The 57671-nt window shown below is 31.6% G+C and carries 60 protein-coding genes (1 of these 60 running past the window's edge); 26 read left to right on the forward strand and 34 right to left on the reverse strand.

What is annotated here, in order from left to right; all coding sequences use genetic code 11:
* The first annotated feature begins 67 nt into the window (after positions 1 to 67).
* From ACXAHM_RS09695 to ACXAHM_RS09705, 3 genes are all read left to right on the forward strand, one after another.
* Positions 68 to 436, forward strand: coding sequence for a helix-turn-helix domain-containing protein (locus tag ACXAHM_RS09695; RefSeq protein ID WP_474960235.1), 369 nt, complete (start codon positions 68 to 70; stop codon positions 434 to 436).
* Positions 437 to 538: 102 nt separating this feature from the next.
* Positions 539 to 1117: an SRPBCC family protein gene (locus ACXAHM_RS09700; RefSeq protein WP_474960236.1), complete on the forward strand. Its 579-nt coding sequence runs from the start codon at positions 539 to 541 to the stop codon at positions 1115 to 1117.
* A gap of 10 nt (positions 1118 to 1127) precedes the next feature.
* Entirely contained in the window at positions 1128 to 1976 is an 849-nt protein-coding gene (locus tag ACXAHM_RS09705; protein WP_474960237.1) for a helix-turn-helix domain-containing protein, read from the forward strand.
* A gap of 186 nt (positions 1977 to 2162) precedes the next feature.
* Here the strand turns inward: ACXAHM_RS09705 and ACXAHM_RS09710 are convergent, their stop codons facing one another.
* From ACXAHM_RS09710 to ACXAHM_RS09730, 5 genes are all read right to left on the reverse strand, one after another.
* Complete coding sequence (locus ACXAHM_RS09710) at positions 2163 to 3140, reverse strand: calcium/sodium antiporter (protein ID WP_474960238.1); 978 nt, start codon at positions 3138 to 3140, stop codon at positions 2163 to 2165.
* Between the two features lie 127 nt (positions 3141 to 3267).
* Complete coding sequence (gene upp / locus ACXAHM_RS09715) at positions 3268 to 3921, reverse strand: uracil phosphoribosyltransferase (protein WP_474960239.1); 654 nt, start codon at positions 3919 to 3921, stop codon at positions 3268 to 3270.
* Positions 3922 to 4383: 462 nt separating this feature from the next.
* Positions 4384 to 4641 (reverse strand): hypothetical protein, encoded by a 258-nt coding sequence (locus ACXAHM_RS09720; RefSeq protein ID WP_474960240.1) that lies wholly within the window; start codon positions 4639 to 4641, stop codon positions 4384 to 4386.
* A gap of 25 nt (positions 4642 to 4666) precedes the next feature.
* Positions 4667 to 5179, reverse strand: coding sequence for a peroxiredoxin family protein (locus tag ACXAHM_RS09725; RefSeq protein WP_474960241.1), 513 nt, complete (start codon positions 5177 to 5179; stop codon positions 4667 to 4669).
* A gap of 99 nt (positions 5180 to 5278) precedes the next feature.
* Positions 5279 to 7285: a mechanosensitive ion channel family protein gene (locus ACXAHM_RS09730; RefSeq protein ID WP_474960242.1), complete on the reverse strand. Its 2007-nt coding sequence runs from the start codon at positions 7283 to 7285 to the stop codon at positions 5279 to 5281.
* A gap of 127 nt (positions 7286 to 7412) precedes the next feature.
* Here ACXAHM_RS09730 and ACXAHM_RS09735 point away from each other — a divergent pair, with 127 nt between their 5' ends.
* The 5 genes from ACXAHM_RS09735 to ACXAHM_RS09755 all read left to right on the forward strand — a co-directional run bounded on the left by ACXAHM_RS09735 (position 7413) and on the right by ACXAHM_RS09755 (position 12616).
* Entirely contained in the window at positions 7413 to 8369 is a 957-nt protein-coding gene (locus tag ACXAHM_RS09735; RefSeq protein WP_474960243.1) for a glycosyltransferase family 2 protein, read from the forward strand.
* 81 nt (positions 8370 to 8450) lie between these two features.
* A complete protein-coding gene (locus tag ACXAHM_RS09740) occupies positions 8451 to 9197 on the forward strand; it encodes a tetratricopeptide repeat protein (protein ID WP_474960244.1) in 747 nt (248 codons plus the stop codon).
* A 9-nt stretch (positions 9198 to 9206) separates the two neighbouring features.
* Complete coding sequence (locus ACXAHM_RS09745; protein ID WP_474960245.1) at positions 9207 to 10565, forward strand: sigma-54-dependent transcriptional regulator; 1359 nt, start codon at positions 9207 to 9209, stop codon at positions 10563 to 10565.
* A gap of 39 nt (positions 10566 to 10604) precedes the next feature.
* Positions 10605 to 10952: an Hpt domain-containing protein gene (locus tag ACXAHM_RS09750; RefSeq protein WP_474960246.1), complete on the forward strand. Its 348-nt coding sequence runs from the start codon at positions 10605 to 10607 to the stop codon at positions 10950 to 10952.
* A gap of 281 nt (positions 10953 to 11233) precedes the next feature.
* Positions 11234 to 12616, forward strand: coding sequence for an MATE family efflux transporter (locus tag ACXAHM_RS09755; protein ID WP_474960247.1), 1383 nt, complete (start codon positions 11234 to 11236; stop codon positions 12614 to 12616).
* Positions 12617 to 12655: 39 nt separating this feature from the next.
* On the opposite strand, the gene ACXAHM_RS09760 is transcribed toward ACXAHM_RS09755, so the two are convergent.
* Together ACXAHM_RS09760 and ACXAHM_RS09765 are read right to left on the reverse strand one after the other, a co-directional pair.
* Entirely contained in the window at positions 12656 to 13573 is a 918-nt protein-coding gene (locus ACXAHM_RS09760) for a TM2 domain-containing protein (protein ID WP_474960248.1), read from the reverse strand.
* Between the two features lie 161 nt (positions 13574 to 13734).
* Positions 13735 to 15306: a hypothetical protein gene (locus ACXAHM_RS09765; RefSeq protein WP_474960249.1), complete on the reverse strand. Its 1572-nt coding sequence runs from the start codon at positions 15304 to 15306 to the stop codon at positions 13735 to 13737.
* A 201-nt stretch (positions 15307 to 15507) separates the two neighbouring features.
* On the opposite strand from ACXAHM_RS09765, the gene ACXAHM_RS09770 reads away from it, so the two are divergent.
* Positions 15508 to 16662 (forward strand): 2-isopropylmalate synthase, encoded by a 1155-nt coding sequence (locus tag ACXAHM_RS09770; protein WP_474960250.1) that lies wholly within the window; start codon positions 15508 to 15510, stop codon positions 16660 to 16662.
* A 722-nt stretch (positions 16663 to 17384) separates the two neighbouring features.
* Here the strand turns inward: ACXAHM_RS09770 and ACXAHM_RS09775 are convergent.
* Positions 17385 to 18131: a SpoIIAA family protein gene (locus tag ACXAHM_RS09775; protein WP_474960251.1), complete on the reverse strand. Its 747-nt coding sequence runs from the start codon at positions 18129 to 18131 to the stop codon at positions 17385 to 17387.
* A gap of 215 nt (positions 18132 to 18346) precedes the next feature.
* Here ACXAHM_RS09775 and ACXAHM_RS09780 point away from each other — a divergent pair, with 215 nt between their 5' ends.
* From ACXAHM_RS09780 to ACXAHM_RS09795, 4 genes are all read left to right on the forward strand, one after another.
* On the forward strand, positions 18347 to 19600 hold the full coding sequence (locus ACXAHM_RS09780; protein ID WP_474960252.1) for a flavin monoamine oxidase family protein: 1254 nt from the start codon (positions 18347 to 18349) through the stop codon (positions 19598 to 19600).
* Between the two features lie 56 nt (positions 19601 to 19656).
* Positions 19657 to 20220, forward strand: coding sequence for a DUF2911 domain-containing protein (locus ACXAHM_RS09785; RefSeq protein WP_474960253.1), 564 nt, complete (start codon positions 19657 to 19659; stop codon positions 20218 to 20220).
* Between the two features lie 186 nt (positions 20221 to 20406).
* Positions 20407 to 21048: a hypothetical protein gene (locus ACXAHM_RS09790; protein WP_474960254.1), complete on the forward strand. Its 642-nt coding sequence runs from the start codon at positions 20407 to 20409 to the stop codon at positions 21046 to 21048.
* Positions 21049 to 21060: 12 nt separating this feature from the next.
* On the forward strand, positions 21061 to 21312 hold the full coding sequence (locus tag ACXAHM_RS09795; protein WP_474960255.1) for a hypothetical protein: 252 nt from the start codon (positions 21061 to 21063) through the stop codon (positions 21310 to 21312).
* Here ACXAHM_RS09795 and ACXAHM_RS09800 read toward each other — a convergent pair whose 3' ends face one another.
* The 4 genes from ACXAHM_RS09800 to ACXAHM_RS09815 all read right to left on the reverse strand — a co-directional run bounded on the left by ACXAHM_RS09800 (position 21313) and on the right by ACXAHM_RS09815 (position 25357).
* Positions 21313 to 23454: a T9SS type A sorting domain-containing protein gene (locus ACXAHM_RS09800; RefSeq protein WP_474960256.1), complete on the reverse strand. Its 2142-nt coding sequence runs from the start codon at positions 23452 to 23454 to the stop codon at positions 21313 to 21315.
* 37 nt (positions 23455 to 23491) lie between these two features.
* Positions 23492 to 23773 carry a hypothetical protein gene (locus ACXAHM_RS09805; RefSeq protein WP_474960257.1) on the reverse strand — a complete coding sequence of 94 codons (282 nt, stop codon included), beginning with the start codon at positions 23771 to 23773 and terminating at the stop codon, positions 23492 to 23494.
* An 11-nt stretch (positions 23774 to 23784) separates the two neighbouring features.
* Positions 23785 to 24552 (reverse strand): ParA family protein, encoded by a 768-nt coding sequence (locus tag ACXAHM_RS09810; protein WP_474960258.1) that lies wholly within the window; start codon positions 24550 to 24552, stop codon positions 23785 to 23787.
* 181 nt (positions 24553 to 24733) lie between these two features.
* Entirely contained in the window at positions 24734 to 25357 is a 624-nt protein-coding gene (locus tag ACXAHM_RS09815; RefSeq protein WP_474960259.1) for a TetR/AcrR family transcriptional regulator, read from the reverse strand.
* 305 nt (positions 25358 to 25662) lie between these two features.
* Here ACXAHM_RS09815 and ACXAHM_RS09820 point away from each other — a divergent pair, with 305 nt between their 5' ends.
* The 4 genes from ACXAHM_RS09820 to ACXAHM_RS09835 all read left to right on the forward strand — a co-directional run bounded on the left by ACXAHM_RS09820 (position 25663) and on the right by ACXAHM_RS09835 (position 29009).
* Positions 25663 to 26256 (forward strand): DUF4251 domain-containing protein, encoded by a 594-nt coding sequence (locus ACXAHM_RS09820; RefSeq protein WP_474960260.1) that lies wholly within the window; start codon positions 25663 to 25665, stop codon positions 26254 to 26256.
* A gap of 11 nt (positions 26257 to 26267) precedes the next feature.
* Complete coding sequence (gene gldF / locus ACXAHM_RS09825; RefSeq protein ID WP_474960261.1) at positions 26268 to 26999, forward strand: gliding motility-associated ABC transporter permease subunit GldF; 732 nt, start codon at positions 26268 to 26270, stop codon at positions 26997 to 26999.
* A gap of 15 nt (positions 27000 to 27014) precedes the next feature.
* On the forward strand, positions 27015 to 27995 hold the full coding sequence (locus ACXAHM_RS09830; RefSeq protein WP_474960262.1) for a polyprenyl synthetase family protein: 981 nt from the start codon (positions 27015 to 27017) through the stop codon (positions 27993 to 27995).
* Between the two features lie 87 nt (positions 27996 to 28082).
* On the forward strand, positions 28083 to 29009 hold the full coding sequence (locus ACXAHM_RS09835; RefSeq protein WP_474960263.1) for an alpha/beta hydrolase: 927 nt from the start codon (positions 28083 to 28085) through the stop codon (positions 29007 to 29009).
* 104 nt (positions 29010 to 29113) lie between these two features.
* Here ACXAHM_RS09835 and ACXAHM_RS09840 read toward each other — a convergent pair whose 3' ends face one another.
* The 9 genes from ACXAHM_RS09840 to ACXAHM_RS09880 all read right to left on the reverse strand — a co-directional run bounded on the left by ACXAHM_RS09840 (position 29114) and on the right by ACXAHM_RS09880 (position 35521).
* Positions 29114 to 29713: a superoxide dismutase gene (locus ACXAHM_RS09840; RefSeq protein ID WP_474960264.1), complete on the reverse strand. Its 600-nt coding sequence runs from the start codon at positions 29711 to 29713 to the stop codon at positions 29114 to 29116.
* A 181-nt stretch (positions 29714 to 29894) separates the two neighbouring features.
* Positions 29895 to 30269: an avidin-fold protein gene (locus tag ACXAHM_RS09845; RefSeq protein WP_474960265.1), complete on the reverse strand. Its 375-nt coding sequence runs from the start codon at positions 30267 to 30269 to the stop codon at positions 29895 to 29897.
* Between the two features lie 81 nt (positions 30270 to 30350).
* On the reverse strand, positions 30351 to 30974 hold the full coding sequence (locus tag ACXAHM_RS09850; RefSeq protein WP_474960266.1) for a TerD family protein: 624 nt from the start codon (positions 30972 to 30974) through the stop codon (positions 30351 to 30353).
* Positions 30975 to 31044: 70 nt separating this feature from the next.
* Positions 31045 to 31605 carry a TerD family protein gene (locus ACXAHM_RS09855; protein WP_474960267.1) on the reverse strand — a complete coding sequence of 187 codons (561 nt, stop codon included), beginning with the start codon at positions 31603 to 31605 and terminating at the stop codon, positions 31045 to 31047.
* 115 nt (positions 31606 to 31720) lie between these two features.
* Complete coding sequence (locus tag ACXAHM_RS09860; protein ID WP_474960268.1) at positions 31721 to 32413, reverse strand: hypothetical protein; 693 nt, start codon at positions 32411 to 32413, stop codon at positions 31721 to 31723.
* 106 nt (positions 32414 to 32519) lie between these two features.
* Positions 32520 to 33332, reverse strand: a complete 813-nt coding sequence (locus ACXAHM_RS09865; RefSeq protein WP_474960269.1) for a patatin-like phospholipase family protein — start codon at positions 33330 to 33332, stop codon at positions 32520 to 32522.
* 352 nt (positions 33333 to 33684) lie between these two features.
* Entirely contained in the window at positions 33685 to 33969 is a 285-nt protein-coding gene (locus tag ACXAHM_RS09870; RefSeq protein ID WP_474960270.1) for a hypothetical protein, read from the reverse strand.
* Positions 33970 to 34139: 170 nt separating this feature from the next.
* Complete coding sequence (locus ACXAHM_RS09875; RefSeq protein WP_474960271.1) at positions 34140 to 34670, reverse strand: 1-acyl-sn-glycerol-3-phosphate acyltransferase; 531 nt, start codon at positions 34668 to 34670, stop codon at positions 34140 to 34142.
* 8 nt (positions 34671 to 34678) lie between these two features.
* Complete coding sequence (locus ACXAHM_RS09880; protein ID WP_474960272.1) at positions 34679 to 35521, reverse strand: exonuclease domain-containing protein; 843 nt, start codon at positions 35519 to 35521, stop codon at positions 34679 to 34681.
* 215 nt (positions 35522 to 35736) lie between these two features.
* Between ACXAHM_RS09880 and ACXAHM_RS09885 the strand changes: the two genes are divergently transcribed.
* Together ACXAHM_RS09885 and ACXAHM_RS09890 are read left to right on the forward strand one after the other, a co-directional pair.
* Entirely contained in the window at positions 35737 to 35991 is a 255-nt protein-coding gene (locus ACXAHM_RS09885) for an autorepressor SdpR family transcription factor (protein ID WP_474960273.1), read from the forward strand.
* Positions 35992 to 35995: 4 nt separating this feature from the next.
* Positions 35996 to 36649, forward strand: coding sequence for an SdpI family protein (locus ACXAHM_RS09890; protein ID WP_474960274.1), 654 nt, complete (start codon positions 35996 to 35998; stop codon positions 36647 to 36649).
* Between the two features lie 44 nt (positions 36650 to 36693).
* Here the strand turns inward: ACXAHM_RS09890 and ACXAHM_RS09895 are convergent, their stop codons facing one another.
* From ACXAHM_RS09895 to cysS, 3 genes are all read right to left on the reverse strand, one after another.
* Positions 36694 to 37008 (reverse strand): T9SS type A sorting domain-containing protein, encoded by a 315-nt coding sequence (locus tag ACXAHM_RS09895; RefSeq protein ID WP_474960275.1) that lies wholly within the window; start codon positions 37006 to 37008, stop codon positions 36694 to 36696.
* 104 nt (positions 37009 to 37112) lie between these two features.
* Entirely contained in the window at positions 37113 to 37841 is a 729-nt protein-coding gene (locus tag ACXAHM_RS09900) for a hypothetical protein (RefSeq protein WP_474960276.1), read from the reverse strand.
* Positions 37842 to 38062: 221 nt separating this feature from the next.
* A complete protein-coding gene (gene cysS / locus ACXAHM_RS09905; protein WP_474960277.1) occupies positions 38063 to 39568 on the reverse strand; it encodes a cysteine--tRNA ligase in 1506 nt (501 codons plus the stop codon).
* A 278-nt stretch (positions 39569 to 39846) separates the two neighbouring features.
* On the opposite strand from cysS, the gene ACXAHM_RS09910 reads away from it, so the two are divergent.
* Complete coding sequence (locus ACXAHM_RS09910) at positions 39847 to 40539, forward strand: Dph6-related ATP pyrophosphatase (RefSeq protein WP_474960278.1); 693 nt, start codon at positions 39847 to 39849, stop codon at positions 40537 to 40539.
* 103 nt (positions 40540 to 40642) lie between these two features.
* On the forward strand, positions 40643 to 41413 hold the full coding sequence (locus ACXAHM_RS09915; protein ID WP_474960279.1) for a LuxR C-terminal-related transcriptional regulator: 771 nt from the start codon (positions 40643 to 40645) through the stop codon (positions 41411 to 41413).
* 28 nt (positions 41414 to 41441) lie between these two features.
* On the opposite strand, the gene ACXAHM_RS09920 is transcribed toward ACXAHM_RS09915, so the two are convergent.
* Together ACXAHM_RS09920 and ACXAHM_RS09925 are read right to left on the reverse strand one after the other, a co-directional pair.
* The gene (locus ACXAHM_RS09920; protein ID WP_474960280.1) at positions 41442 to 42305 is read right to left on the reverse strand and encodes an NmrA family NAD(P)-binding protein; all 864 of its coding nucleotides are present in this window, start codon (positions 42303 to 42305) and stop codon (positions 41442 to 41444) included.
* Between the two features lie 247 nt (positions 42306 to 42552).
* A complete protein-coding gene (locus ACXAHM_RS09925) occupies positions 42553 to 45486 on the reverse strand; it encodes an FAD-binding and (Fe-S)-binding domain-containing protein (protein WP_474960281.1) in 2934 nt (977 codons plus the stop codon).
* Between the two features lie 323 nt (positions 45487 to 45809).
* Between ACXAHM_RS09925 and ACXAHM_RS09930 the strand changes: the two genes are divergently transcribed.
* On the forward strand, positions 45810 to 46325 hold the full coding sequence (locus ACXAHM_RS09930) for a hypothetical protein (protein WP_474960282.1): 516 nt from the start codon (positions 45810 to 45812) through the stop codon (positions 46323 to 46325).
* 19 nt (positions 46326 to 46344) lie between these two features.
* Here the strand turns inward: ACXAHM_RS09930 and ACXAHM_RS09935 are convergent, their stop codons facing one another.
* Positions 46345 to 47289: a hydrogen peroxide-inducible genes activator gene (locus ACXAHM_RS09935; protein ID WP_474960283.1), complete on the reverse strand. Its 945-nt coding sequence runs from the start codon at positions 47287 to 47289 to the stop codon at positions 46345 to 46347.
* A gap of 298 nt (positions 47290 to 47587) precedes the next feature.
* Between ACXAHM_RS09935 and ACXAHM_RS09940 the strand changes: the two genes are divergently transcribed.
* The 3 genes from ACXAHM_RS09940 (at position 47588) to ACXAHM_RS09950 (ending at position 49366) form a co-directional block, all read left to right on the forward strand.
* On the forward strand, positions 47588 to 47998 hold the full coding sequence (locus ACXAHM_RS09940) for a 6-pyruvoyl trahydropterin synthase family protein (RefSeq protein ID WP_474960284.1): 411 nt from the start codon (positions 47588 to 47590) through the stop codon (positions 47996 to 47998).
* On the forward strand, positions 47958 to 48671 hold the full coding sequence (folE, locus tag ACXAHM_RS09945) for a GTP cyclohydrolase I FolE (protein WP_474960285.1): 714 nt from the start codon (positions 47958 to 47960) through the stop codon (positions 48669 to 48671). Before ACXAHM_RS09940 ends, folE begins: the two co-directional genes overlap by 41 nt.
* A 155-nt stretch (positions 48672 to 48826) precedes the next feature.
* A complete protein-coding gene (locus tag ACXAHM_RS09950; RefSeq protein ID WP_474960286.1) occupies positions 48827 to 49366 on the forward strand; it encodes a hypothetical protein in 540 nt (179 codons plus the stop codon).
* A 40-nt stretch (positions 49367 to 49406) separates the two neighbouring features.
* Here the strand turns inward: ACXAHM_RS09950 and ACXAHM_RS09955 are convergent, their stop codons facing one another.
* The 3 genes from ACXAHM_RS09955 to ACXAHM_RS09965 all read right to left on the reverse strand — a co-directional run bounded on the left by ACXAHM_RS09955 (position 49407) and on the right by ACXAHM_RS09965 (position 52374).
* A complete protein-coding gene (locus tag ACXAHM_RS09955; protein ID WP_474960287.1) occupies positions 49407 to 50705 on the reverse strand; it encodes a T9SS type A sorting domain-containing protein in 1299 nt (432 codons plus the stop codon).
* Positions 50706 to 50890: 185 nt separating this feature from the next.
* Entirely contained in the window at positions 50891 to 51598 is a 708-nt protein-coding gene (gene radC / locus ACXAHM_RS09960; protein WP_474960288.1) for a RadC family protein, read from the reverse strand.
* A 161-nt stretch (positions 51599 to 51759) separates the two neighbouring features.
* Positions 51760 to 52374 (reverse strand): hypothetical protein, encoded by a 615-nt coding sequence (locus ACXAHM_RS09965; protein ID WP_474960289.1) that lies wholly within the window; start codon positions 52372 to 52374, stop codon positions 51760 to 51762.
* Positions 52375 to 53323: 949 nt separating this feature from the next.
* On the opposite strand from ACXAHM_RS09965, the gene ctlX reads away from it, so the two are divergent.
* Positions 53324 to 54265 (forward strand): citrulline utilization hydrolase CtlX, encoded by a 942-nt coding sequence (ctlX, locus tag ACXAHM_RS09970; protein WP_474960290.1) that lies wholly within the window; start codon positions 53324 to 53326, stop codon positions 54263 to 54265.
* Here the strand turns inward: ctlX and ACXAHM_RS09975 are convergent.
* The 4 genes from ACXAHM_RS09975 to ACXAHM_RS09990 form a co-directional block, all read right to left on the reverse strand.
* A complete protein-coding gene (locus ACXAHM_RS09975; protein ID WP_474960291.1) occupies positions 54258 to 55511 on the reverse strand; it encodes a hypothetical protein in 1254 nt (417 codons plus the stop codon). The genes ctlX and ACXAHM_RS09975 overlap by 8 nt on opposite strands.
* A 96-nt stretch (positions 55512 to 55607) precedes the next feature.
* On the reverse strand, positions 55608 to 56567 hold the full coding sequence (gene metF, locus ACXAHM_RS09980) for a methylenetetrahydrofolate reductase [NAD(P)H] (protein ID WP_474960292.1): 960 nt from the start codon (positions 56565 to 56567) through the stop codon (positions 55608 to 55610).
* Between the two features lie 254 nt (positions 56568 to 56821).
* A complete protein-coding gene (locus ACXAHM_RS09985) occupies positions 56822 to 57523 on the reverse strand; it encodes a phosphatase (protein WP_474960293.1) in 702 nt (233 codons plus the stop codon).
* A gap of 10 nt (positions 57524 to 57533) precedes the next feature.
* Positions 57534 to 57671, reverse strand: partial view of a transaldolase family protein gene (locus ACXAHM_RS09990; RefSeq protein WP_474960294.1) — the final stretch only. It continues 879 nt past the right edge of the window; only the last 138 of its 1017 coding nucleotides appear in the window; its start codon lies off the right edge, out of view; the stop codon is at positions 57534 to 57536.

Consider the following 57671-nt stretch of genomic DNA (forward strand, 5'->3'; position numbering starts at 1 on the left):
GGGTTTTATTTTAAAATTGGATAATTATATACACTGACAATAGCTAAAACGAGCATTTTTTTGGGAAATGAAAACGTTTAGGACACTATTGATTAAAAATATGTTTAGTGATCTGTTTAAAGCGAATGCTTACGATTTTAAAGAAATCATTCATGCTCATTTGTATGAAGATCTCAGCCTTCAAGATCTAGCATTTTTTACGGGATTGAGTTTATCAACTTTTAAAAGGAAATTTAAATCTGTTTTTGATACAAGCCCAACACAATACATTAAATCAAAAAGATTGGAAAAGGCTGTCAGTTTATTACAAACAACAGATCAAAGAATATCTGATATCGCTTATGATTGTGGTTTTAATGATATTGGATATTTTTCAAAACTCTTTAAATCCACTTATCAATTATCACCTACAGACTATAAAAAGACATTGGTCTAATTTTCCAAAACTTTGAACTTTTTGTCAAAATAATCCATAGATAGATCGGTAATCTTTGTAATGTAAACAAAAACAAAAAAATACTTTTAAACATTACCTACTATGAAAGCTACGATCTATTTAACTTTTTGGTTTGCTCTTTTATCTATTTCTGTATTTGGACAAAAGAAAACGCAATATGTAAAAGTGCAAAGAACAATAAAGGCTCCTGCGGCAGCTGTATGGAAAGTTGTGGGCGAAGAATTTGGAGATATTCAAAAATCTCATCCTTCTATTGTAAGTTCAAATTATACCAATAATTCTACCCATGGATGTGAAGGAGCAGAAAGAGTTTGTAATCTGACTTTAGATGGTTCTAAGTATGTAAAAGAAAAACAAGTCGATTATAATCCTGAAAAACTTTCTTTTAAAGTGCAAGTAATAAGTACAGGAGGACTACCTCTAGTACCAGAATATTCTTATGCTACCTATAGAGTTGAGCCTATTGATGAAGCTACTTCTCGATTAGTTTTTGAGTTTAATTATAGAACAAAACCTGCATTTATGGGTGGTTTAGCCAAAGGAAGATTTAGAAAACAATTAAGTGACTATATGTTGGCAGTTGATCATTATGTTACGACTGGTGAAGAGATCAACGCTGAAAATTTCAAGACAATAAAAAAGCAATACGAAACAAAATAAGCCATATAATATGAGTTTTATAAGTTATGATCATTTCAAACTAAATGGCAAGCCTGTATTTGAAAAAGCATGTTTTAAAGCCCCATTAAAGGCAGATGCAACAATGCGAGATGAAGCCTGTTTTATCCATGTATTACACGGAAAAGCAATGTTGTATGCCCCAAATGAACATTATTCTTTCTCATCATCGGATAGTTTTTTGATGAAATGTGGAAACTATGTAAATCATTGGGTAGAAGAACAAGATAGTAGACCATATGAGGCTATATTTATACATTTTTACCCTGATACTTTAAAATATGTATATGATGAAGGGCTACCAGATATGCTAAAATATCCAAGAAATGCTTCTCAAAATGTTGAGAAAGTACCTTTGGATGATATGATCTCAACTTATATTGACAGCTTATTATTTTATTTTAATAATCCTTCAATGGTCAATGAAGAAATCATTAAGCTAAAAATTAAAGAACTTGTATTGTTACTTTCAAATGTACAAGAAGGAAATAATGTAAAAGCCTTATTAAGTTCTCTTTTCCAACCAGAAGAATCTAACTTTAAAAAGGTCATTCATAATCATTTATATGAAGATTTATCGATCGAAGATATTGCTATTTTAACAGGAATGAGTCTTTCCACTTTTAAACGAAAATTTAAACAGACCTTTGAATTAAGCCCTAAACAATACATTAATAAAAAGCGCATCGAAAAGGCATCGTATCTTTTGATTCAAACAAAAATGAGAATCTCTGATATATGTTATGATTGTGGGTTTAATGATGTTGGATACTTCTCAAAAGTATTCACTGCACAATACGGATTTTCTCCTACCGCTTTTAGAAAAAAAGAAATTGCATAATGAAAAGAGTAATATTTGAAAATTAGTACACAATGATTAGTTAGTTTAATTGGGTTAAAATCCTAGTATATTTATAGAGTATACACATTTAATAATGAGAGTAAAGCTTCTATTTCGTAAATAGAAGTTTTTTTTATGCAAAAAAAAAATCCCTCAACGTAGCGTGTTAAGGGATTCAATATTTTATTAGAAAATAGTATAGATGTATATACAATAGGAACTTAACATGACTAACCCTTCCCAACGATTCAGGTCTCTACCCCAAATCATCAATGGAATCGTTAATAATGTGATTCCTAACATCCAAACCATATCATAATTATGCATGATTTCACTAACATTAATAGGAATGACCATACTGGTAATACCTAAAATGGATAAAACATTAAAAATATTTGACCCCATTAGATTTCCCAATGCTAGATCTGTTTCTTTCTTAAAAGCAGCGACTGCAGATGTAACCAATTCAGGTAAACTTGTTCCGATAGCTAGGACTAAAATTCCCACGATTCTTTCATCCAGACCTAATTGATCCAGACAAATTGATTTTGCACCATCAATAAACCATTCCGCCCCAAACTTCAAAGCAATTATACCAGTTACTAAGAAAGCAATATCCTTTGTCCAAAGAGAGATAGGCTTTTTGTTTTTCTCACTTTCATCCAATTGAAATTCTTCATTTGTTGTTTTTTGAAGTTCAATATCAGACTTAGTTCTTTTGAAAAGAATCGACAAATAAATAAGTAGTAGTAGGAAGAAGGTTGCACCTTCAAACTTTGAAATAACTCCATCAAAAGTAACCAAGAATAAAAGTAATGATGCCCCCATAGCAACAGGCCAATCAAATTTCAGGGTAGTATCACTTACTTTTATTGGATAAATAATTGCAGTAATTCCTAATACCATGCCTAGATTACAAATATTTGAACCTACGACATTCCCTATCGCTAAGTCAGCATTTCCAGATAAAGCAGAATGTAAACTAATAAAAAGTTCAGGTGCAGAAGTACCAAAAGCGACTATTGTCAATCCTACGATAATAGCAGGTATTTTTAATCTTAAAGCAATATTTGTAGCTCCGTTTACTAAAAATTCACCTCCACCTATAAGGACAATAAGCCCACCAATAAGTTCTAAGATGTTAATAATTAGTTTGTTTTCCATAGTATAAGATTAGTAGAGAAGGTAGATATATAAATCTGTCATATAATAATAACGCATTAGATTTATATATCTACTGAAAAAATGATCTTTTTTATAAAGATATAATTATTTGAAGGGAACAGAGAGGTTACAGCTTTTCACCAAAACATAAATCTCCTGCATCACCTAAACCTGGAATAATGTATGACTTCGCATTTAACTCTGGGTCAACAGCAGCCATCCAAAGTGTCGCAGGTACTTTGATATTATCTTGAATGTACTTTACACCTTCCTCACTTGCAATTGCTGCCATAATGTGAACATGCTTAGGTGTGCCATTTTTTAATAATCCTTCTAAAGCTAATAAAAGAGATTTTCCTGTTGCTAACATTGGATCAGCAAGTATCACTACTTTACCGTCTAAATTACCAGAGGCTACATACTCCATATTGATTTCTACATCATTTCCTGGAGAATTAGAACGATAAGAAGCTACAAAACCACTATCCGCATGATCAAATACGTTTAAAACACCTTGATACATAGGTAAACCGGCTCTTAAAATTGTAGTTACTACTAATTGATCAGCAATAGTTCTTGATGGAGAGACACCAAGTGGAGTTTGAACATCCACATCTTTATATTCTAAGGTTTTACTAATTTCGTAGCTCAGTAGTTCACCCAACCTTTCTAGATTTCTTCTAAACCTTGCTCTATCAGTTTGAATAGAAGGATCTCTTAATTCATTAATATAGTTTGAAGCAACATTAGCTTCTTTGTTCAACACAAAAAGGTTAGACATTTTTATCTGATTTTTAAATGAGAATTAAACAAATGTATAATTAATAAAAAGCAAAAATGATTTGCTCAATTAAATAACATATAGTTATATTAGTTTACCACTCCAAAAAAGTGATATCTCTAATATATCAGAAATCTATAAATCTTTATATTGAAATCGTAAATTTTTAGGTGAATACCTTTTAATAAAGCTGATTTTTAGTAAGAATTCTTATAAAATAAAAAAAGCAAACATCATCTGATATTTGCCTTTTCCAACCAATTCAATTATTTAAACTTTATCTTTACGCTTAACCTATTTAAAGGTATTACGATTAAATCAATTTTGACTATGAAAAAGCCAATTTAGGACCTTTTGTTTTAACTTGTTGATTTTCAATTTTTTAAATATATATGTTAAAAATTAAACCTGTCCACTTTTGAACGAATTCATAATATAGTGTACGGAATACGTTCAATTTTGTTACTCTAAAAGACCAGAATTTTTTTCTTTCGCTACATTTAAAGCATTATTCAAGTCATAATTACCATCTGTAACGATAGTTTCAACGTTTTCAAGACGATTTTTTAGTTGTAAATTTTCATTTCTCAACTGTTTAATTTCATCCATTATTAATTTAGTGTCCGAATTTTTTCTCCTTCTATGTTTTGAAAGAATGGCAACAATAGGTATTGCGGTACCAAAAATGATTGCAGTGATAGGAATGAGTATTGGATCCATTTTTTTATTTTAATATTAATTTGAACTAGTCTATTTCTAAAGTACTTGCTCCAGAAAGTAATTTTTGAATTCCTGAGTTTTTATCTGGACTTGGTAAATAACTATTGAGTAATGTACCATCTTTTGCGATGATATAGTAAGAAGTAATGTTAGACTCATCAAAATGATTGGAGAGAAAACAAGATTTACAATTTTTACTCATGGAGGGTAAATAAAAGAATTCGCCTTTTAATCCTCTGTCTTCAGCAAATGCTGTCCATCGCTCAGGTAGATCACCTACAATATACATAAAAACTACATCTTTTGAAGAGAAAAGACGTTGTAATTCCTTGATTTTATGGGCCGCATTATTAAAATCCAAATCCCATGAAGAAGTAATCATTACCAAAACAACTTTCCCTCTATAATCTACTTTTTTAGCATGTCCATAATCGTACTTTTTAAGATAGAAGTCAACGCTATCTTTAGATTGAGCATGACTTTCAACACTTAGAAAACTCAATATACAGAACAAAAAAAGTAGAATATTTTTAATCATTATACATGTAGCTTGATATGAATAACCAATATAACATCTAATCAGTAATGATAAAATTGTATCCTTTAAAAGTTAACCTAGTCTTCTGATGAGGTAGCTCTACATGAATCCAAATGGTTTGTTATTAGACTTTTTAGTGCTTGAACTTGTCTTTTGAGGAGTTTCATTCATGTAGTCCAAACCAGATGGAGGAATCGCTAATTCGATATCCAATTCATTCGCAATCTTTATTATACTTCTAATGATTTCATGTCTAAAATGCAATTCATCTGTCCAAGTTGGAGCTTCAAAAAAGATATAGAAAAGTATATCGTAGGAGTACAATCCGATGTTATTTAAGTTGATAACAAAGAAATCTTTTCTTGTATGAGGATGTCTTCTTACAATATCTTTAAGACGTTCTACAAACTCATCTAGTTGCTCTGGTTTTGTTTCATATTTGACCCTGATAGTGGTTTTGTAACGACGATAAACTCTCATTCCCATGTTGTCAATAGTAAAATCAGCCATTCTACTATTTGGAATTGAAACAAGAGAATTCTCAAAGGTTCTTATTCTAGTAGAACGTAAGCCAATTTGTTCTACAGAACCACTAACACCATCAGTTTTAACCCAATCACCAATTACAAAAGGCCTATCCATAAAGATCATAATAGAACCGAAAATATTTTTAATGGTATCTTGAGCGGCTAAGGCGACGGCTACACCACCAATAGAAATACCCGTAAGTAACCCAGAGATTTCATAACCCATAGCACTTACCATAAAGACAACTCCAATCAATATGAGTACTAATTTGGCACTCATTCCAAAAAATGGCGCAAAACCTCTTTGAATCTGATCTTCTTTTTCGTTGGCTTTTCTTAACCATATTGCGACCCAAACATCTATCATATTGTAGAATAATCTAACAAACTGATAAACATTGTAAACCTTTAAGAAAATGATGACATACTGTAGTTCTTGTATTGAAAGTTCAAGACTAGGCGCCATTAAACGATAATAATACAAGATAATGATCATCATCACAGACTTAAAAATATTGCGAATGTGATGACTTTCGTAATCTGTTTTAGGAAGCCAAGATATAAACCAAAGTAAAACATTGGAAAGTAACATAACCAATACCCAGGCACCGATTAACATGACAGTCATACTTGTAATCTGCCATAACTCTAATCCAATAACTTCTTTTCTTGCAAAATTACCTAGTGGTTTTCTTAAAATACTTCCTACAGTTTCCAAGCCTTCTGTTCCGATAGGAAATACAGTTCTATGTTTATTTTCAATTAGTAATATACTAGACTCTGAAAACATCCATTTTCCATTATAATTTTCCAGGTAAAAATCAGAAAGTTGTTTATCTAAAACATAGATTTCTTTATTGTGCCTTAATGTATCTTGGAAATTTTTATCTTCTGGAATATCATCTATTTCGATCCATAAGCCTAACCCATCATAAATTTGCTTTAGCTTAATGGCTAAAGTTATTTTCTCTTCTAAGGATAAATCAATACTACCAAGAACTTTAGCGGCTATTTCAGGATGGTAATTTTCATCTTGTTGAAAACCAAAGAAAGTAGTGACAGAAGCCCTAGGGTTATTTAAGTCTGCTTTTAAATCAGGATTTGTAGGAATTATTGGATTCTCTTGACTTTTTGGTGGTGTCTTTTTGACAACAGGTTTTTTAACAATAACTTCTTTTCCAGTGGAATCTTTCAGTGTTGTCTCTACGGAATCGATCACTTCTTCTTCCACAGGAATTGGAGGTCGAGTAGCCGCAGGATAATATCTTCTGAATACAATATTGATTTCCCTTACAGACTTTGGAGAATAGACCCAATTGGATCCTTCTTTGATCAAATAAATCTCAGGAATATCCTCAAAAATAGTATAAATAGGATCATCATCTTCGTTACGATAATTTCTTCTATTTGAAATATCATCTAGGTCTAATCCACCATGTTTGTCATAAATTTGCTTTAACTTTATAGCAAGCCCAATCTTTTGTGCAGTTGAAAAGTCATCACCACCAAGAGTTTTTGCCGCGACTTCAGGATTATACATTCCTGTAGAAGGACTTAAAAAACCAATATGGGAAACCATGGTACGATATGGTGAACGCGTACTAAATTTTAAATTAGTAAACTGCGCTTGTGAAGTATTAGCAATAAGGAGAAATAAAATCCCCAATAGTATAAAAAAACGGTTAGACTTTTTTAATAACATAAATATGCAAAATGCCCCTCTAGTTACTATTATCTGTTTGAGTTATAATCATGCTTCTTATGTAGAAAAAGCAATCGAATCAATCCTTCAACAAAGTTACAGTAATATCGAGACGATTATCGTTGATGATGCAAGTACTGATGATTCGGTTAATAAAATTAACGCATCTCTACAAAAATACAATTTTAAGGCAAAATTCATTGCATTATCAAAAAACATAGGGAATTGTAAAGCATTTAATTTAGCATTAAAAGAAGCAAAAGGAGAATATATTCTAGATTTAGCCGCAGATGATATCATTTTAAAAGATAGAATAAAAGACGATGTAGAGTGTTTAGAACAGAAAGATGCTTCTTATGGAGCAGTTTTTTCAGATGTAGCACAAATCAATCCTCAAGGAAAACTAATCAAACCCTCGTATTACCAAAGAGATCAGAAAGGAATACTTCAAGAGGAAGTTATTCAAGGTGATGTTTATCTAAGAATTCTGAAAAATCCTCCCTTATTTAGTGCTCCGGGATTGACCTACAAAGCATCGACAATCAAAGAATTAGGAGGGTATGATGAAAGACTTGCCTATGAAGATTTTGATGTTTGGGTAAGAATGTCGAGATCCTATAAGTTTGCTTTCGTTGATAAAGTCAATACACACAAACGTATTTTACCAAAATCTCATTCTCAAAGTTTTATGAAAACGACGAATAATCATCTTTTAAAATCAACTTTGATTATTGGTATGAAGGCACAAGTTCTAAATAAATCTAAAGAAGAAAATGAGGCATTAGCCTTATCTATGGGATATCATCAGCGTCTTGCATTTTTTACAGAAAACTTTTATGTTTCTAGAGCTTTCTATATGTTACTAAAGGAGTTAGTAAAACCTAAATTAAAAGATAGACTATTTTATTGGTTGGCTCATAATGAAATAAAAGTCAATAAATGGTATAAGAAATTTAGATAATAGGAGATTGAAAAAGTGAAAAAGTATTTGTTTTTAGTATGTAATAGAATTAAGAATGATATTTCTTATTATTTTTGCCGTATGAAAATCAAACAAATAAACTTCCTTTTCGCCATTTTATCGTTTTTAGTATTTGGTTGTACGGGTTCAAATTCTGAAGATTTGACAAATCAAGGAAAAATAAAACTTTCTCAAAATAAATATAAAGAAGCTATATCGTTATTTGATGCTGCTTTGAAAGCAGATGCTAATAATATGGATGCTTATAATGCAAGAGGATATGCTCATTTTGCATTGCAAGAAAACAGCTTAGCAAATGATGATTTTACATTGGCCATTGAGTTGTATGAAGAAACAGAAAAAGACGTTCCTAGGGCTTACATGTACTATTACAATAGAGGTAATGTTCGTAGAGCCTTGAGAGATCATGAAGGAGCATTAAATGACTATACACATGCGATTCAATTGGATTCAACAATTTATGATATCTACTTGAATAGAGCTTTTGTTAATGCTGAAGTAGTAGGAATTACAGCTGCATTAGAGGATTTTGATAAAGCTGAAAAATTATCTAACGGTAAGGATAAAAGAGTACTTTTTCATAAAGGAAAAACATTGATGCTTACTGAAAATTTTGATGCTGCTATTGAAAGCTTAGATAAAGCGATTGCTTTAGATAAAGAATATGGTGAAGCTTATTACTATAAAGCTTTAGCATTAAGTGGTATAAAAGGTAAAGCCGATGATCAAGTTTGTAAAAACTTATCCATGGCAGAGGTTTTAGGATATACACCTGCAACTGCCGCCTTGAAACAATACTGCGAATAAACTTAACTTATGAATAATACACCTGAACTAAAAATTTTTGCTCTCGAAGATAATCCTGTTTTCTCTAAAATGTTACATTACATCTTATCGATGCAAGATGGACATGAAGTGAAGATGTTTGTCAATGGTAGAGACCTTATCAATGCTTTGGATGAGACTCCTTCTGTCATTACAGTGGATTATTCTTTACCAGACATGACAGGAGAGGAGGTTATCCAAAGAATAAAATCTAAGTTACCAAATGTACCTGTTATTGTCATCTCAGGACAAAATGACGTTCAGACAGCTGTAAGTTTATTTAAATTAGGGGTATATGACTATATCACTAAAGAAGAAGATATTCGTGAGCGATTACTAAACGCTTTAAACCGTATAAAAGCCCAGCATTCACTAGAAGAAGAAGTTCAGACTTTACGCCAAGAGTTATCCAACAAATATGAATTTGATAATTCTATCATTGGAAATAGTACACTAATGAAAAAGGTGTTTCAGATGTTGCACAAAACAAAAAATAACAACATCACGGTATCTATTACTGGAGAAACTGGTACTGGTAAGGAAGTCATCGCAAAAGCAATTCATTATAATTCTAATCGAAAAAATAAACCTTTTGTTGCGGTTAATATCGCTGCGATTCCAACTTCATTATTAGAAAGTGAATTGTTTGGACATGAAAAAGGGGCTTTTACTGGTGCAATAGCCAAACGATTAGGAAAGTTTGAAGAAGCCAATGGTGGAACAATTTTCTTGGATGAAATTGGAGAAATGGATATCAATCTCCAAGCAAAATTACTAAGGGTAATTCAAGAACGTGAAGTAACAAGAATTGGAGGTAATAGTGTCATCAAACTTGATGTTCGTATTATCACTGCAACTCACAGAGACTTAACGTTAAGAATGCGTGAAAATCTTTTTAGAGAAGATTTATATTATCGTTTACTAGGGTTACCTATTCATTTACCACCTTTAAGAGAGCGTGAAAACGATGTCTTACTGATTGCAAAGTTTTTAGTAGATCAATTCACAAAATCCAATGAACTTCCAGCTTTATCTTTTTCGAAAGAAGCAAAAGAGAAATTAATAAAATATCATTTTCCTGGTAACATTAGAGAATTAAAAGCAATCATCGAGCTAGCTGCAGTAATGTGTGAAGATGATGTGATTAATGAAACTGATATTCAATTCACAAATTCTAAGGATGTTAACTCGTTATTAACGAAAGATTTAACATTAAAAGAGTATACTTTTGAAATAATTAGAAGTTTTATGGAGAGATATCATGATAATGTTGCGACAGTTGCAAAAAAATTGGATATTGGAAAGGTGACAATTTATCGCTACCTAAAAGAGATGGATGTTCACAACTAAATCCCAACTTATAATTATACAATTAGTGTGTTTTAAATCATGGAAAAAACTAGGGTTGATTTAACTTACCTTTCTAATTTTTCGGGAGGTGACCAAGCACTAATAGCTGAAATGATGGAACGCTTTGTAGTTGATGCTCCAGAACAACTTGATGTGATCAATAAGAGTATCAAAAAGCAAGATTGGAAGTCTACTTACAAGAACTTACACAACTTTAAATCTTCTGTCAATTTCATTGCCATTCAAGGAATAAAAGACTTGGTATTGGAAATGGAAAAAATGGCAAAAGAAGAAAAAGATCTTGACCAAATTACTGTTAAGGAGGATTTTCTTAACAATGAATGTCTGCTATTAGTTGAAGAAATCAAAAAAGAATTAGCAAAGTAGAATGAAATGACCTTTTAGTTGACCTCTTTTTGAGGTCGACTCAAAAGGTTTCTTTTTTTCTAATAAATCTTATTGATTTTCATTTTCTTAACGTCTTTTCATTACATTTGCGACGAAAATTAAATATTAAATTATTTAAACAACGACTTTATTATCTTGTTGATTAGTGGTTAGTTTTTCACCTTAAAGCCCAGCGTTCGCTGCCAAAATAACTGCTAGGAGAGATCATAAAGGGGAAGGTCTCGTCTGTTTCAATTCACTTTGTTAAAACACAAAAGAAAATGCAATTGAAAAGACAGTGGAAAACGTACAATCCATTAATTTCTACAATCTTAAAACTTGGGTGGCCTGTAATTCTCGCTCAAGTAGGGCAAATCTCTGTAGGTCTTGTTGACAATATGATTATTGGTCAATTAGGTCGTACACCTTTAGCCGCAGCATCCTTTACAAATACGATATTTAATATTGTATTACTTTTTGGAATGGGATTCACATTTATTCTTACACCAAAAATCGGTGAAGCAATTGGTTTAGGTGATCACAAAAAAGCGACTTCAGCTTTCAAAAATAGTTTAACAGCCAATGGTATTCTATCTTTAGTATTACTATTAATTTTATCAGGCTTATATCTTGGAATGCCTTATATGGGACAGCCAGAGGCTATTATTCCTTCAAGTCAGGCATACCTTGTTATACTGATTATCTCTTTGATTCCACAAATGATCTTCTTGACATTTAAACAACTTTTTGAGGGAATTGGAGATACTAAGATTGGTATGAAGATTACATTATTAGGTAATATAGTAAATGTAATTGGAGACTTTATATTTGTTTTTGGTCTGATTGGCGCTCCGAAATTAGGATTAATTGGAGCAGGTATAGGTACTCTTCTCGCGCGTTTATTTATGGCAGGGGGAGCAATTTATATTTTTAAGAACAATAAAAATTATAAACTTTTCTCAGAGCTTTATCAAGAGGTGAAGGTGACTTTCGTTGAAGTGAAATTATTCTTCACGAATGGTATTCCAATGGCTTTTCAGATGCTAATGGAAAGTGCTGCTTTCTCTATCTCTACTATTATGATGGGATGGATTTCTGAAGTAGGTTTAGCTGCACACCAAATCGGAATTAGTTTAAGTACTTTAGGATATATGGTTTACCAAGGTATTGGTTCTGCAACTGGGATTTTAGTGAGCCAAAATTATGGTAAAAGAGATTTTAAAGAAGTCAAAAGAGTCACTTTTGCATCTTTAGGAATTGTGATTTTGATGTCTTTTGGGACAGTACTGTTTTTCCTAACAGGAAGATCTTGGATGCCTTATTTATTCACACAAGATGAAGAAGTAATTCAGTTTGCACAACTGTTTATTATATGGTTAGCTTCCTATCAAACAGTGGATGCAATTGAGATTGTTTATGCAGGAGCCTTGAGAGGATTGCATGACTTTAAAGTACCAATGTGGTTAATTTTCTCTTCTTACTTTGTGATTTCAATTCCCTTCTCTTACATGTGTGCGTTCCATTGGGGACAAGCTGAACAAGGTATTTGGATGGGCTTTCCATTAGGACTTAGTATTATTTGTTTATTCTTTGTACAAAGATTTAAAAGTAGACTTCGAAAAGTAGAAGAACAACATATTCCTTTCGAAAGAAAAATATCATAAATAAAAATGCCCATTTCCAAGCGAGGAAATGGGCATTTTTTATACGTTATAAGGTAATATTTCAGTGACTTCATTTTCGTCAATCATCTTACCTTGAAAGGCTTTGATCTTATTTTGATAAGAAATGATCGTTAAAACAACATCTCTTTCTTCATTAATATAATTCCACCTTCTTAGCTTTTGTGCTGTTTCCGAAGGTTGAGGAATATTCATTCTAAATTCTGTCCCATGGTCTTGTAATTCTTTGTAAAAACGATGACCATTGAGATAAAGAATATTAGCAGGACTTTGATGAATTCTTATCTTTTTTTCTAGTTCGGGATCAATCTGGAAAATATTGACCGTTTTTTCCCAAACTACTTTTTTATAGAAATTCTCATTATAATAACGAAGTACTTTTTCTTCCAAATCATGACGACAAATGAAGATTCTTTCCGATTTCTCAGCATCTAATTGATACTCTTCTGTAACCTGCCAAGTTTTTCCTTCTAAATCAAAAAGAAAACCTTCTTTTAAATGTTCCAATGTAGGCATTGTTGGATCAAATTCTGGTAAATCTAATGCTTTGGGAACAATCAATGATTTTGCATAGCCGTAATTGCTTTTTTTAGCGAAACCGTATTTTTTTGAGATTTCTCTAAAAACTTCATGTGCTAATCTACGGTTGAATCTTCTTACTTCTCCAGGAATGGTGAAAAGCATAATAAACCACCAAACCATAAGTCCACCACCTGTGATCCAGAACAGAAATTGTTGCAACCATTTGCCGACATATCCTAATGAAAAAGGAATAGGAGACAAAAGGTGTGCAAGGTACATTAAGAGTGCTGATTTAGAATAATTGCTCATCCGTTGCTCAAATTCATATTGAGCAGCTTCAGGCATTTCTTTGAGTTCGACTGCTAATTGGAAGGGAAGGAATCGAACATACTCATTTGATAAAATTAATTTTGACATCTAGTATAATAATTATGATAGTAAGTTTTTCATTGATAAAAAGTTTAATTCACAACAATGAACCAACTTTCTAAAAAGAAAATATAAGTTAATAGTATTTTTATTAAGACGGAAGAGAGTGGCTTCAAGTTGCATGTTATTACTGAAAATTAAATAATAATTTAATCGGGATAATCATCACCGAGCATTATTCGAGCTTTACACTGAATGACATCTTGAACAGAACGCCTTTCAATCTTACCTTCTAACCATGAAATGATATCAAAATACATAAATGGATGCTTTTCGAATTGATCTGTTTCTAATGGTTTTAAAAGATCTCGAAGTTCGATAAAGGCATTGGTTAACTCATGATCGTTCATGTTTCTAGATAATTTTTTTAAGAATTTCATAATATAAATCTGAAATTTAAAAAGATTATCTTTTCTCAACATGAAGCGATACGTTGACTTTACATAATAATCCACAAGATCTGTATTTCCCATTTCATAATGACAAATTAGATTGACAATCCTAGCATAAACGTGAACATCCTCTCGAACATCCATTTCTAGAGCATCTGAGTTGATAATACGATTAAGCCATTTTGTGGATAATCTAAAGTTACTGTCTCCAAAATATAAACAAGCAATTTTGTAATATAAAATCAAACGGGAGTGCTTGTTTAGTTTTTCAATGAAGAATTCAATATTGTTCAATAAAAGCGTGACTCTTTGTACACCAACGGTAAAATCTCCCAACATAAAGAGACGGTTGAACTCATGGATATACGAGTACTTCAGCAACTTCATTTTAATGTTTTCACTCAGCTCAATCTTGTCATTCGATCTGATTTTTCGGAAGAGTGATTTCGTTTGAACAAAGTCTTTGTATAGATTCAATTTGTATTGACCAATCAATAGGTTATTGATCGTTCGAATATAAATATCTAATCGAGATGGAATAAGGTTTGGATCATCATGGAAAATTTGAAGACATTTTCGAGCATAATCATGTCCTTTCTGAACGTCGTGAGTAAAATAATAAAAACCAACATAAAGCTCATATAATGATAATTTCTCATTGATCGAAAATTTATCTTCATCAATACTTAAAATGTCATTACTCACTAAGTCATTCGCCTTTTTCAGATCTTTCTCACTTTTTACATAACCTACTTTCAAATAGAAAGCATTAAGTTTTGCTGCAATATTTGAGAATTTATTGATTTGATTAATCTTATCATTTGTATCCTGAACTTCTTGAATAAGTTTATTTACTCTTCTTTGATTATGTTTATCTAAAGTGTGGGACAATAAACTTTTTTCCCATCGTAAAATCTCAAGCAATAATTCCAAGTGATCACTTTTCTGTGCTTTCTTTTTACTTTTACGAAGTATATCTGCACATTGATCATATAAACCTCTGTTATAGAGGAGTTCGGCGTGATCAATCATTTCACGAATTTCGGCATCTTCCATTTTTGTCAAATGAAACTGACGTAAAGCCTGTAAAATTCTTTTGTAGAGATGGGCTTTTAAATTCGAAAACTGAATAGGTTTTAGCTCTGGAGTTGAAGCTAATAGCTGTTCTTCATCAAATACATCTTGTTTATCGATAAGATCAAAAAGCAGCATGAATTTTTTCGAAGAACTGTTTTTCGATTCATTAGAAATGAGTTTGAAATAACGCTTCTCACTTCTCGACATTGACTTAATTAACTGATATAAATGATTCGATCTTTCTTTAGGCATCGTATTTATTATTCTCTTTAATAACCTTATTCATTGCCAAATTTACATTCTATTCCCAATATAATTCAATTAAACATCGTAAAATGTATTTTTTTTTGTTTTTGATGCTTTTGTTCAGCCTTTACATTAGCAAAACAATACCAATAAAAATTGTTTTTTAAATAGATTATAACAGACACCTTCAAAAAGTGTTTTAAGCCTATGAACGATAAAGTATTTATTTTCGACACAACGTTGCGAGACGGAGAACAGGTACCAGGGTGCCGTTTGAATACAGAGGAGAAGTTAGTGATTGCGCGTGCTCTCGAAAATCTGGGCGTTGACATAATAGAAGCGGGTTTCCCAATTTCAAGCCCTGGTGACTTTGAGGCAGTAAATAGAATTGCTTCTGAAATTAGAAACACGACAGTCTGTGGTCTAACTAGAGCGGTAAAAAAAGACATTGAGGTTGCTGCTGAAGCTTTAAAGCCAGCTGCAAGACCAAGAATTCATACAGGTATCGGAACATCCGACCAACATATTTTTACAAAGTTAAGATTAGATAGAGATCAAGTAATTGAGAGAGGAGTAGAGGCAGTAAAATATGCCAAAACTTTTGTAGAAGATGTAGAATTTTACGCAGAAGATGCGGGAAGAACTGATAATGTATATTTAGCTCGAGTCATTGAGGCTGTTATTGCAGCCGGGGCCACAGTAGTGAATATCCCAGATACAACTGGATATTGCATCCCAGAAGAATACGGAGCTAAAATCAAGTTCTTAAAAGAGAACGTAAAAAATATTGATAAAGCAACCATTTCTACACATTGTCATAATGATTTAGGTATGGCAACAGCAAACTCGCTGGCAGGTGTAAGCAATGGTGCTAGACAAATTGAATGTACTATCAACGGTATCGGTGAACGTGCTGGTAATACATCAATGGAAGAAGTAGTAATGGCGATGCGTAAGCATAACATGTTAGATTATGATACAGCCATTCATACACAAAAAATATATGAGATTAGTCGTTTAGTTTCAAATACAATGAATATGCCTGTTCAACCAAACAAGGCTATCGTTGGGGACAACGCATTCTCTCATTCTTCAGGAATTCACCAAGATGGTGTGATCAAAAGTAGAGATAACTACGAAATCATCGATCCATCAGAAGTAGGTGTTTCTGAATCATCTATTGTATTGACTGCAAGAAGTGGTAGAGCGGCATTGTTCTATCGTTTACAGAAGTTGGGGCATACATTAGATCATGATGCTTTAGAAGTAGCTTACCAAGCTTTCTTGAAAAAAGCAGATACAGTGCAAACTGTAGAAGATGAGCATTTAGAAGAACTTCTTCATGTGCTTAAAGTTGCTTAGGCAACCTTAAAAAGAATTTATGTTTATATGTGTTTATATATGGTTAAAAACCATTTATGGTTAGTATGTGGTAAGTGCGGCTTCCGATTGGAGGCCGTTCTTTTTTTGTCTTAACTTTTTGATTTTTTAAAGAGGACTTTAATAGTCCAGAATGACAGCAGAAAAGCTGTCTTTTTTATTTTAGTTATTTTTTTTTCAACTTTTTTTACAATAAAATCATAAAAAATGTCAGTTTGTAATGAAGTGTAATTTAGTCTCTTTTCATTAAAATGTACATTTAATTAAAAAATCAATAAAATTTATCATTCTGATATTTAGATGTTTAATGAATTGATAAAAACTGCGCTTTGACAGGTAGCTATATGGTGTAAAAAATCATAAAAAGGTGTGCATATCCCATATTAAGCCTTTTCAAAACCCTTTACATTTGTACTATACAAAAACAAAAAAAGTATTTCATTTCATACAGATAGATTAAAATAGTATACAACAATCGGAATTAATTATAACAGTAATGTTCTCATACTTTTTGCCGTGTAAATAGTTTGAAACGTATTGAAACGTTGATAAAAGCCAATTCAATAATTAACGAATCATCAAAATTGTTCCAACATAAGTATTACCGTAATGACACCTTTCAATTTTTGAAGGGTGTCATTTTTTTGTATAAAAAAAAGCACTCTAGTTATAACTAAAGTGCTCTTCATCATTTGAAAAGAAAATTAAGCATTTAACCAATTGATAGCTCTTTCTTTCTGATCTGTATCAAAATGTTCTAAATCTACGCCAGGCGTTAAAATATCCCCAAGTTTTACTAAGACATCCATCCATTCACCTTCATTAATGATGGCGATTTTTTTCATGTCTTTATAATGTTTGAAGCCCATTTTAAAATCATCCCACATCGCTTTAATATTTGAATAACCTTCAAATCCAGCAAATTCTACATATAAATTTAATGGCTTACCATCTTCCTTGAATTTTGTGAATTCGCCTTCTATTACAGCAAAATCTTGTTCATGTAGTTTACCTGATAATGAGAATGCAAGGAATTTATCTTCTTTATCTGTTTTAATTTTTTGAATACCTGGAGCATAAAGATTACTTTCTGATAATAACCAAACTAACGCTTCATCTCTTTCTTCCATTTTAAATACTTTAATTGGAATATTTGGAATCATAAAATCCATCACGCCCGAGATTTTTTCTAACCAAGACATATTACCAACAATAGCATATTTCTCCAGTGCTGAGATGGTTTTAATTTTAGCTTTTACGGCATCAAAGAAGCTTTTAAAGTCTTCAATACCTCCAATATCTTTAATTTCTCCTAATAACTTAATCTTTCCGTTTTCATTGATTTTTTCATCAACGGCATTAAAAAATTCTTGTAATCCTTCATCATTGATTTTACCATCTATAGTAAATCCAATAACATTTTCTCCAAGTGTAGAATTGACTGTGATCATGATATTATTTTTTATTGTTTTGGGTTAAATAACGGAGTAGAATAACATTGGTTTCAGAATCCTAAATAATATACAATGATTTGAAATGCTACTCAATATTTTAACTGAAAATTAATATCAGATGACCTTTTTTTGATATTCAATACCAATTAAACTGCTTTTAAAAATGAATTGATTTCTGTAATTTCAACCTAAGAAGACAAACAAAAAAGTAAATGAAAATAGCAATAATTGGGGCAGGGGTTTCAGGGTTGTATACCGCTCATATTTTAGAAGAGCAAGGATATAATGTGAGTATTTTTGAAGCATCTGATAGGATTGGAGGACGAATTGCCACAAACAATATACATGATCATCTTTTTTTAGAAATGGGTGCAGCCGAAATTCATGGTAATAGAAGTGTCATCTTCGAAATGCTCAAACATTTAGGCCAAAAAATTGAACCAATTTCTGGAGATGAATTATTATATTTTGATAATAAATTATTTGAAATAGAAGATGAAAAAGAATTACCAAAGAAGATTTATGACTTACTAAATTATTTTGATGGTATAGAAAATGAAATGTTCGAGGGATCAGTTTTAGAATCCTTAAAAGAAAAAGGTATTTATCATCCAAATTTGAAATTTATCATTCGAGGAATTTTGAGTGAATATAGTGCTGATATGGAAAAAGTTCATGCAGCGTCATTAGGTGAAGAATCTTGGAGATGGAATTCAGGTAATAAAAATTACTTTTCGTGGGGGAAATATAATGACGCAATTGAGTATTTTCAACATAAAATTAAAGGAGAAATAAGATTAAATAGTCCTATTATTGATGTCAATTATCAACAACAAAAAGTCAACATTCTAACGCATAAAGGAGAAATTCTATCATTCGATAAAGTGATCATTACTGTTCCATTAGGAGTTTTAAAGCAGAATAAGATCAATTTCATGCCTTCTCTTCCAATAGAAAAACAGAAAGCAATTCGTGAAATAGGATTTGGTAAGGGAAGAAAGTTATTCATAGAATTTGAAAAACCTTTCTGGAATAAAGATGTCATTGAGATTCTAGGAGGAAAAAAATGTCCAAGCTATTTAGTGCGACCATCTCAACCTAATCATTTGGTAGCCTATTTGATGGGTGAAGCTTCTAAAGAACTGGACCAATTAGCAGATGATGAGCTAGCCGAAGTATTACTTGGAGATTTACAAGAAATATTTCCAGATGTTGCAGTCTATTCTTTATATCAAAATCATTATGGAAAGGATTGGACAAAAGATCCATATGTAGGTGGTACATATTCGTATTCTACTAAAGACAGTATAAAAAATAGAGAGAATCTTAAAAAACCGATTCAAGGTAAAGTTTATTTTATAGGGGAAGCTTGTAGAACCAACGGACATAGTGCTACTGTTCATGGAGCAATGGAAACAGCTGAAGAATTAGTTGAAAATTATTTTCCAGAGATCAAGAATGTATAATTTTTGTATATTCACTCTTAAATAAATAAGCTTTCATTTTTTAAAAATTTTACAAAATGCGTAAAGTACTTTTTATTATACTTGGAATTGTAGTTGGATTAGGAATTTTAGGTTTAGTAGGTCAGAAATTTATGATCTCTGAAACAAAAAAACATAGCCCTGAAATAGAACAACATTTTGTGGATAGTGGAATGAAAATCGATATTCATTACTCTTCACCATTCAAAAAAGATAGAGTTATTTTTGGAAACTTAGTTCCTTATGGTCAAGTATGGAGAACGGGTGCCAATGAACCAACAACTTTTACAACGAATGTTACTTTGACAATTGATGGTCAAGTTTTACCTGCAGGAAAATATACATTATGGACTATTCCAGAGTCAAAGAAATGGAAAATTATATTTAATGAAAAAGAATACGGATGGGGTGTGAGCTTCGGAGGGAAGGCAAGTAGAGACGAAAGTTTCGATGCTTTAATCGTTGAAACGCCTGTTATTCATGTAGATCAATCTATTGAAAGTTTGAAAATTTGGGTTGAAAAAGGTGAAAAGGAAAATGAATTCAACCTTAAGTTAGGTTGGGACGATACGCTAGTAGAAATCGACTTAGATAGAGCTTAGAGCTTTCATTTGTATTACGAAATCGTTAAAAAATGAGGTAATCTTCGATTAGGATTGGATAATTCTAAGAGGATTACCTCTTTTTTTATCATTTTTCAAAAGTATTGTTTAACTTAAGTAATAGTTCATAACTTTGCTATTGTTATCAACAAACAAAAGTAATTAAACCGACAAATTAGTAAAGACATGGCGACACCAAAGATCACTTTAGAAGAATATTTAGAAGGAAAAGATGTAACCTTTAAAAGAATGCCTAAATTCTTTAAAGAAGGTTCAAGAGTGATGGGTGCAATGTGGGAAGCAATTGAAGGTATAGAAGAGTTTCAAGAGAAAGGAGATCCATCTCAGATCTTTATCACCCTTTTTTTTGAAGAAGAATCCAATGCTATATTTATTCAAGAAACACGCTACGCAATGTCGTCTTTATTCCCAGTGGAAGTTAAAGGAAATCATGTAACAATTGATATTCTTGATTTAGTTACTGCACTGAGAAAATTTGCCAATAAATTACCTGCTGAAAAAGACCCAATTCCAGAAATTCTTGAGTTCGTTCTTTACTCAGCTTATTATGGTTATGATCAAAAAGAAGCTGATGCTGTTGCCAATCAAATTGTAAATGCAGCATACTTAAATGGAAAAGGTGAGGTGGACGAAGATGACTTTTATAACATTATTGAAAAGTTATATGAACCACCAAAAGAATTTTTCGTAGATAAATATATGGATGAAGATGTATTAGACATCATTGAGGTTCAAGACACTGTCTATGATAACCTACCGTCTGTGTTGTGGATCCTAAGAAAACATTTAATTCAAGATAAACATTAACACCCTGAAACTATGGTTGAACTATCTAAAGATGACAAATATCTAAGCCTGACAATGGCCGATCAATTGATCAATGATCAAGGAATGCAGTCAGAAGATGAGGTAGAACAACTACCGAAGGAACAGATCATAAGAATGCTTGATAAAATCCAAGAAGGAAGAATCAACAAAGTAGATCTAACGGATACCTACTTACAAACTTTTATTGCAATACTTAAGTTTGATGTAGCTTATCTTTTACGCTCTAACCGTTGTTGTTCTTAATTACTTTACAAGTAATTTCTTGTTTATCAACACTTTTTCATCATTCTTAAACTGAATGATATAGATCCCTTTAGCCCAATTTAAAGAAGTCAGATTAATTTTTGTTTTAGGTAAAATTGACCCGTGAGCTACTTGTATCCCTTGAACAGAAATAATGGTATATTCTAATTTACTTTCTAATCCATTTTGAAAAGTTACATTTTCATAAGTAGGATTAGGATAAATTTTCACGTCTAAATTTTCTTGTGGGGGAGTAATTGAAGTGGGAATATCATAATAACCAAGTTCAGCAATCTGAAGCCCTCCACTTTCTGAACCTATGATTAATTTATCTCCAATTGGTGTAGCGTAAGCTTTTGTACCAAAAGAGTAGTTTTGGAATCTACTATTGATATTATTAAAGGTAATCAAATCTTGTAAGGTTCTGTCAGATGGATTTTCAAAGTCACGCCAAACTATAGGAGTTCCACTGTCATCAAATACAAGTAGATCTCTTTTTGCATTAGTATCAAGGTTTGCAATTTGTATACTAGGATATTTTCGTAGTAAATCACTTTCAATAAAATCGAAATATGCAGTCTCTTCAAAGTTATCATTGACTTGAAGAAAAGCTTTAAGTGTACCAGAAAAAGTGCCCACCACAATATCTTGTAAATCATCTTCATTGAGGTCAAGTATGGATATACTTTCTTCAGGTCGGTGTTCAATTAATAAAGTAGGATTGTGAATAACATATTGTCCATCTTGCTTTTCAAAAAGGTAAACACCTGCCGTATTACTATTTATGACTCTAGCACTTACAAGTAAGTCAATTTGTCCATTATTGTTGTAATCCACCATAAAAGGAGTAATGTCAATCATTCCCCAAGAAGATAAATTGAGATAATCTCTATCTATAATTTCAAAAGAAGGATTTTCATTAGTTCCCATATTCCTTAAATAAGCAATACCTCCACCTTGCATATTTTGTTGATGATCAAAAGTACTTCGATAACCAACCAAAAGATCTAAATTTCCATCTAAGTCAACATCAAATGCAAAAGGTTTGCTTCTTTCACCAAAATCTAAGCCTTGAAATATGCCTTGAGTATCAAATTCCCATTCTTCATTTGAAGTATTAAAACGATACGACCAAGTACTTAAACTAAAATCTGTTGTATTGCCTTCATTACTTGTAAGATTGGGTGAAATGATCATTTCCTTTGTACCATTTTTATTTAAATCAATAAAAAAGGCTGCAGGAAACATGGAAATATTAATTGGAGCTGATGGAGGGAAATCAATAATACTTTCATTAAAAAGAGGAGTCTCAGAATTACCTTTATTCGGAATCGCAACAAGATTGGAGCAACTCATTTCACCAATCAATACATCACCTAAATTGTCATTATCTATATCATAGATTGTGACAGCAGAACCTAAATGTTGAATTTTACCATTTGAAGAACAATTTTCATCACCAAAGATATATGTTGCACAATCTCCACATTCATGAAAATCTCCCCAATCACTAGTGATTTTTCTAAATGTAGGAACTCCATTATCATTCACTCCCAAGTTTTGATGATATTCAATACTTCCACCTACGGAAGGAACAAATGTAAAAAAGTCTAGCCGACCATCTTGATTAATATCATAAAAAGCAGGAGTATCCAATAAGGAAGAAAGTAATGGAGTAGGAGCTCCAGAAAAAGTGGTTGTTTCTATTAATTCAGGTGTAGAACTAAATGAAAAGTGACTATTAGTGGATGTATTTTTATAGAAATAGATACCATCATTTTCTCCCAAAACAAGATCCTTTTTAAGGTCTCCATCTAAGTCTTGAAGATGTATCCAAAAACGTATGCCTGAAGGGAAATTAAAATTTAAAGCGGGCGTATAGTGCCACTTTTCATCTTTATAAGTATAGACAGCAATCTTACGGCTCGTACGATCAAAGAGTACCAATTCTTCTACTCCATCTAAAGTAATATCAATTTCAAAAAATTGAACGGCGTTTACACCAGCATTCCAAGGATTAGAAATTAGAATATTATTTTCTGAAATTTCAATGTCCGCCTTAGGTGTAAGACCTATATTTTGACCGATAGTACTATGTGCCAGGAAAATTAAAAATAAAAAGAAGATGTTATTTTTGATCATAAGGGCTGTCTATTAGAATTAGGTAAATAGTAGATTACTATAAATCTACTTGAAATTCTAGATAGAAACCAATTGCTTCCTTAATTATTTCATCTGTTGATCTTCCTTCTTTTTCTGCTATAGCTTCGATTTTCTCTCTATGTGTAATAGAAAGTTGATCAATAATTGATTTTTGAGAAGTTGAAGAAGATGTAGGAGTTGTACTTGTACTTTGTGAAGGAGTAACAGTTTTTTTAGGTTTATCTTCTGATGTATCTTTTTTAATTGGAGCACCACCAAGTAATGAATCCAATCCCCCTGAAAAGTTCTTTTTAGCCATAATAATTGAGATTATGCGTTAATAACTGTTCTTTCAACAACCTCTTGAGCAAGATCCCAATAATCTTTGGCACCATTACTTTTAGGATTGTATCGGAAAATATTCGTTTGTTTGGAAGGAGCCTCCGCTAATGCTACATTTTCTCTGATCACAGTTTTAAAAAGCTTATTACCAAAATGTTTTGTGATTGCTTCTTTAACGTTTCTATTTAATATTTTACGTTGATCATATTGAGTGATAAAAACACCACCAATTTCAAGGTTTGTATTCAAACGTTGCTGTACTTTTTCAATTACCTCTAAGAGTTTTGTCAGACCTTGTGTCGCCAAAAACTGTGCTTGCAAAGGAAAATATACTTGATTGGATGTCGTAAAAGCATTGATGGTCAATAGCCCTAAACTTGGAGGACAATCAATTAAAATATAATCGTAATTGTCTCTTACCTTACTGATATGATCTTTAAGAATAAATTCACGTCCAGCTTCCATACTTAGCTCTAATTCAGCTCCTGAAAGGTCTAATTCTGAAGGAATAAGATGTAAATCCAACTCTAGTTCTACAATAGAATCTTGAATAGATGAAGCACTTCTTAATAATTTATAGACACTATTCTCTGGTTCAAAAACTCCTAAAGATTGACTTAAATTAGCTTGAGGATCCATGTCTATCATCAAAACCTTTTTGCCAAGTTGATGAAGGCCTGCCCCGATATTTACTACTGAAGTGGTTTTTCCAACACCTCCTTTATGGTTACTGATAGATATGACTTGTGCTGACATCGCTAGTATTCTTAAAAAATGAAAAGTACTGTTCTTTATCTAATGTTTATAATAAAACTTTTATAGCAATTAACGTGCTTTTTTGGTTATAGACTTTTCATTTTTCACATGTAATTATGAAAGTTGACAAAAACTATAATGTATAGGTATACATACATTTAACGATTATCTTTCATTTTTATTACTTCAATCCTGTTTTTGGGTTCAACATTTTTGCTAGATAATCGTTACAAAATTCCATCACTCTATTACGGTGATGTTCACTATAAGACGAGATTCCGTGCTTTGGGGTTTTGATAATAATCGTATTAGCTTGTATTACATAATTATTTAAAGCATTCATAAGAAAGCTCACGACAAGCTCCTCGTCAATCATAGGATCGAAATATTCTTGTTCTTGACCTTCAGTAATTTTTATAAGGAAAAAAGAAAAAATTGCAGATTGGATTTTATTTTTCTGATCAATAATATGCTCTCGAATTCCAGTTAGGCCTTCTAAATTGATGATTCGCTCTACATCTCTATGATCAAAGCTTAATTTAAACAGTTTCTTAACGGCATAGTTTAAAAGTCTAAGTCCGTTCTCTTCCGAATTATTTAATTCTTTAATCAATATTTCTACCTGACTTACATAATCACTAAGAATTTCGTTCAATAAATTCTCTTTTGTGCCAAAATGATAATTGATTAATCCTTGACTAACATTTGCTTCTTTAGCAATATCTCTTGTGCTTGCCTCCTTAAACCCTTTAGCTGAAATCACTTTCCTTGCGACTTTAAGTAAGTGTTCCTTGTTTTTTTTCATGTCTTATTAAAAAAGAAGTCTTAAATACTATGTAAAGGTACAGTTCATTCATAAAAAATAACCGAAAAAACTATTTCATAATGGGAATAAACTATATTTGTACAAGGTTTTTTGAAAAGAAAAACAGAGAATATTTTTTGATTCAAAATTGAAAATTGATTTTGACATTTAAATGATTCTAAACAAACCTAATGTCTAACAATGGATTAGCTTTGGAATGAAAACCTTTTCAAGTTTAATCTATTGTATTAATATCGCTTAAACTATCAAACAAAATGAAATTGAAGGCATTCTATCTTATGATTATGCTTTTTATAGTTAATCTAAATGTTCTTTATGCTCAATATGTTGAGGAAGATGTTCTATTGACAGCTAAGGAGCAAAGGAAATTAGAAAAGAAAAAAGCTAAAGAAGAAAAGAAAAAGGCAAAAGAGCTAGCAAAACAACAAGAAAAAGAAGCAGAGAAAAGTAGATATCTAATGGCTAAAACAGCAATGAAGAATCAAAAATTTGTGCTTCAAGCGAATCAAGTTTATAACCGATATGGTCAGGTAGCTCAAGTCACTAATTCAATAAATTTTGTCAAATTGGATAGCAATTATTGTGTAGTTCAATTGGCTTTTGATGGTATGATTGGCTTTAATGGTTTAGGAGGAATTACTTTAGATGGCAAGATCAGTAATCTTGAATACAAGGAGAATGAGAATGGTGGTATATTAATGACTTTCAATGTTCAAGGTATTGAGTTACAAGCAAATGTTCGTATTCTGTTAAATGGAGCAGATAATTGGGCGGACGCAACTGTAAGATCTCAAACTAGAAACCTTGAACTTAATTTTAGAGGTAATATTATACCGACTAACTTATCCTCTGTTTTTCAAGGAAATACACCATTTTAAGAAAATAGATTATGTGGCAAATTTTTCAAAGAGAAATAAGTAGCTTTTTTAGTGCTGTTTTAGGATACTTAGTGATGTCTGTCTTTCTAACTATGATGGGCCTATTTGTATGGGTTTTTCCACAAACAAGTATTCTTGAAGGAAGATTTTCATCTATGGATGCATTATTCTCAGTGGCTCCTTACATATTTATGTTTTTACTTCCTGCAATCACAATGAGAGGTTTAGCGGAAGAAAAGAAAACAGGTACTTTAGAACTTTTATTTACAAGACCTCTAACTGATTTTCAAATTATAGGCGGAAAGTTTTTTGCTGCTTGGATGACTGCTGTAATAGCACTTTTACCTACGGTTATTTATTACTTTTCAGTGTATGAACTAGGCTCTCCAAAAGGAAATATTGATACAGCCGCAGTGGTAGGCTCATATATCGGACTCATATTTTTAGCAGGAGGTTTTGCAAGTATTGGTGTTTTTGCATCATCAATAACATCTAGTCAAATCATATCATTTATTGTTGCAGTTGTGTTCTGCTTTATATGTTATGACGGAATATCTTCTGTTGCAGCAATTCCAAGTATAAGTGATTATGCTTATACCATTGGATTATGGGGAATTGATTTTCATTACAGCTCTTTAAGTCGAGGATTAATAGATTCTCGAGATATATTATATTTTTGCAGTTTAATAGGAATTGCATTAAGTCTAGCCAAATTGTCTATCGGAAGCAGACGTTGGGAATAGGAAATAATGAATACAATGGCATCATTTGATTTAAAAGAAGCAAGTCAGATACTTGCAAAAGCATTAGAAGAAAAAAGGTTTGGAGAGGATCCTGTAAACTTATATGAACCTTTAAGATATATTTTATCACTTGGAGGTAAAAGATTACGTCCAGCTTTGACATTATTAGGTTGCTACCTTTTTGATGAAGAATATAAAAAAGCAATTGAACCTGCAATAGGTGTGGAGGTATTCCATAACTTCACTTTAATGCATGATGATATAATGGATAATGCTCCACTGAGGAGAGGAAACGCAACAGTACATGAAAAATGGAATCCTAATATTGCTATTCTTTCTGGTGATGTCATGTTTGTAAAAGCATATGAGCAAATCATGATGGTAGAAGATAATATTCTTCGTCAGGCTCTCACTTTATTCAATAAATGTGCAATTGAAGTATGTGAAGGACAACAGTTTGACATGGACTTCGAGGAAAGAGATGAAGTAGGGGAGGAAGAGTATATCAATATGATTCGTCTAAAAACAGCTGTTTTAGTTGGTTTTGCTTTAAGATTAGGTGCTTTAATTGGTGGAGCAACAGACGAACAATCTGCTATTGTGGAAGAATTTGGTGTCAATGTGGGATTAGGTTTCCAATTGAATGACGACATTTTAGATGTTTATGCTGATCAAGCTAAATTTGGTAAACAAGTTGGTGGTGACATCATTTCAAATAAGAAAACTTTAATGCTGATTAAAGCATTAAAGCAAGCTAATGGCAAAGATGCTGAAGAATTAAACCAATGGTTACATACTGAAGATTTTGATCCTAAAGAAAAAGTAAAAGCGGTAACAGCAATTTATGATCGATTAGGTATCAAAGAAATGGCAACCAAAAGAGCTAACCAATATTTCAATGAAGGTTTTAAAGCTTTAGAAAAATTAAATGTTACTGATGAAAAGAAACAACTGCTAAAAGATTTCGGTCTGTATTTGAAAAATAGAGACCATTAAACCTGTTTTATTTTTAAATAAAGAGCATTAATTTAGAGATGAGTTATAGTAGTATATAACTCATTTTTTTTACTAATATTAAATGAAATGAAAACAAATATTTTCTTATTAACAAGCTTCTTATTGATTACATCAATAGGTTTTGGTCAACAAAAGAAAAATGTAATAAAAGAAGTATATCGACAAGTAGAAGGGCAAGATTTATCACTTCATATTTTTGAACCAGAGAAAAAAGCAAAGTCAAATGCTGCTGTTGTATTAATTCATGGAGGTGGATGGAATAGTGGAACACCTCAAGCAATGTATTCTCAAGCTAAACATTTATCGAATAGAGGTGTAGTTGTTTTTTGTCCAGAATATAGGGTAAGAAAAAGAGATAATACAACAATATATGAGGCTGTTGAAGATATACAAGTAGCAATGACGTATGTGAGAAATCATGCGGAAGAATATAATTTTGATCCGAATAAGATTGCAGTAGGAGGTGGTTCTGCAGGTGGACATTTAGCGATCAGTTTATCTTTTATTGAACCATTAATCAAAGGGACAAAAATGAAAGATTATGAACCTAATTTACTCGTTTTATTCAATCCTGTATTGGATACTAGTGAGAAAGGATATGGTTATAAAAAAGTGAAATCAGAGTTAGAAGCTAGGAATATTCAATGGGAGTCTTTCTCTCCAAGCAAAAATATTGATAAAAATACTCCTGATATGTTAGTTATGCTTGGTGATAAGGATAAAGTTATCCCTATAGATATTGCGAAGGATTTCCAAAAAGAATGTGAATCAAATAAAGTAGAATGTCGATTGACAGTTTATGAAGGCGCAGAGCATTCATTTTTTAATAGAGGCTACGGAATAAAACAAGGACATCAAAAGGGAACAATAAATCGTTGGTTTTTTGAGACGATGGAAGAGATGGATCAATTCTTAGTTGATCATCAATATTTAGAGGGAACATCTGGAATTATAACACCTGAAAAAGCTGTTTATCCAGTTCGTATCAATTAATATCAAGAAATAAACAAAAAGCATGATAGTGAAAGTTATCATGCTTTTTTAATAAAAAAGCCACTCCATATGGAGTGGCTTAAAAAGTATATTTTAACTACTAATTACTTAGCAGCAGCAAATCTTTTTGCAACCTCTTCCCAGTTTACAACACTCCAGAATGCAGAGATGTAATCAGGACGACGGTTTTGGTAGTTTAAGTAATAAGCGTGCTCCCAAACATCAAGACCTAAGATTGGTGTTCCACCGCACTCGCCTTTCATTAATGGGTTATCTTGGTTTGCAGTTGAGCAAACAGAAAGAGCACCATCTTTTACACATAACCAAGCCCAACCTGAACCGAAACGTGTAGCCGCAGCATTCGCAAAAGTTTCTTTGAAAGCATCAAAAGAACCAAATGCAGCGTCAATAGCAGCCGCTAAGTCTCCTGTAGGAGCACCACCACCATTTGGAGATAAGATTGTCCAGAATAAGTTATGGTTATAATATCCACCACCATTATTTCTTACAGCACCTGATAACTCATCAGCAGAAAGTAAATCTTCGATTGACTTGTCAGCGTCAGCAGTACCTTCGATTGCTGCATTTAATTTAGAAGTATAAGCAGCGTGGTGCTTAGAGTGGTGAATTTCCATTGTACGAGCGTCGAAGTGAGGCTCTAATGCATCATATGCATAAGGTAATTGAGGTAACTCGAATGCCATCTTAGTAAGTGTTTATTATTAATAATTATATTTCTCGTTTTCAAAAATGACATTTTCATCATTTGATGAGGGATGTCATTTTTTCATACGCAATTAACACAATTAAGTCTAGAAAGTGAACTAATTTCTAATCGAAAAAAACTATAATTCAATAAAAATTATTGATAGTCAGGGAGAATTATTAGAAAAGTCTTACAAAATTCTCTTTTTCTACTAATTCAATTATTTCTGAAGTTCCTTTTGAGAAGTCTTTACATGTCCATTCCCAAGTTTCAAGCATTTTTAGAGTGCCATCTTCTTGTCTTTCTGGAATAGAAATACACTTTCCAGTCATTATTTCATTATTTGTATTGACGTGTTGATAGGAAAATTCTAGAGAATTGTCTTCTTTGACCATTCCTGTAAGTGTACCCATCTTAATATTTGTACCATGATAGGTTGCCCAAATTACATCTCCACCTTGTCTATAATGAAAAAAAGTTTCGTTATCTACTTCTCCATTTTCAGAATTAGATAATGCACGAAATCGTTTGTTATGATAGTCGATACGTTCCACTAGCCTACTATTTTAAAAAAAGGTATAAAGCAGAATTGAATTTCTACTTAATACCTTTCTACGTGATAATTCATTTTTATATTAAGAGTATTTGACTTGCAAATACTTTATTGTTCCTTCAATATCTCGAGAACGAATAGGTTCACCGAGTGCTTCAAATTTCCAATTTCCTTCAATTTTATAAAGTCTACCCATGATCATAGATACATAACCTGCATACTCTTCATTGGAAGAAAGGTTGAATGTCGCCAAGAGGTCATTTCTAGTATAAATTCTAATTTCAGAAAAAGGAATCACCTCAAAATCTTGTTTTTTATAAGAGTTGAGATATAAAAATATTTGATCTACTTCTTGAGTTACTTCATTAAGATGAATCTGAATAGTTTCATTATCAAGACCATCATTTTCACCTTCATCTCCTTCAAGGTCATCACCAGTATGTGTTACAGCACCATCAGGAGAAACAAGTTCATTATAATATACAGTATATATTTCATTCATTTCTTTATCGAAAGCACTGATACTAGCATCAAGGTCAACATTAATTTTATTATTAAGTAAACCAAATAAAACTTTACCTTGAATTGCACCCCAGTTTACACCTACACGAATGTAATCTAGAGTATTACCATCTTGTTTTAATAAAGATATTTTACTTCCTTTTGATAAGGAAATACCAGTGTTTTTCTTAAGAGAAGTCCCCATTTGAGTTATTATTTCTTGGTTAATTGTATACTGATTGTAGGAATTGATAAATTAGCAATGATATATATTGTTAGGCATATAAATCCACATACCCTTGTAGTCCTTTTTGCGAGCCTTCACCAGAAGCAATAAAGTTCCATTCATTTCCCGTCTTTTTCAACTTGCCAAATTCCATATCAGTAATACCTTTGAAATTATCATCTAGGTTAAATCGAATAATTTCACGTTGTGTGTCTATGTCAACAATACGGATATATGCATTTTTCAACATTCCGAAATGATGTCTTAAAACTTCAGCATTATGTATAGAAGCGACAAAGACCATTTCAGTAACATCGGGAGAAATCTTTGAAAGATGAGCTAAAATCATTTCATCATCGCCATCTCCTTTACCCGTTCTATTATCTCCAGTATGCTCTACACTATTATCGGGAGATTTAAGATTATTGAAAAATACGAAATACTCATCTGCTGGTAATTTACCATTTTCATTGATCATGAAAACAGATGCATCAAGGTCTAAATTATTGCCAGGAATCATATCCCAACCTAATCCAACCATTATTTTGTCTAGTCCTTTTTCGTTTTTTGTAAGGTTAAATTTGTTCCCTTTTTTCAGAGAGATACTCATAATTTTGAAGTAAAGTAATGATAAAAAGTTTGTTCTCGAAGATGAACTTTTTTGAGAAGTTGTTTATAAAAGTAATTTTTATTTTTGAAAAAAGCTAAAAAGAAATAAACTGAAATTAACCTTTATTGAAAAAATCATCGATCTTTTTTTGTTGATTAGTTTTTTCTTTAGGCTTCTTAAAAAATGAATTAATTAATGATTCTTTCTCCTCTTCATCATGGGAAACAGAAGCTGAAGGTGCTGGATTCTTAAAGAATGTGTCAATTTTATTTTTACTTTCTTCTACTTCTTCACTTTCTTCCAAAGCCATGTCAATTTCTAAAGATAAAATATCTTCAGCTTCATAAGGCAAGGAGTCTATCTCATTAAATACTTCGAATAAAAAATCTTCTATTTCAAAGTTACGATCAGAGTTACCTCTTAAAAAGACAATCTGAGTAGATATTTTCTCTTGTTGGATTTGTAAAGTAGAAATTTGACAAGAAGCTTCCAGTAATTTATGTTCTAAATCTTTTATCGATTGATTGTAATAATTTCGCTCTTTTTTGATAGTCTGTCCATAAGAATTCAACTCCAAAGCTTTTGTTTTATCATCATTCCCCATGGCTGCTTTGATGTCAAAATCATTCTTTTTAATATGTTTTTGCAAGTTACCAATATTGGTTTTTAGCTTGCTGATTTGATTTTGAAGAGACAATTTGAGATGATATAGCTTCTCTGCTTCACTTTCAACATTATAAAGCACTTTTTTTAGAATTTCTAACTTTGAGACTTTCGGATGAATTAATTTTTTGATACTATCCCACATTTCACAATTATATACACAGTTTTAAAAAGAGAAGAATCAGACTGTTAATATAATCACTAACACTCATTTTTCAATTTTTGACTGAATGAAAATTCAATATTTACTTCTAATGTCCTCGAATTTGTTCTCTTAAAGCAATAAATTCATCATGATGTTTAGCTGCTTCATCATAACCCACTTCAACAATTTCACTTAAACGATCAGGGTCTGTATCAAATGTATTATACTTGACTAAGTCTTGAGGGAAGATTTTAATATCGCAATCATTTAACTTCTTCAATTCGGCTTTATCTCCTTTTAATGATAAAGCTCTTAAGGTAAGTTTTTGAATACTATTTAACTCACTTTTTTCAAATTGTCGAATAGGCGAAACGTATATTCCTATGAGATGCTCACATTGATGTCTTAAAACATCTACCGGGAAATGATTTAAAATCCCACCATCACTATAAATAGTATCGTTTAATTCCATAGGAGAAAAAACAAACGGATAAGATATTGACGCTAAAATGGCATCTGTGATTGAACCCGTTTTAAAGATTTTTTCTTCCGCTTCTAACATATCTGTAGCGACAATTGATAAATCTTTTTTACAATAAGAGAAGTCATCATGAGGAAATAACTTAAGCAAATCCTTTTTTAAAGTATTTGGATCTACTATCCCTTTAAACTTCATCGAAGTTCTGAAAAACCCCCTTTTGTCCCAATTGAAAAGATCTGTGGTCAAAAAGAATTCTTGAATTTCAGTCAATGGAATCCCATAAGCATACATACTGCCTATGATTGCTCCTGCACTTGTTCCTGCTACTGCATCTGGAACGATTCCCAACTCTTTGAGGTAAAATAATACACCGATATGAGCTAATCCTTTTGCTCCACCTCCTGAAAATACAATTCCTAATTTATATTTCTTTTTCATATTTACTTTTAATTGATGCTATATCCGTAATAATAATTTGACGGGTATGAAGGATTGAAGAATACAGCTTTTCATTTGAATTCATCATAAGATGAAGCTTCAAATCAGATTTTAGCCTTTTGGGGTAGTTATTAAAAAAATACGAAGAATAAGTTAATAATGGAAATAGGAGAACGATTGAAAATAGATAAAGAGGTAAGTTTTGAACTATAGAAAATGGTATTAAGAGATAAATAGTATAAAAAATGGGAAAAATAATACCACATAAAGCAATTAAATTTGCCCCTGCAACTTCTGGTTCTTCTGAAGAATTTTTCGCTAACTTTTTACAAATACTATATGGCAATTCAATTTATTGAAAAAACCAATTCATAATATGAAAAGGAAGTATCAATGAGACACCAATAATTCTACTAATAAGTTGAAATTTATTTTTAAACGAACATCCATTACTCCAAAAACTTTCATCTAATAAATCATGATTTTCTAATTCTTGATTATAATTTTCTAGATGCTCCTTTATGATTTGAATTTCTTTTTCTTGACTTTTATTGATAATTGAGAACCCTTTTTTAAGCGTTTGAAAATAGGCTGATAAAGAAGCAGATTTACGAAAAGAGGTTTGTTCAGTATACATTCTTACAGCTTCTACTAAAGGACGTTCTTGTCCTATATTCTCTAACGTAAAATACTTTTGGTGGAGTTCAGTTTCGATTCTATTCGTAATACTTTGAGCCGCTTTATTACTATTCTGTATGTATAATGCTTTATAATCTTTGATATTAATAGGATTACAAATCTCAATACTTACGCTTGGAAAAACCTCAAGATATGTGTGTAGTTTAAAACAACAGGAACGATATTCAAATTCATTTCAAAATCATGAGAAGCAGCTGTTTCTAATGCTATTCTTGCTGTTCCAGACTTGATACCTCTTAATTTTCTTTCCCAAATACTTGTTCCTTCAGAGAATATCAATAGATCTTTTCCTTTCGAAAGTGTGTCGATACAATGAACAAACATATCTTTATTAGAAAATGATTGTCCTTTTGGTACATCTTGTTTCCGAACCACAGGAATCATGTTTAACTTCTTAAACAGCCATTTATTTATTTTCCCTTTAAATACAGTAGATTTAGTAATATAATATAAAGGCTTATCATAAGTACATCCCAATACCATTGCATCAATGTACATCAAGGGGTGAGTGACAGCAAAAATTATTGGTCCTTCTTTAGGCAAATTGGTCCAACCATTTTTTTCTACTTTGTAAAAGACTAATCGTAGGTAGATATTTTTAATAAAGAATCGTACTATCCAGTACAACGTAAGTTTCATTTTCTTATTTAATTTTCGTTTAGTATAGCAAGGATCTCTTGAAGGTCTTTTTCTTTGATGATTTCAATATTCTTTCCATTTCTATTGTAATTCTCTACTCTCTGTAATTTTGAAGGCCCAGGATCTGTTCCTACAATCACCATATTGGTTAAACCAGAGATATTCGAATTGATTTTGGCTCCAAGTCCTTTTAGTAGTGTTGCTAATTCAAGTCTTTCCCAAGTATTGAATAATCCAGTTATCACTACTTTTTGTTTATAGAAAGGACTATCTGGATCAGCATTTTCAAAATCAGGTTTCAATATGTCTCCCGATAATTGTGTTCTGAAAGGACTATTTCCTTTTTTCTTTTTAAAAGGGTTCTTTTCAAAGACAGGGAGTTCTTTCTCAGCAATACATTCAAGGTATAATTTTGCACAAGCTTCAGCATCTGCTAATGCATTGTGATGGTTCAATGACCAACCATAAGTATAACAAACATCATCCAATGCTGCACCTGTAATACGATAAGTACAATCATATTGGAAATCAGGCATGTCAAGATCGTATAATTCTAATGTTTGTTCGAGAGCACCAACATCAAACCCAGCATTATGTGCTACAATTAATTGTCCTTCAATAAAAGGTTTGATTTCATCCCATACTTGAAAAAAGCTAGGAGCATCCTTTGTCATTTCAGCCGTAATACCATGAATACTTGTATTGAAACTATGATAACGGTTATCAGGTGGGCGCACCAATGTTTCATAACGATCTACGATCTGACCATTAAGCACTTTGACGATGCCAACTTGACAAATACTCCATCTTGCACCATGTGCTGTTTCAAAATCAATTGCTGTAAATTCCATAAGATTTATACCCTTTGTACTCAACTTACAAAAGTGGTTATTATGTCTCAAAATTAATAATGCTATCCGTCATTAAATGAGTTTCATTAGGAAAGTTTAAGTAGAAACAAAGTGGTTTATATGTATTTTATGAAGAAAATATATAATTATATAATGCTGATGTTGTAAGTTAATTTAGATATTTAGATAATTGTCTAAATATATAATTATAACCTATGAATCAAATTTTTAAAGCATTAAACGACCAAACAAGAAGAGAAATAATAGAAATGTTGAAAGAAAAAGATATGAATGCAGGAGAGATAGCTGATGCATTCAATATCTCTAAGCCAAGTATATCTCATCATTTAGATATTCTGAAAAGAGCTGACTTAATTGTTAGTGAAAAGAAAGGGCAGTTTGTCGAATATTCTTTAAATACAACGATTATAGAAGAATTACTCTCTTGGATTTTAACCTTAAAAAAATAATTTTATGAAAAAGCTCGCTAAGGAAATTGCTCTTTTGTCTATTCTCATTTTACCAATACTTTATGCAGTAATGTTTTGGAGTGAAGTGCCTGATAAGGTGCCAGTGCATTGGAATATATATGGAGAAGTAGATCAATATGGTGATAAAGGAAGTTTAGGTATTTTCTTGTTAGCTATTCCTCTACTTACCTATTTGATTTTTATGATAGTACCCTACATTGATCCCAAAAAGAAATTACACCTGATGGGAGAAAAATATAATTCTCTGAAATGGATAATGACGATCAGCATGGCTCTCATTTCATTTTTAATTATGTATGCTTCTGTCAATTCTATTGAAGAAACAGGAAAATATATATTAGTGGGAGTAGGGATAATGATTATGTTATTAGGAAATTATTTTAGAACAATACGCCCTAATTATTTTATAGGAATTAGAACACCATGGACTTTGGATAACGATAAAGTTTGGAAAAAAACTCATGAAATTTCAGGTAAAGTTTGGTTTATAGGCGGGATATTACTTGTTGTTTCTTTTTTCATCTCAAATGAATCTATCAGAGTCGCGATAAACATGATTGTTTTATCAGTTATAATAATTGTCCCAATTGCTTATTCTTTTTTCTCATATAAAAGGGAAGTCAAAGTAAATCATTAATAAAAAGTCTGTAGAATAGATCAACTACTCTACAGACTATTCTTTTATTGTACAATTAACTTCTCAACATTGTGTTTCATTCCACTATTTACTTTTACAAAATAAATACCTGGAAGTAAACTAATATTACTACTTAGCTCATAATTAGAGATAGTTTGTTCATTCATAATACTGTCACTGAAAATAATCTTTCCCTCACGATTCAAAACTTGTAATGTAGTCTTGTTACCCACTTTTAAACCTGATATTTGAATGGAAGCTTCTCCATTAGAGCTAGGATTAGGATAAATATACGTATGAATAGAATATTTATTCATCTGTAAAGTAAGAGGCCCAAAAGTAGAATACTTACCATCCATATCAAATTGTAATAGTTTATAATGTACAGTTTGAGTGTCTTGTGAATCATCTTTAAAAGTATAATCAATAATTGTATTCGTATTACCATGAGCATTAACACTTCCTAAAAGGATCCATGTTTTACGATCAGTAAAGAATAAATTTCAAAATGAGAAGCATTTTGCTCTACTGCAGTTGACCAATTGATCTCTTGATAAGTCTCTTTTATTTCTGCTGAAAGAGAAATTAATTCAACAGATAATAAATCATTAATCTCAATTTTAGCATCAATGATTGTCTGATTGTGCTCTCCATAATTTCCAGGTGAAATATCAAAAGCATCTGTTCTGTCACTCCAAAGGTCTCCATTACCTGAAGTAGACTTTGAAACTTCATTGGAAGAAGTACCATCTGAATTTGTGATATCACCCATAATATATGCAACAGACATGTTTTGACAATTAAAGTGATTATGCTCTCCTTTGATATCTAAATCCAATCCTACAACAAGGTAAGCTTGATTGTTGGTACCATTACCAATATTGAGTGTATTATTTCCATCCAAGGATAAATTTTTGAATACTTTTAAACCTCCAAGGTCTGCAATTTGTAATTGAGCACCTTCAGAAAGTGATAAATTACCTTTTACTGATAATGTAGCATTTAAAGGAACAATCAAAGTGTAATCATCGGGTACAATAAGATCAGCATAAAGCATGTAGGACGATCCTAAAACTGTAATTGTTTTTGCGTTTGTATCATAATATAAATTAGCAATTGAGTTAGTATTAAATAGTATGATAAGTACAAAAGCGGTAAAAGCTGAGCGAAAAATGATAGTTAAATTAGACATTTGTGAGTGGTTCTAAATAGTTACTTACTGAGTTTATTAGTGCTAACGGTAGTGAGTGAAGTTAGTTTTAAAGTTTAAGTAATATCATATCATTACACAGTTATTTTCTTTGAAAAAAACGAAATTTGAAACAAATGTCAGTAAGAAAGAGTTCAATGATCTTGTATAAAATGGTAAAAAAAACCTCCACAACGGGAGGTTTATATAATTAATTAGAATATTTATACTTCGTCATAGGCCCATTCAACACCTGTCTTGGTATCTTTTACGACTACACCCATGTCTTTTAGTTTTGCTCTTACAGCATCTACTTTTTCATAATCTCTAACTTCTTTTGCTTCTGAATAATCTTTAATGATGTAATCTAAAGCTTGGAAGAAGTGGTCAGGTGTTTCTTCTTTAAGACCTAAAACATCTTCAATAAAAGTAATGTAGGCAGAGATCATCTCATTGAATGCTTTTTCTCCGAGTTGAGCAGCTGGAATATTACCGCCATGAACAGCATTGATTTTTTTCAATAAGTTGAAAATACCTGCCATTGCAACTGCAGTATTGAAATCATCATTCATTCCTCTGTAGATAGAGTTGATGATACTTTCAATATTTTTAGCTTGTTTTTCATTTACTTCAATGCTCTCATCTGCTTTGTATTCCATACTCTTCGCCAAACGAAGACCATTCATCACTTTTCTATATCCTTTACGAGCAGCTTTTAGTGCATCATTAGAAAAATCTAATGTACTTCTATATTGTGCTTGAAGAATAAAGAAACGAATAGTCATAGGAGAATAAGCTTCTTCAAGAAGTTCATGTTTTCCTTCAAATAATTCCTCTAATGTGATGAAATTACCTAAAGATTTACCCATTTTTTGACCATTAATTGTGATCAAGTTGTTGTGTAACCAATATTTGGCTGGTGCAACATGATTACAAGCTTGAGATTGAGCAATTTCTGCTTCGTGATGAGGGAATTTTAAGTCCATTCCTCCACCATGAATATCAAAATGATCTCCTAAATATTTAGCACTCATTGCAGAACATTCAAGGTGCCATCCTGGAAAACCAACTGACCATGGAGAATTCCAACGCATGATATGTTCAGGCTCAGCTTTTTTCCACAAGGCAAAATCTACTTGGTTTTTCTTGTCGCTCATACCATCAAGATTACGAGTTCCATCAAGCATTTCCTCAATATTTCTACCAGATAAAATACCGTATTCTTTATCTTCATTATATTTCACTACGTCAAAATAGACTGAACCATTAGATTCATAAGCATAACCAGCCTCAAGAATCTTTTCAATCATTTCGATTTGCTCAATAATGTGTCCAGTAGCTCTAGGTTCAATACTTGGAGGTAATACATTTAATGCAGTCATATCATTATGGTAGCGATCAGTATAATACTGCACCACTTCCATTGGTTCAATCTGCTCTAACTTAGCTTTTTTGGCGATTTTATCTTCTCCTTCATCTGCATCACCTACAAGGTGTCCTACATCTGTAATATTACGAACATAACGTACTTTAAAATCTTGATGTTTTAAATATCTAAAAATAACGTCAAAAGTAATGGCAGGTCTTGCATGTCCTAAATGGGCATCACCATAAACAGTTGGTCCACAAACATACATTCCTACAAAAGGAGGATTTATTGGTTGAAAAAGCTCTTTTTTACGTGATAACGTATTGTATACTTTTAATTGTTTTCTTAAATCTGGTTGCATGAGCGCAATATTTATTTTGAACCTAATGGAAACATAAAGTTGCAAAAATATCTCTTAATGATTAATTAAGAAAATTGCATACTTTTCCATTTAGGTGGATTAATTTATATGAAATTACAGGATATGGCAATCTGAATTATGCAAGGGTGCATAATTTTAAACATTGACAATCAACAACATCGTAAGATGGTGATTTTTATCGGGGCGATATTTAAAATGCTTTTCATAAATTACCGTGAATTGATAGTCAAAAGTAATAAATTAAATTTTAGAAATAAATGAAAAAGGCATTATTTCAATGGAGTGGAGGAAAAGATTCTTCTTTTGCATTGTTTAAAGCACTTAAAGAGTGGGAAATTCAAGGACTTTTTACTTCTTTATCAGCAGAATTCAAAAGAATTAGTATGCATGGTGTAAGAGAAGAGCTTTTAGATCAACAAGCTACTTCTATTGGAATTCCATTACATAAAATGTATTTGGAAGAAGATGCATCTCATGATACATATAAAAGAGAACTTGCTAATCATTTAACTCCTTTTGTTGAGAATGGAATTAAAGATTTGATACTTGGTGATATTTATCTAGAAGACTTAAGAAAATACCGTGAAGATCAAATGAGTAAAGTAGGTTTGAAATGCCATTTTCCATTATGGGGTGGAAATACAGATGATCTTTATAAAGAGTTTGTTGCTGCAGGTTTTAAAGCGGTCGCAGTAGCAGTAAATGATACTTTAGGTGAAGAATTTATCGGTAGAACTTTGGATATGGATTTTTATCATGATTTACCTGAAGGGGTAGATCCATGTGGAGAAAATGGTGAATTCCACACGTTTGTATATGACGGACCTATTTTTGAAAATCCTGTTGAATTTGAAATTGGAGAAAAGATAATAAGAGAATATAATTACAAAGATGCAGATGGAAATGATATACATTCAAAATTCCATTTTTGTGATTTACAGCCTAAGTAAACTAATAAGAAAAAATAAGGTTAAACTTTTATAGCCTTATTTTTTTCATATTTAGAAAAGTCTATCTTTATCATTGCATTTTTTATCTACTTAACTACTACTTATGGAAAACAGAACAAAGGAAATTGATGAACTCAAAAATATTTGGCTAGAAAGCAATAATGAATCAGGCATTCAAATCGCAGATGAACAGTTCAGTATCATAGATCAAATTGGTAATTTTTTCGCAGCAGGTGATTATTATTATTATATTTTTAATATTGAAACACCTCAAATAGAATTTATTTCAAAAGGAGCAGAGAAAGTTTATGAGCTTCCTTTAGAAGAAATAAATCTAGAAACTTTATTGAAAATGTGTCACCCCGAAGACTTAACAGATATGGTGGCTAAAGAAGAAGTAGTCTCAAATTTCTTTTTTAATGATTTATTACCTGAGCAAGTGATTGATTATAAGACAGTTTATTTAACTCGAGTTATTTCAAAAAAAGGAATTACCAAAACGCTTTTACACCAAACCAAACCGTTAAATGTGAGTGAAAATGGTAGAATTCATAAAATATTAGGTGTCCATACAGATATCACTCACTTAAATACACCTATTGATGATAAAGTATCATTTATTAGTCATAAATACCCTTCATACTATGCAGTACCTACTAAAAAAGTAGAAGTTCAGCAGAATTCAACTTTCACAAAAAGAGAAAAGGAAATTATTAAATTGGTTTCTGATGGCTTTACGAATAATGAAATAGCAATAAAATTATGTATTTCTCAAGAGACAGTAAAAACACATAAAAAGAATATTTTACAAAAAGCAAAATCAAAGAACACAGCCCAATTGATAACTTTTTGTATTAGAGAAGGAATAATTTAAATTATTATTAAGGGAAATAGTAGAAAGTTTATTTCTTGGTAGGCTCTAAATCTGGAAGGTGCCTCATAATAAATTCCATCAACCTTGTTGGAGACTTACCTATAATAGCTTCACATCGTGGATCATTAGTGGGTTTGTTTCCAAACATTTCGGCAACCATAAAAACAACTAAGAAGATTATTTCTTTACAATCTAGTCCTTTTCTACGTAGGGACTTTATGAATTCTCTAATTGTAGAAGTATAAACAACATCCTTTGGTAAAGTCGCAGTCAATTTAGCTGTAACTTCCATGAAATTTTTGTTTTCATTACCCATTAAAGGAATAGTTTGATTTTTATATTTATCAAATTGCTGAAAAATACGAACAATTGCTTCTCCTGCATTTCTTGCATCAATCCAATTAAATGTCCTTTTCAAGTGTGGTAATGCAATTTTTTGATCTTCTTGAATCTCTTTTTTGAAGAAAGTTGTAAGATTTTGCATAAAATAAGTGGGCTGAACGATAACGTAATCGATACCACTTTTTTTGATAATTAATTCAACCAAATGATGAGGAATAAAAACGCTATATTTTCCTCTGAAAATCGAAGAAAATATTATTTCTTTCACACCAGCTGTTTTACTTACAGTAAGGAATGTAGAAAATGTTTTTCTGAAATCATGAACCCTTCTAGGTATGACCAAAAATATTGCATCAATATCTTGCAAAGCACTTTGAAAAGTACTTCCATCGTTAAAGTCTAAATAGCGATATTCACAGTTTTCAGGAAGTTTTTCTGGCTTATTCCTACGACCAATCACTATAGTATCTTGAGTATGACGAAGAAGGTATCTGAAAACTTCAGAACCGATAATGCTATCCATACCAGTTATTAATACCTTTTTGTTCATTATTTACTCATTTATTACATTGAATTATTACAAAAATAGAGAGGAAAAATGGAAACGCCGTAGTCCATTAACGACCATAAACATCTCCTTAACTAACGTTCGGAAATCAGAATTTAATAGAAAATAAGAGGAATTTATAAGTTTGTATCTATTGAATGAATTGAAATAATGACTATTCACAGAATTGTTTTACAGTAGCTTATAAAAAAAGAGAATATCTTTTTATCGATATTCTCTTTTATGAAATTTATTTTAAGGCATTGAGTAGAATCTCAACAGGATGTAAAGCATCCCTCTCGGTACCATCTTTAATTTGGTGCCTACAACTTGTACCAGCGGCTGCAATTATTACATCATTATCTAATTTTCGAATTGTAGGGAATAAAACTAATTCACCTACATCCATTGAAACCTTATAATGTTCTTTTTCATAACCAAAAGAACCCGCCATTCCACAACATCCAGAAGGAATAATCTGTACTTTATAGTTTTTCGGTAAACCAAGCATTTGTTTACCCGTTACTTGTGTTCCTGTTGCTTTTTGTTGACAGTGTGTATGTAATTTGACTAATTTTTCTTCTTCTGTAAATTGATCTGAAGTAATATTTCCTGCTTTAACTTCTCTTGCAATGAACTCATCAATCATCAAAGCATTTTTTGCAAGATTAGCTGCATCTTCTTTTTGATGAGCATGCACTAAATCAGGATATTCATCTCTAAAAGCCATAATAGTTGAAGGTTCTATACCAATTAAAGGAGTTTCCTCACTGATATAATCTTTCAACATTTCTACATTTTTACAGGCAAGGTCTTTAGCTTCTTCTACAAAACCTTTAGACAAGAATGTTCTTCCACTCTCTACATGTGGTTGCCATTCAACTTCATATCCTAGTTTCTCTAATAAAGTGATTGTTTTGAGCCCAATTGGCGTGTCATTGTAATTGGTGAACTCATCACAGAAGATATATACTTTTCCTTTTGATGCCTTAGTTGGAGTATATTTTTGTAACCAACTCTTGAAAGTATGCTTATGAACCTTTGGAATTGATCGTTCTGGAGCAAACCCAGTCATGGCTTTAAAAATACTTCCTGTCATAGAATTGCTTATCATCCAATTAAATAACCTAGGAGTCATCATTGCCATTTCTGTCAATCTTGGGAAATAAGCAATCATTTTAGCTCGCAAAGGAGCACCGTTTGCCTTATAATACTGTTGTAAAAACTCAGCCTTTAATTTAGCAATATCTACATTTGAAGGACATTCTGATTTACAGCCTTTACACGACAAACATAAATCCATCACTTCATAAATCTCATCATGATTGAAGCGATTGATAGTGTAAGGTGCTCTTAAGTATTCTCTTAATATATTTGCTCTTGCACGTGTAGTATTCTTTTCATTACGTGTTGCCATGTAAGAAGGACACATAGTTCCACCTGTTACTTCTGTTTTACGACATGCACCTGCACCATTACAGAATTCAGCAGCTCTAATTATACCTTGAGAAGCACTGAAATCTAATGTGGTTTTAATTTCTGGAGTTTCAATACCAGGCATAAATCGAAGACTTTCATCCATTGGAGGAGTGTCTACGATTTTATTGGGATTGAAAATATTATGAGGATCCCATGATCTTTTAGTGGCTTCAACTAATTTAAAGTTTTTGCTACCAATCATAAATTCAATAAACTCTCCACGAAGTCTACCGTCACCATGTTCTCCACTTAATGAACCTCTATATTTCTTAACAAGTTTGGCAATTTCTTCAGCAATTACCTTAAACATCTTATTACCATCATCTGTTTTTAAATCCAAAACAGGGCGTAAGTGTAGTTCTCCCGAACCTGCATGTGCGTAATGCACACAGAAAAGATCATATTTCTTTAATGTCTCATTAAATTCTGCAATATAATCAGGTAAATCCTCTACATCTACCGCTGTATCTTCGATTACAGGTGCTGCTTTCGGATCTCCAGGTACATTAGATAATAAGCCAAGACCAGCTTTACGCAAATCCCAAACTCTTTTAACATCATCACCTTCAACTAAAGTGAAATAATTTCCTAAACCAGCTTCTTTATATGCTTCTTCTAATGCTTTAGCATCAGTACGCATTTCTTCAACAGAATCACGAGCAATTTCGGTAACTAATACGGCAGCAGGATCACCGTTTAGGAAAAAACGATTTTGACGATGTTCAATACTATTTTTTGTGCAATCAAGGATGTACTTATCCATTAACTCGACTGCGGTTGGGTTAAATTTTAGCGAAACTAAATTCGCTCTCAAAGATTCATCAATTGAATCAAATTGTGCACAAAGTACTCCTTTGTATTTTGGAGGAGTAGGGTTACAGTGCATTTTGATTTCAGTAATGAAGATTAATGTTCCCTCAGAACCAGCAATTAACTCGCAAAAGTTGAAAGGTTTTCCTTCAGGGTTAAAAGGTTGCATTCTTGCCAAAAGATCAATGGCGTATCCTGTATTTCTTCTTGGAATAGAAGGTTTTGGAAACTCGCTAGCTATTTCTTCTCTTACATCTTCGGGAGCAAGCATCTCACTTACTTCCTTATAAAGTTTTCCTTCTAGTGTATCAAGTTTAGTTTTAGCTTCAAATTCATCAGCAGTCAATTCTTTGAATACAGCTTCAGTTCCATCACTCAAAAAACCTCGAACTTCGATAAGATGATCTCTAGCAGAACCATATTGTACAGAGTTAGCACCACATGAATTATTGCCGACCATACCACCAATCATTGCTCTATTAGCAGTTGAAGTTTCAGGTCCAAAAAACAGGTCAAAATCTTTCAGATGTTTGTTTAATTCATCTCGAATTACTCCAGGTTGTAATCTAACCCATCCTTCTTCTTTATTGACCTCTAAAATTTCAGTGAAAGTTCTAGAAACATCAACAACAATACCATGACCTACAACTTGTCCGGCTAAGGATGTACCCGCTGTACGCGGTATTAGAGATGTATTATTTTCGTTAGCAAAAGTTATAAGTGTTAGAATGTCTTCTTTATCTTTGGGAAATGCGACGGCGAGTGGCAATTCTCTATACGCAGATGCATCTGTTGCATAAAGCGTTCTCATCACATCATCGTAATGCAACTGTCCCTTCAATTTTTGCTGTAATCGCTGAAGTTGTTTGTTGTTGATATTAACTTTTGCTGTCATGTCCTAATTTTTGAAAGTTTGAAACACAAAAAATTTATGAGTGGAACTTAATAAGAATTAAGCTGTTAGTTTCCTCTTTGGTACAAATATAACAGTCAATTGTGAATTATGTTCAATAAATTAGAATTACTATATTGTATTTAAAATAGGATTTTATCTATATTTGTCATTATTTTTCCTTTTTTATTACATTAGGGAAATACTTGAAGTAACTCTATCGTTATAATATCAGTATAATCTAATAGGGTATAATTTTTTAATACACTTACCTGAATATTTCTATCTAGATGCTCACAATTCGAAACATATTATCCAGTTTATTGATGTTATCCATTTTATGGTTGATGACACCTTCTGTGTCTTATGCTCAATACTATGATGATTCTGAATTGTTAGAAGATCCTCTAGTAAAGCCTCAAATCTGGAAACTTTTGAAAGAAAATCCCCAAGATGAATATTTGTGGACAAGATATTTTGGTAAAGACTTATTTGATATTACTCCTGAAGAATATCAACTATATGAGGTCTTGAAAAATGATCTTATGAACTCTAATAAGAGTTATCAAGCTGAAATGGAAAAAGCTAGAATAGAAAGAAAATTAGCTCAACAAGCCTACACACAAAGTGATTATGATGAATGGACAGAGAATATTAGCTTGAATTTTGGGCAAATTGAGATCTATTTTACGGAAAAGTTCTCAGCAATGGGAAGTGAGTATGTTTCCTATTATGAGCTTTATCCAGATGAAGATTATAATCTTACAAAATGGGTAGATGAACATGAAGCTAGATTAAAAGAATTAGAGGAGTTAAATGCTATTAATGAAGGTAATTATTAATAGCATCTAACCGTTTAATTTATCTCCACTCTACTACATGACCACGATCACGGGTCAGTAATTCCTTTGGTATATTTTCTTTAATACTATCTGAAAGTACTTTTATAAGTCCTGCTTTTGCGTAGTTTCTAGCATAAATAAGGCTTACTTCACGCATTGGTCTTTCGTCCACGAAAGTTCTAATCCTATCTTTTGCTTCTTCTGGGAGTTCATCAACTGCGAGTTCCGGAAGTAATGTAAAACCTCCTTCTTTATCAACAAGTCTAATTAAAGTTTCAAGAGAACCACTTTCGTATGAAATAGGTAATGAACTATTCATATCATTTGTTCTTTGATAAGAGCATAAGTTGATCACTTGATCTCTAAAGCAATGTCCTGCACTTAATAACCAAATGTCAGGGGAAGTAATATCCTCAATATTTACTTCAAGTTGTTTTTCAAATTTATATTCTGGATTTGTATAGACAACAATATCTTCATAGAACAAAGGTTCCTCTGTTATGCCAACTTCATGAATTGGAGTAACTAATAAACCTACATCAATTGCGTCGTCATTAATAGCCTTTATAATATGTTCAGATTGTAACTCTTTAATAATTAATTTTAAGTTGGGGAATTTTCTAGAAATAGCACCCACAAATAAAGGAATTAGATAAGGGGCTAATGTTGGAATAATACCAATTTTCAATTCTCCACTAACTTCACCTTTATAATCAAGAATGACATCATTTACTTTTTGAGCCTCTTTTATGACTATTTTTCCTTGCTCAATAATTAATTTTCCTACATCAGTAGGGATTATTGGTTGTTTGCCTCTATCAAAAATGATAACATCTAATTGTTCTTCTAGTTTTTTGATTTGCATACTCAAAGTAGGTTGAGTTACGAAGCATGCATCTGCTGCTGCTGAAAAACTTTGATGTTGCTCAACAGCAATAATATATTCTAATTGTGTAATCGTCATTTCCTTAAACTTTGATCAAAAATACCATATTCTAGGGAAATAGAATGTAGAAAATGATTTTTTGACAAAACATTACACATTTTTTTTAGTTTATTAATGCAGAACAAGAAGGAGATAAGTGCACTAATAACCCCTTTTTATTTCGTTTACAAATGTTTGATCATAATTTGTGGTAATGTTCTTAAACTATTTTAGAATGTTTATAGATAATAGGTTCTTCTCTTGTAACTTTGTGAATTGAAATTTGATATGTATTTTTCATTCTACAAACTTCTATTACGAAGAGCTTAAGTATAAAATGAAAGTAACAGTATCAAGAAAAGCACATTTTAATGCGGCTCATCGATTACATAATAACACCTTAACAGAAGAAGAAAATAATAAAATCTTCGGTAAATGTAATAACCCGCATTATCATGGACATAATTATAATCTCATCGTAAAAGTCACGGGTGAGATTGATCCTATAACTGGATACGTAATTGACATGAAAATCTTAAAAGATATCATGAAAGAACACGTGACAGATTATTTAGATCATAAAAATTTAAATCTAGAGGTAAGTGAATTTTCTACTTTAAATCCAACTGCAGAGAATATTTGTGTTGTGATTTGGAACATTTTACGTGAAAACTTAGAAGACAAATTTGCCCTTAAAGTTATTTTATATGAAACAGAACGGAACTTCGTTGAATACCCTTCAATCTAAGGAGTTGGAGATTCGTAATGAAGATATAGATGAAATAGGTGATAACCACATTGGAACATCATACGATACGCCAATGAAAAAAAATGCTTTTGAATTATCAGATGATGAAAAGATAAAAAAGATATCCTCACATTTTCGTGAAATTATGGATACTCTTGGTCTAGATTTGACTGACGATAGCTTAAGCGGTACACCTAATAGAGTAGCAAAAATGTATGTGAAAGAAATTTTCAGTGGTTTAAACCCTGATAATAGACCTGACATAAAGCTATTTGACAATAAATATAAGTACGATGAAATGTTGATTGAGAAGAATATTCACTTTTATTCAAATTGTGAACATCACTTCGTACCAATCATCGGTTTTGCGCATATTGCTTATATTTCTAATGGTAAGGTAATTGGATTATCGAAGATCAATAGAATAGTGCAACATTATGCTAAACGTCCTCAAGTGCAGGAAAGGTTGACAGTTCAAATTGCTGAAGATTTAAAGAAAACTTTAGGTACGGATGATGTAGCAGTACTCATTGACGCAAAGCATCTTTGTGTGTCTATGCGTGGAATAGAAGATACATACAGTGCAACTGTTACTTCACATTTCAGTGGAAAATTCAAAGAAGAAAGTACACGCAAGGAGTTTTTAGAACTAATACCAAAATCTTCTGAATAAAGTATTACCAAAAAATTATAAATTTAAAGGGTTGTCTTTTCACTAAGGCGCCCCTTTCTTTTTTGTTTTAAAGCAATTACTTTTTTATTTTTAATAAGATAGAATTGATTAATTATCAATTTACTCATTATCTCTCTCAAAAAAATAACTCAAAAATGAAAAATAAACTACTCTTACTTATTTCTCTATTCTTTATTACACATTTTGCTCATGCACAATTTCAATTTGGAATTGGTGGAGGCGGTTCTGCAGGGGTAGGAGATATAAGTGCTTTTGTTAGAGGTTATAATGCTTATATTGAGTTAAGTCATCATACGACAGACCGATTTAGAACAGTCCTTGTTGGACAAGTCATAGGATTAGCTGCTATTCCTTTAGATAACTCACTTAGTCAAGCGTGGTATCAAGTTCCTATTCTTATTCAAGGAAGATATTTTTTAATGGACCCTAATGGAGATACTACTTTTCAACCTTATGTACAAGGAGGTATTGGTGCAGTACGATCATGGTATTTAAAAACAAGAACCAATGATTATGAATATTATGTGGATGATCAATTTTGGACTTTTGGAGCACGAGCCGGAGTTGGTACTACAATCGCAATGTTCAACATTCAGTTAAATTATAATTATGCAGGTACCTATAAGGATATTAATCTCGGCGTAATGGATATTTCTTTAGGATTCTTATTTTAATAAAAAACTCCTTTCAAAATAACTTGAAAGGAGTTTTTTTTTATTTCTCTTCTTCTACCAATATCGCTTGACTATTTTTAATATTCCCTTTACTATTCGTGGCATGAATGATTACAGTGCCCGAATAAACTAGTAAATCATTCATTTTGACTTTAAGAATATAATTTCCGGCAGGGTAGTGGTGAACATCAAAAATGGCCTTATTACCTTCAATTTTAGGTTTGATATCCCATATAGCTTCGTTTTCAGTATGGTGTAACTTAATATCTAAAGTTGCATTAGCCTCAGCATGGAAATCGATCTTTAAGTAATAATTGGTAGGGTTAGGATAGACTTTTTCAATACCAAATTCTTCTCGGTCTAACTCATTTGCTAACAAATGCCTTCCCCAAACATATTCTTCACCATCTTGTAAAACGAGAATTAAACGATAATAATTATCTTTAGATTTTTCGAATTTTTCATCTTTTAGTTCATAAGAACTCTCAGTAGATGATTTCCCTTTCGCCATTACTTTGCCGATCTTCGTATAGTTTTTTCCATCATTTGATTTTTCAATAATAAAATGACTTGCATCTCTTTCAGTCCCAGTTTCCCAGTATAGATAGGAAATATCTTTTTCTATTTCAATATCAAAATAATCTAACATTGTTGGTAATTTTAAGTGATAGGCTGTAACCGCATCACATATCATAGCATTCCCACTACAACCATATGTCGTAATCTTAGAGATATCTCCAACAATATTATCTTCATATTTATCTTTTATGATAAAGTCACTTTGAATGTGGATTTCTGCATCGTCACCAATTTCTAATTGCCCTTTTTTATCAAAAAAATGGACATGTAAATAAGTACTAGAGATGTGACCATCTAATACAGCAGTATAATTATCAACTTTCAAGAAAATTTCGTGAGCATCTATACTTCCTATTCGATCTATCGTGAATTCAGCATCAGTAGAATGTATTGTCGCTTTTTGAACCTTCAAAGCACCTTCAACAATCAAAGAGCTATTAGGATTGATATATAATGTATTGATAATAAATATACTTCCTCTATTTGTGACCATAAATTCAGCTCCATGAGATACATCGATGCTTCCTACTACTTTCTTTTCAAGGTCTAGGTTGAAATCAATGATAAATGAATTCTTTTTAACAACAATCATTGTCTGTTCAGAAGGAACAATATTCGGAGACCAATTATTTGGATTTTCCCATTGCTCAATCGAACTGTATCTTTCAAGCTCTGGTTTTATACTGGTAGTACTAAAATTTTCTCCAAATGAGAAGGATGTATAAAGTAGTATAAAAAATAGAAAAGTAGATATTTTCATAAGGTAGGTTTAGTTTAGAAAACCAATAGTTTAAGTTTTAAATTGAAGGAATGATTAAGTCGATTGTCTTTAATCACTTTCCTATTGAAAATACGCATATTTTTTAATTTAGATCACCTTTAGCATGATATCATTGAAAAAGTGGAATTGAATATTAGAAATGTGCTATCCTAACTTCAGAAAAATTACAATATGCCTTCATCTGCAAAACTAAAATACGTATCATTTCCGAAGATAATATGGTCTAAAAGTGGTATTTCGAGAAACTTACCACCTTCTTTGATTTTTTTTGTGAGAGAAATATCAGCTTGACTAGGCTTAACTTGGCCTGAAGGATGATTATGGACAAGGATTATTGAGCATCCTTGCGCGGACAAAGCATTTTGGAAAATTATCTTTGGGTCTGCTACTGTTCCTGTCATTCCACCCATACTTACCTTTTCCATTTTCTTGATATGATTAGAACGAGTGAGGATAATTACCCACAATTCTTCATGATTTAAATCCAATAAATAAGGTGTTATAACTTGATAGATATCTTTCGAACAAGTAATTCGAGGACGTTCTTTTTTTATGCTATCCTTTCTTCTTCTACCTAATTCAAGTGCTGCCATAATACTTATCGCTTTTGCATCACCAATACCATTTATTGATTTTAAGTCTTTGAGTGTGAATTGGGCTAAGGTATTTAAATCATTTTGACCTTTGTGTAAGATAAGTTGGGCAACTTCAATGGCAGATAAACTTCTGGTTCCTGAACCAATTATGATAGCCAGTAATTCAGCATCAGATAAACTATGTCTACCTTTAAGTTGTAATTTTTCTCGAGGACGATCTTCTTCTGCTAGATGTTTAATCGTAAGTTTTTCTTCAAAATGAGAGAGCGTATTCATCGTTAAGTTAGTTTTATGAATTTGAATCGTAACTGATTATCAGTTTGCTAAGGTAAATATAAAACAAAAGAGGTTATCATTAACTATGATAACCTCTCCCAAGTATGAAATGAAATGAAATAAATTATTACTTATATTTTTATTTTATCTAAGTATCAATATTATAATACTGAGAAAGAATCTGAGTAAGAAACACCGTCGATTTCTAATTCTGCAGTATATGTACCTGTAGGTAAAGTAGATAAGTCAAAACGCTTTACGTTTTTAGCACCAGCAACGAATTTAGAATTGTAAACTACGTCGCCTTCTGATGTTAATAATTTAACTTTTACAAAACCTTCAACATTTTTACCTAAAATGATGTTTAAGTTTTCTTGTGCTACAGATATTTTGAATTTTTGATTTGCTGAAGCTAATTGATAGTTTAACATAACTGCTGTATTAGAAGGAGTTACGAAAAATTCTCTAACTAACATTTTATCTTCAAAATTCATCTTAAAAGTATATTGTCCTTCTGGTAAACTTTTGAAATTAATGTCTTCTTTAACTTTACCTGAAGCAATAACTGTTTTTGATGTATAAACTTTTCCTGCTGCATCTTCAATTACGAAGTTAATTTCTTGTCCTTCTAAGTTGTTGAAAATAATTGAAGCTGAAGTTCCATCTGTTGAAGCCTTGAAGAAATATGAGATACCGTTAAATGGTAAGTAAAATTCTGTGGCTGATAAATTTAATGAAACTAATAATGTAGCAATTATAACTGTTAACTTTTTCATAGTGTATATTTTTATTTGTATAATTTCTGTTTTGATTACATCACAAAGGTGGGGTATTATTTTCTTTTGTCAAAATGTAAATAGCCAAAATATATAAAGTGTAAAAACGTAATTTGATATTATTTTATTTCGTCTCAAGTACACTTATTTACTTTTTATTCATTAAGTGTAATCTGATCCTTATACTTCATAAGGAGATACTGTATAATTGCTATATTTTCTTTGTAAAGTGTCGTTTGATACACTTAAAGAGAAAATAAATAATTAAAAAATGTTAAAATAAATTCCTTAACTTTAATTTAATATTGAAGTGATTATTTATTCACTTTGCTAAACATGTATGTATGAGGGGTTTTTCATCATTTTTGTATTTTTATGCGATTTCGCAGATTTCCAACTGCAATAGAACAATGATGAAAACTATTGCTTTTTTAAAATAAATATAGTATTGAATGTTTAATATTGAACAAATTAACGTATAGACAAAAAAAGAGGTTACCACTGAATGATAACCTCTCCCACAAAGTATGAAATGAAATGAATTATTACTTATATTTTTAAGCTCTTATGAGCTGTGATTTCTATATCAATTGTAATCCTTTGTTCTTGATTACACTACAAATATGGAGTAATATTTTATATTGTCAAAGTAAATAACCATAAAATTTACTCTTGAAAAAACTTAAATATTTCTTATTTAATTTTGTTAAGAATACACTTAATTATTGTTTGTATTGAGATTGGATGTTACTACATGTATCATATTTTGAATTTTAATCAAAACACTGAACTTATTGTAGTTAAGTGTACTTACTTACACTTATGAAAATTTTTTTTAGAAATATTGAAAAAAAAATAGAATTTTAGATTTTTGTAATGAAAAAAGCCTACTTTTTACTTGATAGTAAACTTTTTTGGTAGATATCTTAGATTTAACTACACATATAACATGAATAATTCAACTTCACATATACTAATGGTTCGACCTGCTTCATTTAGTTTTAATGAAGATACTTCTGTTGATAACGAATTTCAGGACAATTCAATAGATTATTCTGAAGGTGGTGATGAATATGAGGAAAGTGCTTTAAAAGAGTTTGATCATTATGTTGCTACATTAAGAGCAAATAATATTGATGTGACGGTGGTGGATGATACGCCTTCTCCCAAAAAACCAGATAGTCAGTTTCCTAATAATTGGTTTACTACACATGCTAATGGTAGAATTTTTATTTATCCATTACGTCCCGTAAATAGGAGACCAGAAAAAAGAAAAGATATCATAGAATTACTAGAAATGTGCTTTCATGTGAGTAATATCACAGACCTTTCAGCTTATGAAAAGGAAGAAAAATTCCTTGAAGGAACAGGAAGTATGATTTTAGATAGAGTAAATAAAGTTGGGTATGCTTGTATTTCGAGAAGAACAGACAAAAGCCTATTTGAAAAACATATGTCTGATTTAGGATATACAGCGATTTCTTTTACTTCAACAGATGAAAAAGAAATTCCTATTTATCATACAAATGTTATGCTATCAATAGCATCAGATTTTGTAGTTATTTGTGGAGCATCAATTAAAGACGCTAAAGAAAAAGAAATCTTATGGGAGTCTTTTAAATCAACAGGTAAAGAAATTATTGATGTTACCTTTGATCAATTAAGAGATTTTACATGTAATGTACTTGAAGTAACTGATTTAAAAGGTGAAAAACATCTTACAATGTCATCCAGAGCATATCATTCTTTCACTGATGAACAAAAAGAAGTGATTGAGAAATACACAAATATTATTCATTCACCAATAGATACAATTGAAAATGTATGTGGTGGTGGAACACGATGTATGATGGCTGAAATTTATTTAGATGAACAAATGTATACTATCTAAATTTTAAATATCTAGCTTCTAAGGGAATTAGAAATATATAATATAGAAACACATATGCCCCTATTTTGTATCTGCTCAAAGATCCGAGATTGGGGCTTGCTATACCTAATAAACCAATTGTCAGTAATCCATACATTACAACCAAGAGAATTATGATCTGAATATTTTGATCAATTTTTTCCTTTCTCTTATATGTAGAAAAGGCATAAATGACTAATAGTAGAAATAATAAGTTTTCAGTACTTATGATATAATCAAAAAAGTGCCTTGAAGTGAAATAATTTGGCTCTAATAATGTTATCACTAAAGCTTTTGGAAGAGACATAATCACTCCCTTCCAAGTTGGAGACATATAAGGTAACGCAATAGCATAAGGATCTGATTCGTGAAGGCTCAATTTTTCGTAATTAGTATAAAAGGAAGTGGGTAGTTGGTCCAAATTCATATGAAACTCAAATAAATTTAAGCTAGAGATTCCTATTGTTACTCCAATTAAGATTAACCCTACAACTTTCTTGTTTACTTTTTTATTTTCTTGATGAAAGTAGAGAAAAATGAAAATTAAGCTAAAAAAGAAAAATACGCAGACAAAATAATAGAATTTGATTCTAAATACTGTCAATAGTAATAGAGGTGTTAAAAGGATATTGACCCAATTAATCTTGTTTGTCTGAATGTAATCGAGTATAAATCCCAAAACGTAATAAATACAACCAATTACAATAGCTTCTTTAATAATACCACTACTCCAAAAAACGATACTTGGGATACAAAAATTAGCAATTAAAAAACTGTACTTTGTAGTAGGGAAGGAGATTGAAATCTTTTTGAAAAGATACCATATACTCATGAAGACAAAGAAAGAGATATATAAAGAAGATATCCAATAATTATTCTGACACAGAAGTGCTATAGGACTTAAAACAATACTAAAAAAGGTGGAGGAAGAATTACTAGGAATTAACTGAGTTTGTATTGCTTCAGGGGTGTGATAAGGTTTTGCTGTAATAAATTCCCAAAAACTAGAGAAGTCATTCCAAGCAATTTTACCTAAAATTGTAGCGTCTTTAAAAAGAACAAAAGTATCACCTCCTTTATAGTAATAAGAGTAGATCAATCCAATACAACATCCTAAAATGAGTTTTACAGAAAGACTAGAGATATATATTTTCGAAAAGTTTCCTGCATTATATTTCCAATGAAAAAAAATAAGGATAGCAAGAAAGAGGATACTGATTATTCCCATATAAAAAATGCTACAATACTTGATAGTAACTCAAATATTGTAGCAATATAAGGACATAGAGATTAAAAAGTGAATCTCTAGTTATTAAATCTATCTCTAGAAGATGGCTTCAGCAATATCTTTCACAGAAGTTGATCGGCCCATTGAATAGAAATGCATACCTGGGACACCATATTCAATCAATTCTTTTGATTGTTTGATTCCCCATTCAATTCCTAATTCTCTAACCTCTTTGTTGTTTTTACATTTTTGGGCTTCCGTCAATAATTCTTGAGGGAAATCTAATTTGAAAATACTTGGAAGTAAAGTCAATTGTTTTTTCGTAGTCAATGGCTTAATACCAGGGATAATCGGTACAGTAATACCTGCAGCTCTACATCTTTCGACAAAATCAAAATATTTTTGATTATCAAAAAACATTTGAGTCACAATATAATCAGCTCCTAATTCCACTTTTTTCTTTAAGAAATCAATGTCAGAGTCCATATTAGAGGCATCCATATGTTTTTCAGGGTAACCTGCTACACCAATGCTAAAACCACCTTTGAAACCAGTTTCATCCGCATATTTAAATTCTCCTTCATTCATTTTTTGAACATGCTCGACTAATTCTGAAGCATAAGCATATCCTTCTGGATGTGGAGTAAATGCTGCCTCACCTTTGGCGGCATCACCTCTTAAGGCAAGAATATTCTCTATACCTAAGAAGTTTAATTCAATCAGAATATTTTCTGTTTCTTCTTTAGAAAAGCCTCCACAGATGATATGAGGAACAGTGTCCACATTATATTTGTGCATAATTGCAGCGCAAACAGCTACAGTTCCAGGACGGTGTCTTTGAATTGATTTTTCAAATAATCCGTTTGGAAGTTCCTTATAAACATATTCTTCACGATGATAGGTCACGTCCACAAATGCAGGGTTGAACTCCATCAATGGATCAATAGCATCAAATAATGATTGAATGCTTTTTCCTCTAACTGGAGGAAGTAATTCAAAAGAGAATAATGTTTTTTTCTCTTCAGCTGCTTGTGTGAGACGATCTATTACTTTCAAAGGCTTGTGTGTTTAGTTTGTTTGAAACTCAATGCAATGCAAAGTTATTTTGATCTTAAATTTTTCCCAAATAGAAAGTGAATAATTTTTGATTTTTATTCCAATTTTTTAAAAATTCTTTAATATTAACTTTGAATTAATACGAAAGCGTGAACAAAAGAGCTATTTTATTTACAATAGTTTGAATTTTTAGTCTAAAAACAAAAAAACATGCTAACCTGATGATTAGCATGTTCAAGATTTTTCTCAAAAACTTATAAAGGGTTACTTTCAATAAAGTTACTTCCTTCATTTTTGAAAAACTTCGTAGGAATTTCATTTCGAAGTTTAATGTATTTGGCATATTCACCTTCGAATTCTACTCTTTTATCAATCGTTTCTTCAAAGCGACCGAGTAGACTTAATATCACTTCAGAAATTTCTCTCACAGCATTATTGGATCCTGAATTACCGGTAATGTAATCTGCATAACCATGCATTCTACAATATTCAGTAAATAAAGGGCTTCCTGATCTACCGACCATACAGCGAGCGCCTACTTCTTTTGCCAATGAAATATCTAAGATGTCGTCAAAGCTGAAAAGAATTTCTTCTGCTTGAACACCAGACATGTCATCTACTAATGGTAAAACTTTTACCTTGTCTTTCACCAAATAACATACTGCATCAAAATGTTCTCTTTTGGCCCATTTGAAAGCAGCTTCATTAAATTCTCCTGTAACAATTGCAGTAAATGGAATTTTACCATGTTCTAAAAAGTAGCCAAAACGAAGCATATTTACACCCATAGAATCCACTTCACTAAATGGACTAGGCATTGCTCCACCTTTTACACCACCATTAAAAACACCATCCCAATCAAAGATGATTCCTTTTACTTTTTTCAATTGCTCTAAAAGAGAAGAGGAGGCGGTTACAAAAACGCCTCCTCCTTCTTCGAATAATTCTTCTCTCATGAATTTGAGATTAGTATTTTACGATATCTTGAACATCTAATAAACCAATAGCTTTACCGTCAAGTGTCACTACTAATTCATCAACTTGCTTTTCTTTGATTAAGTTTGATGCAGCGAATAATAATTCGTGAGCATCAATAGAGATAGG

Source organism: Flammeovirga sp. AWQ4_249, from assembly GCF_056161045.1.

What these genes read in the sequence shown, in the direction of transcription:
- ACXAHM_RS09785 (WP_474960253.1), top strand. Translation starts at nt 19,657, where the DNA reads ATGCGTAAAGTACTTTTTATTATACTTGGAATTGTAGTTGGATTAGGA.
- ACXAHM_RS09925 (WP_474960281.1), bottom strand. Translation starts at nt 45,486, where the DNA reads ATGACAGCAAAAGTTAATATCAACAACAAACAACTTCAGCGATTACAG.
- folE (WP_474960285.1), top strand. Translation starts at nt 47,958, where the DNA reads ATGAAACAGAACGGAACTTCGTTGAATACCCTTCAATCTAAGGAGTTG.
- ACXAHM_RS09930 (WP_474960282.1), top strand. Translation starts at nt 45,810, where the DNA reads ATGTTATCCATTTTATGGTTGATGACACCTTCTGTGTCTTATGCTCAA.
- ACXAHM_RS09765 (WP_474960249.1), bottom strand. Translation starts at nt 15,306, where the DNA reads ATGCCTAAAGAAAGATCGAATCATTTATATCAGTTAATTAAGTCAATG.
- ACXAHM_RS09920 (WP_474960280.1), bottom strand. Translation starts at nt 42,305, where the DNA reads ATGAACAAAAAGGTATTAATAACTGGTATGGATAGCATTATCGGTTCT.
- ACXAHM_RS09885 (WP_474960273.1), top strand. Translation starts at nt 35,737, where the DNA reads ATGAATCAAATTTTTAAAGCATTAAACGACCAAACAAGAAGAGAAATA.
- ACXAHM_RS09740 (WP_474960244.1), top strand. Translation starts at nt 8,451, where the DNA reads ATGAAAATCAAACAAATAAACTTCCTTTTCGCCATTTTATCGTTTTTA.
- ACXAHM_RS09880 (WP_474960272.1), bottom strand. Translation starts at nt 35,521, where the DNA reads ATGGAATTTACAGCAATTGATTTTGAAACAGCACATGGTGCAAGATGG.
- ACXAHM_RS09865 (WP_474960269.1), bottom strand. Translation starts at nt 33,332, where the DNA reads ATGAAAAAGAAATATAAATTAGGAATTGTATTTTCAGGAGGTGGAGCA.
- ACXAHM_RS09940 (WP_474960284.1), top strand. Translation starts at nt 47,588, where the DNA reads ATGAAAGTAACAGTATCAAGAAAAGCACATTTTAATGCGGCTCATCGA.
- ACXAHM_RS09900 (WP_474960276.1), bottom strand. Translation starts at nt 37,841, where the DNA reads ATGTCTAATTTAACTATCATTTTTCGCTCAGCTTTTACCGCTTTTGTA.
- ACXAHM_RS09800 (WP_474960256.1), bottom strand. Translation starts at nt 23,454, where the DNA reads ATGATCAAAAATAACATCTTCTTTTTATTTTTAATTTTCCTGGCACAT.
- ACXAHM_RS09745 (WP_474960245.1), top strand. Translation starts at nt 9,207, where the DNA reads ATGAATAATACACCTGAACTAAAAATTTTTGCTCTCGAAGATAATCCT.
- ACXAHM_RS09730 (WP_474960242.1), bottom strand. Translation starts at nt 7,285, where the DNA reads ATGGTTTCCCATATTGGTTTTTTAAGTCCTTCTACAGGAATGTATAAT.
- upp (WP_474960239.1), bottom strand. Translation starts at nt 3,921, where the DNA reads ATGTCTAACCTTTTTGTGTTGAACAAAGAAGCTAATGTTGCTTCAAAC.
- ACXAHM_RS09760 (WP_474960248.1), bottom strand. Translation starts at nt 13,573, where the DNA reads ATGTCAAAATTAATTTTATCAAATGAGTATGTTCGATTCCTTCCCTTC.
- ACXAHM_RS09775 (WP_474960251.1), bottom strand. Translation starts at nt 18,131, where the DNA reads ATGATCACAGTCAATTCTACACTTGGAGAAAATGTTATTGGATTTACT.
- ACXAHM_RS09875 (WP_474960271.1), bottom strand. Translation starts at nt 34,670, where the DNA reads ATGAAACTTACGTTGTACTGGATAGTACGATTCTTTATTAAAAATATC.
- ACXAHM_RS09790 (WP_474960254.1), top strand. Translation starts at nt 20,407, where the DNA reads ATGGCGACACCAAAGATCACTTTAGAAGAATATTTAGAAGGAAAAGAT.
- ACXAHM_RS09955 (WP_474960287.1), bottom strand. Translation starts at nt 50,705, where the DNA reads ATGAAAATATCTACTTTTCTATTTTTTATACTACTTTATACATCCTTC.
- ACXAHM_RS09830 (WP_474960262.1), top strand. Translation starts at nt 27,015, where the DNA reads ATGGCATCATTTGATTTAAAAGAAGCAAGTCAGATACTTGCAAAAGCA.
- ACXAHM_RS09950 (WP_474960286.1), top strand. Translation starts at nt 48,827, where the DNA reads ATGAAAAATAAACTACTCTTACTTATTTCTCTATTCTTTATTACACAT.
- ACXAHM_RS09935 (WP_474960283.1), bottom strand. Translation starts at nt 47,289, where the DNA reads ATGACGATTACACAATTAGAATATATTATTGCTGTTGAGCAACATCAA.
- ACXAHM_RS09915 (WP_474960279.1), top strand. Translation starts at nt 40,643, where the DNA reads ATGGAAAACAGAACAAAGGAAATTGATGAACTCAAAAATATTTGGCTA.
- ACXAHM_RS09820 (WP_474960260.1), top strand. Translation starts at nt 25,663, where the DNA reads ATGCTTTTTATAGTTAATCTAAATGTTCTTTATGCTCAATATGTTGAG.
- ACXAHM_RS09725 (WP_474960241.1), bottom strand. Translation starts at nt 5,179, where the DNA reads ATGATTAAAAATATTCTACTTTTTTTGTTCTGTATATTGAGTTTTCTA.
- ACXAHM_RS09815 (WP_474960259.1), bottom strand. Translation starts at nt 25,357, where the DNA reads ATGAAAAAAAACAAGGAACACTTACTTAAAGTCGCAAGGAAAGTGATT.
- ACXAHM_RS09840 (WP_474960264.1), bottom strand. Translation starts at nt 29,713, where the DNA reads ATGGCATTCGAGTTACCTCAATTACCTTATGCATATGATGCATTAGAG.
- ACXAHM_RS09965 (WP_474960289.1), bottom strand. Translation starts at nt 52,374, where the DNA reads ATGAAAAAGTTAACAGTTATAATTGCTACATTATTAGTTTCATTAAAT.
- ACXAHM_RS09710 (WP_474960238.1), bottom strand. Translation starts at nt 3,140, where the DNA reads ATGGAAAACAAACTAATTATTAACATCTTAGAACTTATTGGTGGGCTT.
- ACXAHM_RS09860 (WP_474960268.1), bottom strand. Translation starts at nt 32,413, where the DNA reads ATGTGGGATAGTATCAAAAAATTAATTCATCCGAAAGTCTCAAAGTTA.
- ACXAHM_RS09750 (WP_474960246.1), top strand. Translation starts at nt 10,605, where the DNA reads ATGGAAAAAACTAGGGTTGATTTAACTTACCTTTCTAATTTTTCGGGA.
- ctlX (WP_474960290.1), top strand. Translation starts at nt 53,324, where the DNA reads ATGAATAATTCAACTTCACATATACTAATGGTTCGACCTGCTTCATTT.
- radC (WP_474960288.1), bottom strand. Translation starts at nt 51,598, where the DNA reads ATGAATACGCTCTCTCATTTTGAAGAAAAACTTACGATTAAACATCTA.
- gldF (WP_474960261.1), top strand. Translation starts at nt 26,268, where the DNA reads ATGTGGCAAATTTTTCAAAGAGAAATAAGTAGCTTTTTTAGTGCTGTT.
- ACXAHM_RS09695 (WP_474960235.1), top strand. Translation starts at nt 68, where the DNA reads ATGAAAACGTTTAGGACACTATTGATTAAAAATATGTTTAGTGATCTG.
- ACXAHM_RS09985 (WP_474960293.1), bottom strand. Translation starts at nt 57,523, where the DNA reads ATGAGAGAAGAATTATTCGAAGAAGGAGGAGGCGTTTTTGTAACCGCC.
- ACXAHM_RS09755 (WP_474960247.1), top strand. Translation starts at nt 11,234, where the DNA reads ATGCAATTGAAAAGACAGTGGAAAACGTACAATCCATTAATTTCTACA.
- cysS (WP_474960277.1), bottom strand. Translation starts at nt 39,568, where the DNA reads ATGCAACCAGATTTAAGAAAACAATTAAAAGTATACAATACGTTATCA.
- ACXAHM_RS09855 (WP_474960267.1), bottom strand. Translation starts at nt 31,605, where the DNA reads ATGAGTATCTCTCTGAAAAAAGGGAACAAATTTAACCTTACAAAAAAC.
- ACXAHM_RS09735 (WP_474960243.1), top strand. Translation starts at nt 7,413, where the DNA reads ATGCAAAATGCCCCTCTAGTTACTATTATCTGTTTGAGTTATAATCAT.
- ACXAHM_RS09870 (WP_474960270.1), bottom strand. Translation starts at nt 33,969, where the DNA reads ATGTATACTGAACAAACCTCTTTTCGTAAATCTGCTTCTTTATCAGCC.
- ACXAHM_RS09910 (WP_474960278.1), top strand. Translation starts at nt 39,847, where the DNA reads ATGAAAAAGGCATTATTTCAATGGAGTGGAGGAAAAGATTCTTCTTTT.
- ACXAHM_RS09780 (WP_474960252.1), top strand. Translation starts at nt 18,347, where the DNA reads ATGAAAATAGCAATAATTGGGGCAGGGGTTTCAGGGTTGTATACCGCT.
- ACXAHM_RS09895 (WP_474960275.1), bottom strand. Translation starts at nt 37,008, where the DNA reads ATGGATGGTAAGTATTCTACTTTTGGGCCTCTTACTTTACAGATGAAT.
- ACXAHM_RS09720 (WP_474960240.1), bottom strand. Translation starts at nt 4,641, where the DNA reads ATGGATCCAATACTCATTCCTATCACTGCAATCATTTTTGGTACCGCA.
- ACXAHM_RS09835 (WP_474960263.1), top strand. Translation starts at nt 28,083, where the DNA reads ATGAAAACAAATATTTTCTTATTAACAAGCTTCTTATTGATTACATCA.
- ACXAHM_RS09810 (WP_474960258.1), bottom strand. Translation starts at nt 24,552, where the DNA reads ATGTCAGCACAAGTCATATCTATCAGTAACCATAAAGGAGGTGTTGGA.
- ACXAHM_RS09705 (WP_474960237.1), top strand. Translation starts at nt 1,128, where the DNA reads ATGAGTTTTATAAGTTATGATCATTTCAAACTAAATGGCAAGCCTGTA.
- ACXAHM_RS09890 (WP_474960274.1), top strand. Translation starts at nt 35,996, where the DNA reads ATGAAAAAGCTCGCTAAGGAAATTGCTCTTTTGTCTATTCTCATTTTA.
- ACXAHM_RS09700 (WP_474960236.1), top strand. Translation starts at nt 539, where the DNA reads ATGAAAGCTACGATCTATTTAACTTTTTGGTTTGCTCTTTTATCTATT.
- ACXAHM_RS09975 (WP_474960291.1), bottom strand. Translation starts at nt 55,511, where the DNA reads ATGGGAATAATCAGTATCCTCTTTCTTGCTATCCTTATTTTTTTTCAT.
- ACXAHM_RS09795 (WP_474960255.1), top strand. Translation starts at nt 21,061, where the DNA reads ATGGTTGAACTATCTAAAGATGACAAATATCTAAGCCTGACAATGGCC.
- ACXAHM_RS09770 (WP_474960250.1), top strand. Translation starts at nt 15,508, where the DNA reads ATGAACGATAAAGTATTTATTTTCGACACAACGTTGCGAGACGGAGAA.
- ACXAHM_RS09850 (WP_474960266.1), bottom strand. Translation starts at nt 30,974, where the DNA reads ATGGGGACTTCTCTTAAGAAAAACACTGGTATTTCCTTATCAAAAGGA.
- ACXAHM_RS09805 (WP_474960257.1), bottom strand. Translation starts at nt 23,773, where the DNA reads ATGGCTAAAAAGAACTTTTCAGGGGGATTGGATTCATTACTTGGTGGT.